Raw genomic sequence first — 55,548 nt, forward strand, 5'->3', positions numbered from 1 at the left:
AGCTCCGCATCATCCAGACGAACACAGTGCTCCAAGAAACGACACCACCCTCTCAACTTCCGTACGTGTATAGCGTCCAACAGACGGCCTACACCCTCGCCTTCAGCATCGGCAGCCTGACGTTCGGAATGCTTGCGGACGGATTGCCGATTGCGCTCGTCTATTTGATGGGCGCCGGCTTGACCGTTCCGCTCGTCTGGCTCGGTCGACAAATCGATCAGGTGGATAATATAATCCAATCTGCATAATAAGAAGGCGCCTTCTCAGTCGGAGAGGGCGCCTTCTTGCTGTTATGCGTACTTCTTACGATTTCTCGTAGTAATGCCTCCCGCCAAAATAGATGGTCGGGCTGCCGCGACGGATACAATTCAATCCAATCGCCGCCTCGACAGTCGGGTCCGACATCGTGATGATTTCGAGGACCGTATCCAATCCGCAAATCCGATAGTGGCAAAATGTAACAAAATCCGGTTTGATGTCTTCCCACAACTGGAAACGCGTTTCTTGTAGCTGTTCGAGATATCCCGACCTTGTATAACGAACGATTTGATTTCCGTCATATTGGTCGTGAGGCGTCATCACCACCCCATCGGCATACGATTCATCGATGACTTCCATGTAGATGATGTCTTCAAAGCAGAGCTTCACGTTCACCACCTCGCTTTGCGGAGAAATTCCATTCGCCTCGAGCCGCTCACGGAAGGAGGCGTTCCGCTTCCTAGGATGGTCGTACAGCTGTAGATTGAACGTCAGGCTTTTGTTGGGGCCTATGTCATAATTGAAAGCGAACACCTCAATCGTCCCGTCATACAGTAACAAATCTTCAAATCTCATTGGAAACCACCTCTCCAGGATGTTCATACTGAAACACACCGTAGCCATATCCTTGTGTCAAATTGCCTCCAATGAACAATGAGACGGTTTCTGTCTCGGTCGGGATTAGGAATCGATTGCCTTCCCACTCTTCATAGTGATCCAGAATTGACACAAGTTGATGGATAGCTTGTTCCGATTGTTGAGAGACATCACAGCTCACCTTATACGTTTTCGGCCACACCCATTTTCCACTAGATTCAACTGTATAATTGCTTCCCGTCCGCTTCGCCCATGACTCAATATCTGATAATAATTTATTTTTGTATAAGACGACTTGGAATGAGATAACACCGAATGTGGTTAATAAGTTCGCAATGAATGCCGCAGGGGCCTTCACTTTCGGTAAACCGAACTGTCCCCAATGGCTATCCGGTGACAAACCATAAGCATCCTCCATTTTCAAAGAATATGAATCCGGATCATGAAACGTTTGCCCGTGCGCGATTAAAAAATCGACAATCGATACGTTAGGGTGGTTTTGCTCGAGTATACCCCCTTCTTCCGTATGTAGCTCGCGAGCGTACGGATCATACAAAAAAACCAGTTTTTCATTTGAATAGATGCCGAACGGTAACGTCAAATCAATCCATCGAAGCTGAATCAATTGTGGCTTCGTCACATGTAAGTTCAGCTCTGAAAAGTCTGTCACCCGGTAAGACGCATGCGGCAGACAACCTGACCAAATCGTTTTGAGTTGAAACAAATTAATTGTCTGGAACGTCTTTGCGTGTAGTTGCTGAACATTTATGTTATCGAAGTTCATCGTGCGTTCTCCTTTCGCTCAATGAATTATAAATGATGACGAAAAATATCTTATACTAAGAGAAACTGCTGAAATGGAGTGAGAAACATGCCCAACCTCTCAAACGAAGAAACAATCGACTTGTTAAACACGCTCAAATCGCGCTTTCAAACCCACATGGAGCGACACCCGGATATCGTCTGGTCAGACGTGTTAACGAAGCTTGAGACGAATCCGGACCAGCTCCTAACACTCTCTGAAATGGAACGGACCGGCGGCGAACCTGACGTGATTCGACTTCCGAAAGGTGATCTCGCCTTTTGTGACTGCTCACCGGAAAGTCCGAGCGGACGCCGTAGCCTTTGTTACGATGAGCAGGCGTTAGCGGCGCGGAAGAAGAACAAGCCGGACGGGAGCACCGTCGCCTTGGCTGAACAGATGGGACTTGAACTACTCGACGAAGCGACGTATCGCCATTTGCAGACGCTCGGCGCGTTCGACTTGAAGACGTCGAGTTGGATTGTAACGCCAGAGACGATTCGCCAAAAAGGCGGCGCCTTGTTCTGCGACCGCCGCTATGACCATACCTTTGTTTATCACAACGGTGCCGACTCGTATTACGCGGCCCGAGGATTCCGCGGGATGTTCAAGATTTGAGCAAGGCCAAGTGCCTTGCTTTTTTACGTGAAGAGCCACTGGAAGATGACCGGAATGTATTTGATGAAAAATAGACTCACGAAGAAGAGCGACGGTGCTTTCAACAACCAGATGTACCAGGCATTCTCTTTACGCATCATAATCAACACGATGCCATTAATCAAAGCGTTCTGTGTAACATGAGGTTCGTGCATCCATTTACTTACTAACGTCCCCCATCCCGGAAAGGAATCCAGACCAAACGTTGCCGAAAAATCCGGCGACGTATCGTACTTAATTCGGACGTACCATGCCATCGCATAAACCGAAACGAAAACCGAGGCCCAAATCGTCATCCCTAAAAACAAGAAAAAGTCTTTCCATGACTCCACGTCGATAGAGAACACGACGACCAAAATCCCGATCCCAATCACAACGTTAATAATGAACAGCGGTGAAATCGTCAGAATAGAGAATTCTTCCGCTGTCATAAACGACCCTAAAACTAAACTTGAATGTTGGTCCATCAACGCATCCTCATCGCTTTCACGTGCGGTAACAATGCGTCATACAGTTCGCCCATCCCCAAGCCGATGCCGATAAGTAACAAGATTGCCCCCAAATGTTTTGTCGTCATAAATATAAGGACAACGTGAATCACAATCGTAGCGATGATGCCATCCACGCTCCCTGAACTATCCGTGATCGCTTTTCCCGGTTTAATCAATAGATAAATGCCCGCTGTCGAAAAAAGTACACTCATACAGGCGATTCCGATAACATCAATCCATAATGACATTCTTTGAACTCCTTAATTCTAAATTCAGTATTTGAAATAAAATTAAATTCTAAATTATTCTTTTTCAAATTTTAGAGTCTGCACCCTCAAATGTCTACCAAAATTTTCAAGACGAACCAGTATAACTTGTTCAAATAGGTCATCTCTTACTCCACGGTTGATTAAGTTGACACGATATATTCATAGATTGAAGAGGATAGTATAGACGTTTTGACACATAAAAAACTGCAGACAAATCGTCTGCAGTCCAATCTTACGCGTGAAGCGTGACGTTCAACTCTTCGGCGACCGCCTTGAAAGCGGCGAGCGCGCGTTCGAGGTCGTCACGGGTATGTTCCGCCGTCACGATCGTCCGGATGCGGGCCTTGCCCTTTTCAACCGTCGGGAAGGCGATGCTTTGCGCGAACACGCCGTGGTCTTTCAGCTTGTCCGAGAACGTGTGCGCGAGCGTCTCTTCACCGAGCATGACCGGCGTGATCGGCGTCGTCGCGTGGCCGATGTCAAAGCCGAGGTCACGGAGACCCGATTTGAAGAACTCGGTGTTCGCCCATAACTTGTCGAACAGCTCTTCTTCTTCTTTCATGACCCGGATCGCCTCACGGTTCGCCGCGACGACCGCTGGCGGGTGTGACGTCGAGAACAAGAACGGACGCCCTTTTTGGATTAAGAAGTCACGGACGTCGTTCGAGCAGGCGACGTAGCCGCCGAGAACGCCGATCGCTTTCGACAACGTCCCTACTTGGAGGGCGACCCGTCCGTCGAGACCGAAATGGTTGACCGTCCCGCGCCCATTCTGACCGAGGACGCCCGACGCGTGCGCGTCGTCGACCATGACCGCAGCATCATACTTCTCGGCGAGCTCGACGATCTCCGGGAGTGGTGCGATGTTGCCGTCCATCGAGAAGACGCCGTCCGTGACGACGAGACGCGTCCGGTAGTCTTGCGTCTCTTTCAAGGCCGCCTCTAAGTCTTCAAGGTCGGTATGCTTGTAGATGCGACGGGCCGCTTTCGTCAGACGGATGCCGTCGATGATCGAGGCGTGGTTGAGCGCGTCACTGATGACGACGTCTTCCGATCCGAGCAGCGCCGACAAGACGCCGAGGTTCGTCGCGAATCCCGATTGGAACACGAGTGCCGCTTCCGTATGCTTGAACTCGGCGAGCTCGCGCTCGAACGCCTCGTGCATCTCGAACGTTCCGGCGATCGTCCGGACCGACCCCGTCCCGGCCCCGAACGCTTCGACCGCTTCGATCGCGGCTTGTTTTAAGCGTGGGTGGTTGGCAAGTCCGAGATAGTTGTTCGACGATAATTGGACGAGCGACTTACCATCGATCATGACCTCGTTCCCTTGCGCCGATTCGAGCGGCACGAGCGAGCGGAACGTACCCGCTTGCTTCATTTCATTGACTGCTTCTGTAATATGTTCAAATGCCATATTGATCCCCCCTGTTTATGGTATTAAGACGACTTTCCCGCATTTCCCGGCCCGCATGAGCTCGAAACCTTGCTCGAACTCCTCGAGCTTGAAGACGTGGGTGATGATCGGTTCGATGTTCAATTGGCCGGACGCGAGCATTGTCGACACTTGGCCCCACGTCTCGTACATTTTACGACCGGTTATGCCTTGGACCCGGATTCCTTTGAAGACGACGTCACGCGTCAAATCGAGCGCGACCGGTCGTGCCGGAAGTGACAAGACGTTGACGTCACCGCCCGCCGTCACCATCTTGAACGCCTGGTCGATCGCGACCGGATGCCCGCTCATCTCACAGACGACGTCGATCCCGTCCCCGTCCGTCTCAGCCATGATCAGGTCGAGCGGATTTTGGTCCATGCTGTTGATGACGACGTCCGCTCCCATCTGTTCTGCGAGCTTCAACCGGTACGGATTGATGTCAATCGCATACACGCGGCTCGCACCGGCCGCCTTGGCGACGCCGACGGCCATGAGACCGATCGGGCCGCAGCCGACGATGGCGACAGATTGTGCCGTTACGTCACTTGCGAGCACGGTATGGACCGCGTTCCCGAGCGGTTCTTGAATCGACGCGAGCTTCGACGGCATCGTCTCCGGATTGACCCATAAGTTCTCTTCCGGCATGACGACATACTCGGCGAAACAGCCTTGTGTGTCGACCCCGATGATTTTCGTATTTTTACAGATATGATACTGGCCACGCAAACATTGTTTACACTGATGGCAGACGATGTGTGTCTCAGCCGACACGGTCTGACCGACTTTGATGCGCTTCGCGCCTTCCCCGAGCGCCACGACTTCCCCTGAAAACTCATGCCCGAACACGTAAGGCGGTTTGACCCGGCTCTTCGCCCAGTCGTCCCATTCATAAATATGGACGTCGGTCCCGCAAATCGATGTCGCTTTCACTTTGATCAATACTTCACCTGCACCCGGTGTCGGAATCGGCACCTCGACCAGCTTTGCCCCAAATCCGGCCGTGTGTTTTTGAATCGCTTTCATAACAGGTGTCGTTGCTTCCTTCTCTGTCGTTGACACGAGCTGTTCCATCGAAAACGTCCCCCTCTTGTCTGTTTGTCGAACTTCACGTTCTCTTTCATCTTGTCATAAAATGACGAAACTGAGAAGATAGAACCTCATTTTTCAACAAAAAAGAGAAGCCATCCGCTCCGATGGCTTCTCTTCACAAGAATAGGACCTATGTCCCGACCGCACAAGCTCATCTAGGTTCGATGATGAGCTTGATGGCAGTTCGTTCTTCCCCGTCAATTAGAATATCCGTGAACGCTGGAATACAGATCAAATCAAGACCGCTCGGCGCGACGAAACCGCGGGCGATGGCGACAGCTTTGATGGATTGATTGAGCGCACCGGCGCCGATCGCTTGAATCTCACACGTTCCTTTTTCACGAAGAACGCCAGCTAATGCACCCGCAACGGAGTTGGGATTCGATTTTGCTGAAACTCTGAGTACGTCCATTCTTGTTTCCCCCTCGGGTAGGTTGTTCAATCAAACCAGACGGTCTGATCATCTAGGTGTATGCGTTCGATCTTGGTCGCTCGTTTCGACTGGTCGTCGATCGTGATTAAAACTCCATTAAGTTGTTCCCGTCCCTCGGCAACTTCAAACCGGACCGGGAGTTGTGTCACAAACTTTTTCAACACGACAGACGCGTCCATGCCGAGGACGCCGTCGAGCGGACCGGTCATCCCGACATCAGTGATATACGCCGTCCCGTTTTTGAGCACGCGCTCATCAGCGGTTTGGACATGGGTGTGCGTCCCGACGACGGCTTGGACACGGCCGTCTAGGTGATACCCCATCGCGATCTTCTCACTCGTCGCCTCGGCGTGCATGTCGACGAAGATGGCATCGACGTCGTCCCGCACCTCATCGACGAGGGCGTCGACTTTGCGGAACGGACAATCGAGCGACGGCAAGAACACCGTCCCCATGACGTTGATGACGGCAAGCTTCTTCCCGTTCTGCTTGAGCACCATCATGCCGACACCGGGCGTTCCGTCCGGATAGTTGGCCGGACGGACGATACGCTCGGCGTCGTCGATCCAATCAAAGATTTCGCGGTTGTCCCAAGTATGGTTCCCCATCGTCACGCCATGGAATCCAAGTTCGAGAAATTGTTGGTATATTTTTTTTGTGATACCGCGTCCGTTGGCTGCGTTCTCACCGTTGACGAGCATGAACGTCGGACTATATTTGCTTTTCAAGCGCCCGATTTGTGCTGACAAGATGTCACGACCCGGTTTCCCGACGACGTCACCGATAAATAAAATTTTCATAAATATTTCCTCCTTCAAAACAGAAAAAGCGGAGAATGTCTCCGCTTTTTACTTCGCATAATCGACGGCACGCGTTTCACGAATGACCGTCACTTTAATTTGTCCTGGATAATCCAGTTCATCTTCAATCCGTTTGCAAATATCGCGGGCCATCTTGTTCGCCACGACGTCGTCGACGACGTCTGGGCGGACGATGATGCGGACTTCGCGTCCTGCTTGGATCGCATATGATTTCTCGACACCTTCGAACGACTCACAAATTGACTCGAGGCGTTCTAAGCGGCGAATGTAACTCTCGAGCGTCTCTTGACGAGCGCCCGGCCGTGCCGCAGACAATGCGTCTGCCGCTGCGACGAGAACAGCAATCGTCGATGTCGCTTCGACGTCTCCATGGTGCGAGGCGATCGAGTTGATGACGACCGGATGTTCTTTATACTTCGTGGCCAGCTCGACGCCGATCTCGACGTGGCTGCCCTCGACTTCATGGTCGATCGCTTTCCCGATATCGTGGAGGAGTCCCGCTCGCTTGGCGAGCGTCACGTCTTCCCCGAGCTCGGCGGCCATCATGCCTGCGAGGTGGGCCACTTCGACCGAATGGGCGAGTACGTTTTGACCGTAACTCGTCCGGTAACGCATGCGTCCGAGTGTTTTAATAAGGTCAGGATGTACCCCGTGGATACCAGCCTCGAACGTCGCTTCCTCACCGTATTCACGGATGCGCTCATCGACTTCGCGGCGTGACTTCTCGACCATCTCTTCGATCCGGGCCGGATGGATCCGTCCGTCTTGCACGAGTTTTTCTAGCGTCATCTTGGCGATCTCACGACGGACCGGGTCAAATCCGGACAAGATGACCGCCTCAGGCGTGTCATCGATGATGAGATCGATCCCAGTGAGCGTCTCGAGCGTGCGAATGTTACGTCCTTCACGACCGATGATGCGCCCTTTCATCTCGTCACTCGGCAAGTTGACGACGGATACCGTCGTCTCAGCGACATGTTCAGCCGCATAACGTTGCATCGTGAGAGACAACAAGTGTTTCGCTTTTTTATCAGCTTCAAGTTTTGCTTTTTGCTCGATGTCTTTTTGAAGGAGAGCAGCATCGTGAAGCGCTTCCTGCTTCGCTTCGTCCATGATGATGGTTCGTGCTTCTTCTTTTGACAAGGCCGCCACGCGCACAAGTTCTTGACGGGCTTCCTCGTATAATTCCTCCACTTTGCTTTCGAGCGTCTCTGCTTCACGTTTCCGTTTCGCAATGCCCGCCTCGCGTTCATCCAAAGCATCTTCTTTTCGTTCGAGCATGTCTGCTTTCCGGTCAAGAAGCTCTTCTTTTTGAACGAAGCGATTCTCTTTCACTTTCTGCTCTTCGCGACGTTCGCGTAACTCTTGTTCCGTCTCATTGCGAAGTTGAATCATCTCTTCTTTTACTTCAAGCCGTGCCTCTTTTTGCATCGCTTCCGATTGTTGTTTCGCTTGCTCCACAATCTTGGTCGCTTCCGTCTCAGCACCTTGAATCTTCGCTTCGGCGATCGATTTACGCACAAAAAAACCTGCAACAAAAGCTATCGGCAAAAGGAGGATCAGAATAAGCCAATTTAGCCATTCCATCATGTTCACCTCCCTTTCGCAAGGTTATTTTATTTTTTAAGATTGAATGACACGGGTAGACCCGCGCATAGCTTTATTGTACTTATTTACCTGTTAGAATGCAATGCAAGGACAGGATAGAACTCCCAATTCCTTAAAAAATATTGTGATATATAAAAAACCCGCTCAGACGCATCCGGCGGGTCGCTTGCTTAATCTTCTTCGATGAGTGAGAGCACATCATCACTGTCGGCTTCGACCGTGACCGTCTTCTCACCGTTGAGACCGTAGTGATCACGAATTTGTTGTTCGATCGCTGCGGCGATTTGTGGATTTTCTTTCATGAACTGCTTCGCATTTTCACGACCTTGTCCAACGCGTTCTTCGTTGTACGAATACCAAGCACCGCTTTTTTGAACGATATCAAGATCGGCACCGATATCGATGAGTTCACCTTCACGTGAGATCCCTAGACCGTACATGATGTCGACTTCAGCTGTTTTAAATGGTGGGGCGACCTTGTTCTTGACGACTTTGATCTTCGTCCGGTTACCGACCATTTCTTGGCCTTGCTTCAACGTCTCTGCACGACGGACTTCTAAACGAACCGACGAATAGAATTTCAAGGCACGTCCACCTGGAGTTGTTTCCGGGTTCCCGAACATGACACCGATTTTTTCACGAATCTGGTTGATGAAGATGACGATCGTCTTCGATTTGTTCGTCGCACCCGACAACTTACGGAGCGCTTGGCTCATGAGACGGGCTTGAAGTCCCATGTGTGAGTCACCCATCTCACCTTCGATTTCAGCTTTTGGTACGAGTGCCGCTACCGAGTCGACGACGAGGATGTCGACGGCACCAGAACGAACGAGCGCTTCTGCGATTTCGAGCGCTTGCTCCCCTGTGTCCGGCTGTGACAAGAGCAGTTCATCGATGTTGACACCGAGGTTGTGCGCGTACTTCGGATCGAGCGCGTGCTCCGCATCGACGAACGCTGCTTGGCCACCGCGTTTTTGGACTTCAGCGATCGCATGGAGCGCCACTGTCGTCTTACCTGAAGATTCTGGCCCATACACTTCGATGACACGACCACGTGGATAGCCGCCTGCGCCGAGCGCGATGTCGAGGGCGATCGATCCTGACGGAGTGACGGATACTTGTTGATCTGTATTTTCACCGAGGCGCATGATTGAGCCTTTACCGAATTGTTTCTCAATTTGACGTAATGCCATTTCTAACGCTTGTTTACGATCACTCATAGATTAATGAGCCTCCTTTGATTTGTATCTTTATTATAAACGAACTCAACCTTTTACACAAGGTTTTTACGAACGTTTATTCGCCTTTTTTCATTCGTTGCCATAATGCCCATAACCCATCTTTGGCCGCCCGCGCCTGGATGACGTTCCGCTGTTGGTGCGGATAGACGCGTTCGATCACTTCCATGCCTGACGGCGTCTTCACCCCGATGAACACGGTGCCGACCGGTCGACCAGAATTTGAGACGGGTCCGGCCTCACCGGTGAAGGACAATCCGTAATCCGAATTCGTTTGATCAACGAGCCCTTGGATCATTTCTAAAGCAACTTGTTTTGAGACGACCGACTGTGACTCAATTGTAGCAAGGGATACCCCTAAAAACCTATTTTTTAGCTTGTCCGAGTACGTGACGACGCCTCCTAGAAAGACTTCTGACGCCCCTGGGACCGCCGTCAGCATCGCTTGGACTTGTCCCCCGGTCAACGATTCGGCGATCGATAGCGTCGCGTGGCGCCGTCTTAGCTCGTGAATCAAATGCGTAGCCAGCGTATCCTCGTCCGAACCGAAATAATAGGCGCCGACTCGGGACAGAATGTCTCGTTTGACGCGGTCGATCATCTGCCGGGCCGCGTCCTCGGTCTCCGCTTTCGCGCTGACACGAAGTCGCGCTTCCCCTGACTCCGCGTACGGGGCGACAGTCGGGTTCACCCCGTCCATTAGATCGGATACCGCCTCGTCGAGCGCCGACTCACCGATCTCATAAAAACGTAGTGATTCAGAAACGATCGTCGCACCCGAAAACTTGCTCGGAAACGTCGCTTCGACGATCGCTGTCATCTCGCGTGGCACCCCGGGCAAGAGCAGCCACGTCGTCTCGTCCTCGACCCACATGCCGGGAGCGAGACCGACCGGATTGTGGAGCACTTCAGCTCCTGATAAAACATCAGCTTGTCTGGCGTCCCCGTCGTTCATGGCTCGTCCCCGCGAGGCGACAAAGCGTCGGATCGTGTCTAAAGATGCTTCGTCCCGAACGAGCGGACGGCCGAGCAAGTCAGCGAGCACTTGTTTCGTGATGTCGTCATTCGTCGGACCGAGTCCCCCGGTGACGATTACGAGTTCGCTCCGTCGCTTCGCTTGCTCGAACGTTTCTCTCAAGCGATCGAAGTTATCCCCGACCACTACATGATACAGCACGGACAGCCCATATTTCGACAACTGCTCTGATAAGTAACGGGCGTTCGTGTTCGAAATTTCCCCTAAGAGTAGTTCAGAACCTACCGCAATGATTTCGGTCCGTTTCATCGAAGTTCCTCCTTTGATTCAAAAAAAAGACGAGTTGCTCCCACAACTCGCCTGTCGTCGATTTACATCGATTTTACAATGATCTTATAGTTTTGTGCGAAATACTCGGCCCCAGAATAAATCGTCAAGACGAGTGCTAGCCACATCGCCCACTCCCCGAACGGGATGCCGATATAGTTGAAAATCGGGTTGCCGAACAATAAGAAGATGATGGCAAAGAGCTGGACCCATGTCTTCGCTTTACCCGACTTACCGGCCGCCACGACAATTCCTTCATCAGCCGCGACGAGACGAAGCCCCGTCACCGCGAACTCACGTGACAAGATGACGACGACGACCCATGCCGCGACGAGGTCCATCTCGACGAGCAAGACGAGCGCCGCCGTGACGAGTAACTTGTCAGCGAGCGGATCCATGAACTTGCCGAAGTTCGTGACCAAGTTGTGCTTACGGGCCAAGTGCCCGTCAAGCCAATCCGTAATCGCTGCGATCGTAAACACGACCGCGGCGATGAATTGATGGAGCGGTACTTCCGCCCCGAGGAAAGCGATGTCTCCCCAGTTAAAATCTACAGCGAGCAAGACGACGAATACGGGGATGAGCAAAACCCGCAACATCGTCAGGCGGTTAGGTAGGTTCATCGAGAACTCCTCCTCTAGAAGACGTCGACTTATTCAGCGTCGACTCTCTTCACAAATATATTTTGTGTGACCGGAGAATCAGCAAGCTCAAGCTCACGGCCGTTGACGACAATCTTCTCGACGCCACCGATCAAACCAATCCGAATCCGAAGCGTATCTGTTTCGGCACCTTCGATGACGATCGGGTTTTGTTTCGATTGGTTCGGATATTCCGGTGCAAGGAACGCTCCTTCAAGCGATGTATCGCGAACGCCGACATAAGTCGCCGGTGATTCTTTGACGTGAATCTCGGTCGTCAGCTTGTCAGCTGTTGCGATCTCATACGTGAGGTCGGCCCCGTTCGTTTCCGTCACCGCGATCGGTCCGGTTTCTTCTGGCGGCTCTTCCTCGGCCGGTGTTTCTTCGACCGGCGCTTCTTCCGTCGGCTCTTCTTCAGGAACGTCTTCATTTTGATTGATCGTCACGCCTGAAGCCGGTGGTTCAGCCGGTGTCGCGTCCTGTCCGCCTCCAAAATCGAGATTTCTAACGACGTAGTAGACCGCTGTCACAAGCAAGAAGGCGACAAGCACGAGCATGATTTTCGGCACCCATCTCGAGACGCGGCTCGACGTCTCGGAAGCTTTTGAATAAGTTTGCTTACGTGATAATTGAGCGGTCGGTTGCGGTTCGATTTTCGGTAAATCTTTTGCATATGTCTCGTAAAGCTCATCGACATCAAGACCGAGCGATTCCGCATACGTTTTGATGAACGCCCGTGCATAAAACGAACCAGGGAGATTTTTATAATCACCTTCCTCGATCGCGATGATATAGCGTTTTTGAATCTTCGTCGTCTGCTGAATTTGGTCAAGCGTCAGACCGCTCGCCTCACGCCTTTGTTTCAAAAAAGTCCCTAGTTCTGTCAAAGGGGTCCACACCTTCCATTCAATTAATTATTCAAACCATTCTGCTTCACGATTCGTTTCTTGCGGAATGATGATGATTTCACCTTGGTTGTTTCGCAGTTCGATAATATAGTCAAAGTCCTCAAACACGCAATCGGTATTGCGGACGTAAAGATCGGGATGCTCGATCACTTTGACGGCAGGCAGGCGCATGACTTCCCGGATCAACTGACGATGACGTTCGTCCATCGTCCGCGTCGAAACGGCGCCGTCGATTATGTAGACGTGATCGCCTTCTCGTTCTTCTTCAAACAGTGACGTCCGGACCGTCTGTTTCATGAGTGTCGACGAGAGAAACAGCCAACGCTTGTTTGCGCAGACGCTCGCCGCGACGATCGACTCTGTCTTGCCGACGCGCGGGTTGCCCCGGACACCGATCAACAGATGTCGTTCTTCTTTCATCAGTTCAGCGACAAAATCGACGAGTACCCCTAAATCTCCACGCACGAAGCGAAACGTCTTTTTGTCGTCGTTGTCGTGTTCGATATAGCGGCCGTGACGGATCGCAATCCGGTCCCTCAGTTTCGGGCGGCGGAGTTTGATGACGACGATCGCTTCCATCTTCCGCAAAATATGCTCGAGCCGATGGACGTGATCGGCGGCCGGTGCCTTGAGCAACATCCCACGACGTTGCAGATCGACCCCGTTGATGGTCACGATCGAGATTTGGAGCATCCCCATCAGCGAGGCGATATCGCCGAGGATACCGGGGCGATTTTGGCAAAGTTCATATTCGAGATACCATTCTTCGAACTTATGATCCATCTCGTCCACCCTTTCCGAATGTAGGCTCGCTACCTTGTTCATTCTAAATTATTTTAGAAGAATTGAAAAGAACTCGTTTCAACCGAGGCGACAAAGTTTTCACTGCCAACCGCCATCGACCCGTAACACCGTGCCGGTCACGTAGGACGCGGACGGTGAACAGAGGAAACGGATCGTCTCGGCAACTTCTGTAACATGACCGAGACGGCCGAGCGGAATCTCATCTCGAACGTCTTGTTTCGTCTCTTCTACCGTATCATTCATCGGCGTCTCAATCCACCCCGGCGTGATGGCATTGATACGAACATTGAACGGGCCGGCCTCGCGCGCGAACGCTTTGACGAAGCCGAGCTGGGCCGCTTTGACGGTCGAGTACATCACTTCTCCTGCCGCTCCGACTTCCCCCCAGACGCTCGAGACGATGACGATGTCGAGCGGGCGATCGTAAGCTTTTTGTCCGACGACGTGTTGAACGAGTCGAACCATCGCGCGCACATGAACACGATAGAGACGATCGAGTTCAGTGATGTCCGCGTCGACGAGCAGCCCGTAGGCGTGGTTCCCGGCGACGTGAATAATCCGATCGACCGCGCCGACCGTAGCGAGCCAGGCGTCTAGCGCCTGTTCGTCGCCGAGGTCGCACGTGACGACTTGTCCTGACAAACCCTCTGTCTTCACGAACGCTTCGAGCGCTTCCGTGTTCGCGTACGCATGTAAGATGAGCTCATCATCGCGAAAGGAAAGGGCGACGGCACGACCGATCGCCCCACTCGCCCCGGTGATGAGTGTCGTCATGGTTTTTTGACGACACAGACGGTCCGTTGATCCGGTTTGAACAATCGGTCATACGTGTCGTATAGTTCTTCAAGCGTGACCGCGTCTAGCAGCTCAGGCAAATCGAACATGTTTCCGCCCGTTAGCGCGTAGCGTGAAAATTGATTGGCGATGAACTCGGGTGAGTTGAGCGCCTTCAAAAACTGCCCTTTCATCATCCGCTTCTTACGGTCGAGTGTCTCATTTCCGATGTCGAGCGGACGCTCGAGCACCTCGGTGATGCGGGCGACGAACGCATCGACATGCGGTGTCTCCATCGACAACACGGCGAAGGCGAACGATTCTTCCGACGTATAGTCGAACGAAAAGGCATCATCGATCAACCCTTCGGCGTAAAGCTCTGCATAGAGCGGCGCCGTCGTGTCAAACAAGGCGTGCATGAGCAGTTCGACGGCCAGTTCTTGTTTCATCCCGTCTTCCCCGGCGCGCGGCGTGTCCTTGTAGCCGATCATGACTTTCGGGACTGATACGTCCATCTCGATGACACGCGTGGCTAAGCGGACCGTTCTCGGCTCTTGCACGTGTTCGCGTTCAGTGAGTACGGGCGGTTCGAACGTTTTCGCGGCCTGATTCGAACGGATCTGTTCGAGCACGATGTCAGGGTCGATGTTACCGACGACGAACAGCGTCATGTTACTCGGATGATAGAACGCTTGATGACACGCATAAAGGTCAGCGGCCGTGATCGCGCTGATCGACTCGATTGTTCCGGCGATATCGATCTTGACCGGATGCGCTTCATACATCGCCTCGATCAAACCGAAATAAAGACGCCACCCTGCGTTGTCTTGATACATTTGAATCTCCTGGCCAATGATGCCTTTCTCTTTCTCGACCGAAGCCTCCGTAAAGTACGGATCTTGGACGAAATCAATCAACGTCTTTAAGTTTGCCTCGACGTTTGACGTGGCACCGAACAAATAGGCGGTCCGGGTGAATGACGTGAAGGCGTTCGCCGACGCCCCGAGCTGTCCGAACTTCTGGAACACATCGCCGTCCTCTTTTTCGAACATTTTATGTTCAAGGAAATGGGCAATGCCGTCGGGTACTTCGATCCAGTCGTCCGTTTTGAAGCGGCGGTCGATCGAACCGTATTTTGTCGTGAATGTGGCGTACGTCTTTTCATATCCAGCTTTCTTCAGCAAGTAGACCGTCAACCCGTTATCGAGAACGACGTGATGAATTGTCTCACCGACGTTTGGAAAATCTAGTTTCATGCTGTCCCCCCCTTTAAACAATAAATCGCCTTCAGTTTGATTTGACTCGAGAGCGCGGCCACGTCTTCTCGCGTGGTCCGGGCAAGGATGGCCATCTCTTCTTCGAGTGAGAACGGACGGATGTCCGAGCCACTCATCCAGGCGATCAGTTGACGCGGACTGTCACCGAGTTGGCGCCGTTGATGGAACAACATCTCTTTCGTCTGCTCAAGCGTCATGTCATCGAACTCTCCTGCTTGCAGGTCGGCAAGTTGGTCGGCAATGATTTGTTCTGTTTTTACTTGGTTCAAGGCATCGATCCCGGCGTAGACGAACAACATCCGGCTGAGCGAACTGTATTGCGACGCCGCATAGTACGCCAAGCTCTCCTTTTCACGGACGTTCATGAACAGTTTCGAGTGTGGGAACCCACCGAACAAGCCGTTGACGACTTGCATCTTGATCGCGTCCTCGCTGCGCGGGTCAACGTTGGCCTCATAGGCGAGGTGAAGTTTACTCTGCTTCACGTCCTGCTGTTCCTCAAGTCGTTGAAACTCTCGGTCGACCGGTTCAGGATACTCTCGGACGAGCGGTGAGCCTAGCGTCTCGAGTGGCAAAAACGCCTCGGTCACTTGGTCGCGCGTGACGTCCCCGACGACGTAGACGTCGATGCGGTCGTGTTTGATCATGGATGTGTACGCTTCATAGAGCGATCGCGGCGTCACCTGGTCAAGTTGTTCGAGTGTCCCGAGCGACGGGATCGCGAGTTCTCCGCCGAGCAGTTCTTGCAATCGCTGCTGGGCGAAGCGCATTTTATCATCGTATACCGACTCGATGCGTTGACGCTGCAGACGGGATTCTTGTTCGACGATAAGCGGTTGGAACGCGCCGTCGTAAACGTTCGGGCGGAGCAACACTTCTTCTAGTAGCTTGATCGCTTGAGACAGGACCGGTTCCCCGACGAGCCGATCGTTCACAACTTCTAGTTGAAACTGGATGACATGCTCTTTCCCGACTTTTGACGCACCGGCGAATAGGCTGGCATCATATAATTGCTCGAGCGGTGTATGAAACAGTTCAATCGACGGATACGCCGCCGTCGCTTTTTCCATGACGTACGGCAGTAGCGCCCGGTCGGCAATCGTCTCTGCAGACAACGGCGCCGCGAACGAGACGAGACACGTCGTCGTTTTAAATTTATCGGTCGGATAGACCGAGTAGTGGAGCTGGTTACGGAATTGTTCGATCCCTTTCATGAATCATCTACTCCTTTTTCGTTTTCGGTTGGAACACGGACGCACCGCGCGCATACTCTTGATCGGGTACGCCCGCCACCACGTTGGCATAACGGGCGGCCGTGAACAAGTAATCGCTTAAGCGGTTATAGTAAGACAATTGACGAACGGCCGCATCGATGTTGACGAGCTCGCGTTCGACGCGGCGACAGACCGTCCGGGCGACGTGCAGACTCGCCGAGGCCACGCTGCCCCCCGGCAAAATGAAGCGGACGAGTTCCGGACACTTCGTTTCTAGTTCATCGATCCACGTCTCGAGCTCGGTGACGATCGCTAAGTCGACTTGCTGCGGTGGGTCTTGTTTGTACATCAGTTCTGAACCGAGGTCGAACAGATCGTGTTGGATTTTCGTCAGTTGATGCCGTAACGTCGCGTCCGTCTGGTGCGCGAGCGCGAGACCGATGTGACTGTTCAATTCATCTAACAATCCCATCGCCTCGATTTGCGGATGTACTTTCAAGACGCGTCCGCCGATCAATGACGTTTCACCCTTGTCGCCTCCACGTGTATATCGCTTCATGTCATTTCCTCCTCTATGCCACAAATGGTGACCCATAGGAGTCACCATTGTCGTTATGATTGCGGTTGGTCGTAAGGGAGCCGAATCGTGAACGTCGTCCCTTCGCCGTACACGCTCGTGACGTCGACCGTGCCATGATGGGCGTCGATGACGTTCTTGACGATGGCAAGTCCGATGCCTGTTCCGGTCTTCCCGCCGCTCGTCCGGGCCTTGTCAGCTTTATAGAACCGCTCGAATACAAACGGCAAGTCCTCTTTCGGGATCCCGCTGCCGGTATCGGTCAAACAGATCAAGAAGCCGTCCGCTTCTTCGGTCGCCTCGAGCCGAATCGCTCCGCTCTCGGTGTGGGCGATGGCGTTGCCGATCAAGTTCGTGAACACTTGTTCTAACCGGTCCCCATCTGCTTCAATCATCCGCTTCGGAGCCACGGTCGACAACGTGATCCCTTTCTCGTTCGCCATCTGGTTAAACTTGCGCATCACCCGCGGTAAAAATTCGCCGAAATCGAACGCCGCGAACTGCATCGTCTCTTTCCCTGATTCGATTCTCGCCAAATCGAGTAAATCGTTGACGAGCCGGGCAAGCCGTAACGACTCGTCGTAAATGATCGAAGCGAATTCTTTCGTCGCCTCGTCACTTTCGGTCATGCCGTCGATGATCGCCTCGGAATAGCCTTGGAGCGTCACGAGCGGTGTTCGCAGCTCGTGGCTGATGTTGGCGACGAAGTCGGTCCGCATCTTATCGAGACGGTGACTTTCGGTCGTATCACGGATGACGACGACCGCTCCCTCGAAATCTTCCTCCCCGAGGAGCGGTGTGACCGTCAACGTGTAGTAGTGATCGTCTTGCTTCACTTCAATCGTCTTCTCAGGCGCACCGCCGACGACGTCTTCGTAGAGCGCGAGCACGACTTCGTGCGGTTGATCGTCGTGCAATAACGGCTGTGCCTGCGGGTTCGTCACGATCACGTTCGCATGGCGGTCGAGCGTGATGACACCGTCTGCCATCGAACGCAGAATCGAAGCGAGCTGCAGCCGTTCGCGGTCGAGCGCGTTCACGTATGTCGACAGCTGGCTGCTCATCGCATTGAATGAGCCGGCAAGTTCACCGATTTCGTCGTTCGTCTTCTGGACGAGCCGCAGATCGAACTGTCCTTCACCCGTCTTATTGACGGCGTCCCTCATCTCACGCAGCGGGGCCGTGATCCGGGTCGATAAGAAGAAAGCAAACACGGTCGTGACGATGATCGCCGAGGCGACCGTCCAAAAGATGATCGTCCGCGCCCCTTCATTCGCGCTTGAGATCGCGTTGAGCGGCTCAATCAAATAGAGCGTATACTCACCCGTCTCAAGAGAGAACGTCGTCCGATACGCCAAGGCAGCCTGGTCATCGAACGACGAGAAGTTCCCGATCGCCGTCTCCCCTACAGCTTGATAAGGACCCCATGACTGACGTCCGAGTTCGGTCATCAAGCCATCGACTTCCGTGCCGAAGTTCGAACGGACCGACCCGTTCTCTAAAATATAGTTCGCTCCGTATACTTCGATGATTTGATCGACCGTCCGTGACGAATCGCCTTCCTCTAGCAAGACTGACTGGACTTGCCCACCGAGTTTCGCTAAATGCCCACGTTCCTGATCAATATGGAACGAGTTGAAGAACTCGAGCATCAGGACGGATACGATGAACAAAATCAGACTGACCAACACGAGGATCGTCAGCCACAGCTTCGTGACAATACTATTGCGGCGGATCATCACTCACTGACGACTTCAAACTTGTATCCGACACCCCATACCGTCGTGATCATTTGGGCCGCGGATGGAGAGACACGGTTCAATTTCTCACGAAGCCGTTTCACGTGCGTGTCGACCGTTCGAAGGTCTCCGAAAAATTCGTAGTTCCATACTTCTTTTAACAGTTGCTCCCGCGAGAACACTTTATCGACTTGTTTGGCCAGGAAGAATAATAACTCATACTCTTTCGGCGTGAGGGCGATTTCTTCTCCGTCGACCGTGACACGGTGTGCGTCATTGTCGATCGTCAAATGCGGGAACACGATCAAGTCTTTCGACTTTTCGGCCGTTTGCAAAAACTTTGTCGAACCTGAGCGACGGAGTAGCGCTTTGACGCGCAAGACGACTTCACGAGGACTGAACGGTTTGACGATGTAGTCGTCCGCGCCGACCTCGAACCCTTGAACTCGGTCGATTTCCTCACCTTTCGCCGTCAGCATGATGACAGGTGTCGCTTTCGTTTTACGGAGTTCGGTACACACCTCGACCCCGTCCATCTTCGGCATCATCAAGTCGAGCAAGATGACGTCAAAGTCGCCTTCAAGTGCGAGTTGAAGCGCTTCTTCACCGTTCGTCGCTTCTTCGATCACGTATTGCTCCCGTTCTAGATACATTTTTAACAGTCGGCGAATTCTTTCTTCGTCGTCGACTACTAGAATTTTTGTTTTATCAGCCATCAACTAAACCTCCCAGAGAACCATTACAAGATGTAGCGAATGTTGCACAATTGTGAACATTTCGCTCTCTTTCATAACTATACCACTCTATTATTTCGCTTAACAACGGTGAGTTGTATGCCCTTACGAAAAAGAAGCCACCGAAGTGACTTCTTTTTCATCAAGCGTATGAATGTAATCCGGCGATGACGAGGTTGACGAACACTAAGTTGAACATGATGACGGCGAATCCGCCGACACAGAGCCATGCTGCTTTCGTCCCCGTCCAGCCCCGCTGGATGCGCATATGCAAGTAATAAATATAGATGAGCATCGTGATGAGCGCCCATACTTCTTTCGGGTCCCAGCCCCAGAAACGGTTCCAGGCAATCTGCGCCCAAATCATGGCGAAGATGAGCCCCCCGAGGATGAAGACCGGCAACCCGATCGCGATCGAACGGTAGCTGATCTCGTCCGCGAGGTCAAGATCGACTTTCTTCGCGAGCGGTTGCAACGCTTCCGCAATACGTTTGCGTAAGACGACGAACCGGAGCACGAGGTAAATGACGGCGCCAGCGATAACCGACCAGAGCAACGTGTTCAACTTCAACGTATTGATGAACGTCGGCAATTCGAGCGATAGTCCACTCGCACCTGATAACAGTTGTGCGCCTTCCGGTACGAACAAGATCGGCATGAAGTATTCGTACGACTCTTGCGTACCGCGGTCATTCGTAAATTCGACGACACCGCCGGCACCGATTGCTTTAAACAGCATCGATACGAGGATGAAGCCGAGCGTGCACATGAGGACGAACATCGTCACTTCTAGCCATGTGCGCGATTTCGATTGTTCGCGCATCGACGTCTCGTTGAGCAAGAAGATCAAGCCCGAGGCGAAACTGATGGCGAGAATCCCTTGACCGAGCGCGGCCGTCGTGACGTGAATTTTCAACCAGACACTGTTCAATGCCGGAATGAGCGGTGCCACTTCGCTTGAGAACATCGATGCGAACGCGATGACAAGAAGCGCCACCGGCATGGCGAACAAGCCGAGCACATCGTTTTTATATATCCCGTAGACGACGAGAAAACCGAGCACCATCATCATTCCGAAGAATGTCGTATACTCGTAAAGGTTAGAGACCGGCGCGTAGCCGACCCCGATCCAACGCATGATAAAATATCCCATTTGGGCGACAAAGCCGATGACGGCTAGCGTGAACGCATACTTACCGTAAGCGATCCGGTTGACGTTTCGGTCTTTGCGCATGCCGCTGACCGCGATTGTGAACAACACGGTCGCCACGGCGTAAAGAATGAACGCGATCAAGAGCAGGCGGCTGCTCCACTGAATCCACTCCATTATGATTCCCCTCTTTCTTTAGTTGAGTCGATGTCTGCCTTTTTTTCGAACCGAGCCTGGTCTTCCCAAATCGGCAGCCCATTTTTTTCTAGGAGCGGTGTGATCTCGCGGTGAAGCGACGACGGGTTCTTGTTCGTGAATCCAGCCACGAGCACGTCCGTCTCGTTATGACGTCGGATCCAGACCCGGCGGTGCGGCCAATACATCCCCATAATGATCCCGATCATGAAGATCGTCCCACCGACAATTAAAATCGGATACGTCGAGTCGCTCTTGACCCGAAGTCCGCTCGTACTCGCCATTTCCGTTCCTGCGAACTGGATCGCGTAACGATTGTCTTCATCGGCAACGTTCAATCGAATCCCGATCAAGTTCGATTCGGTCGTCCCATCCGGGTTCTCGACCGCTAAGAAGAAAGCAGGGTTCAACGCCCGTGGTGATTTCGTATCCGGCTGTCCGTTTCGAACTTCAAAGTCCGGATACAAGTCGTTGAGCGTCACCGTCACCTCGCCGAGATCGTATGTCGTCTCAGGGTCCGTCAAGTCAACCGTGAACGGTCCGTATATGTCACCTGTCTGTTTGTCACCGACGTTAAACGACATCGACAAAAACTCCGGTCGGCTTGAATACTGTTCCTGATACACTTCGTACTTATCAAATTTGAACGGATGGTTCACTTTCGTCGAACCGGTTTCGACTTCCTCGAGTTGCGGCGATCCGTCCTCGTTCGTTCCGGTCTTCTTGAACAGTGTCAGTTCCGTCTCATAGTTTTTCGGGACAGCACCGGCTTTTTCAATCGCTTCGGCGAACTTGGCGTCCTCCGCATTATTTTCTGGATCATACATCTCGAGGATGAACTGATCGTTACGAATGTAATACGTGTCATCGGTCGCCTCGAGCGCGACCGTGTCCCCTTCTCTCACCCATTCGAGCGTATCGGTGTGAAATGCCGGGAAGACACGGAGCATCGCCCCCATAAAGAAGATGACAAGCCCGATGTGGTTGATGTATGGGCCCCAACGACCAAACCGATACTTCTCGGCGAGTAGCGCATCGCCGTCGCGTTTTACATGATAACGCTTAGACTTCAACGCCTCACCGAGCGCGTCGATCTGTTCGTCCGTCCCTTTACCTTCACCGATCAGGCGTTGCCCGCGCATGAAGCGGTCGGTGCGTCGGACCGGTTGATATTTCAACGCTTTATACAACGGAAAGAATCGATCGATCGAGACGACGATCAGTGACAACGTCAGCATCACGATCAACGTGATGTACCACCACGACGTATATAAGTTATGGAATCCTAACGTGTAATAAATCGTTCCTGGCGTGCCATATTCTTCGGTATAGTATTGACTTGCCGGCAATTGTTGCGGAATATACATCTCTTGCGGAAATGTCGTCCCGACCGCAGAGCCGACGATAATGAGTCCAATCAACCAAAGACCGACTTTGACCGATGCAAAGAAACTCCAGACACGGTCAATCCAAGATCTCGGACGACGCTTCGACCGTAAATCGGCGCCGTCGTATTTCATATCTAGCATGTGTGCGCCCCCCGTTCGCTTACAATGACTTCTCGGCTAACTCTAACAGTTTCTCTTTCGTGAGTTCGCCTTCATACTTTTCAATGACTTTTCCGTCGGCATCGATGACGAACGTCACCGGTAAGTTATAAATGCCGTACGCCTTCTCGACTTCGCTACGTGTATCCATCAAGATCGGATAGTCGAGTTCGACGCCGAGGTCATTGATAAAGTTGTCGACCCGCAGCGGCGTCTCACCGACGTTCACGGCCCAAAAATCCACGCCCATATTTTGAAGCGTGGCATAGTTGTCTTGTACGACCGGCATCTCTTTCTCGCACGGTTCACAGAACGTACCCCAGAAATTTAACAGCATCCCTTTCCCATCATACGTTTCGCGCTCGACCATCGTCGCACCGTCAAGACTGACAAGTTTAAAGTTCGGCGCGTCGTCTCCGGCCTCGACCCGGCCATCGTTCCCGGCCTGCTCGATCAATTGCATGATGACGACCGCACCGGCAAACAGCACCATCGTCATAATCATGAGTCGCCAAAATGACCGCTTTTTCTTATGGGCCATCGCTTGATTCATCCGATCGCCTTGTTTCGTCTCTTTCGTCATGATTTCACACCATCCTTCAGTTGCTATTGTACTGAAAAAACAACGATAACGCACATTAACAGACTTTTTTCATCTTTTTGTCACAGAATCTCCACAAAAGAAAAAATCATCCTGTGTAAGGACGATTTTTAACTTGTTATTTTTTCTTTTTCTTGCCTCGTGGTTCATTTGGCACGACCGGGTTCGCGAGCTCACGGAGCTTGCTCACTTCCTTGCGTGACAACTCGCGCCAGTCGCCTGTCGTGAGTCCGTCGAGCGTCAAGAAACCGAACTGTTCGCGTTTCAGTTTGATGACTTCCGAACCGACTGCTTCGAGCATGCGTCGAATCTGACGGTTGTGCCCTTCCGAAATGACGATTTCGAGAATCGCCGAGTTCTTCTTATGGTCGACTGTCTTCATTCTGACTTTCGCGCTGCCCGTCTTATAACCGTCATCGAGCTCTAAGCCTGACTCGAGCTGCTTGATGGCGATATACGAAGGGATGTTTTTCACTTTCGCGACGTAACGTTTCGGGATTTTGAACTTCGGATGAGTCATCATGTTCGAGAATTCTCCGTCGTTCGTCAAGATGATGAGTCCCGTCGTATTGTAATCGAGACGACCGACCGGGAAGACACGTGACCCTGGTGGGACTAGATCGGTAACGACTTTGCGTCCTTTATCATCGTCGACCGTCGACACGTAGCCGCTCGGTTTGTAGAGCACGTAGTAGACGTGTTCTTCCTGTTCGATTTTGACGCCGTCGACTTCAATCTCCGACTTCGGTCCGACTTTCGTCCCGAGTTCACGAACGACTTTGCCGTTAATGCGAACCCGTCCGTCTAAAATCATTTCTTCGGCTTTGCGCCGTGAGGCGATACCCGCTTGGGCAATCACTTTTTGTAAACGTTCCATTTAATCATTCTCCAATCTATCTTCCGTAATCGAAGTTGGCTGGCCGAAGAACAGATCGCCTTCGTCTGCCAACTCGTCAACAAACGTTAATGGTGGCAACTCCTCGAGTGAATTGAATCCGAAATGGTCAAGGAAATGCTCGGTCGTCCGGTACAGTTTCGCGCGCCCGATCGTCTTCGCCCGGCCGGCTGATTCAATCAGCCCTTTTGACAACAACGTATGAATGACGCGTTCGACTTTGACACCGCGGACTTCCTCGATATCGGCCCGTGTGACCGGCTGCTTGTAGGCGATGATGACGAGCGTCTCCATGGCCGCACGAGACAGCGCCTGTTCGGCCATCGTCCCGACATACCGTTGAATGTACTCGGACACGTCCGGGATCGTCACAAGCTTGTACACGCCGCCCGATTCGATCAATTGAAACGGACGCCCCGAATCCGTGAACGACGCTCCTAGCTTATTCAATTGTTCGCGGGCAGCGGCCTCAGAAATATCGAGCGTATCTGCTAGCGCCCGGACTTCCATGCCCTCTTCTCCGACGACAAACAATAGGCTTTCAATGATCGTTTCATAAGACAACAACGGCTTCATCCCTTTCCTTTGACGCTTCGACAAACGAAATGTGAATATCTCGGTCGACTTGCTTTGTCGTGACGACTCGTAACTTAATCAACTCAAGCAGCGCCATGAACGTGACGACGAGGTCGGACACGTCCGGCCGTTCTTCGAAGAATGCAAAGAACGACGTGTTCCGGTTCGCCGACACATGTTCATGCAACCGGGTCATCTGCTGTTCGAGCGTTCGCTCTTCCCGCTTGATCGTCTTTTTACGCCGTTCTTTCCAACGCTTCCGCTCGACCATCTTTGAATAGGCGTGCAACAAATCTGAAAAGTTGAGCGGTCCATCGTAAGGTTGGACCAGTTCAGACATGTACCGCGTCAAATCTTCGCCGGGACGGCTATATAGTTCGAGCCGTTGCTCTTCTTGCTCGCGCATGAAGACGACCGCTTCTTTATAAGCTTTGTATTCAATCAACTGTCGAATCAACCCTTCCCGAGTCGGCTCTTCGCCGAAATCCGGAATCTCATCGTCCTCGATCGGGACCGGTGGCAACAGTTGTTTGCTCTTTAATTGGAGCAACGTCGCCGCCATGACCAAATATTCACTGGCCACATCGAGCTCAAACTTTTGCATCGTCCGGATAAAGGCGACATACTGGTCCGTGACTTCCGAAACAGAGATGTCGGCGATATCGAGCTCCATCTTGCCGATCAAGTGGAGCAACAAGTCGAGCGGGCCTTCGAACGTATCGATTTTGACGTTATACGCTTCCATAGAGACACCTGCCATTTAACATTTTTGCGCTTTAGTATAACATGTTTTGTAGTACAGTGACCACGAAAGGAGAAAATTGATGCTTACCCCTTTTTATCAGTATACATTGCTGTTTGAGTGTCATGCCGATTATTTCGAGTGCCACGAGGTGCTCGAAGAGGCGTGGCAGGATGGGAACCGTGAACATCTCGGCTATGCCGTCTTGATCCAGTACGCCGTCGCCCACTACCACTTCCGCCGGGGCAATACGGCCGGGGCCGTCAAGAGCATCGCTGCATTGAAGCAAAAGCTTCCTTTGGCCAAAAGCTCTCTTGAACCGCTCGGCATCGACATGGAGGCGTTCACACGCGACTTGGAACGTTGGCCGCTCTCGGACACACTCCCGCTAGACGAGCCGACACGCCGACAAATCGACCGGTTGAAATCCACGTTCGAACCGACCTCCCTGACTTTCGACGAGCTCGTCCATAAACATATCCACCGTGACCGGACGCCCGTCGTTAAAGAGCGTCTGCTCGCGCTAGAACAACGACAAAAAGCTAGGCGCTGAGCCTAGCTTTTTATATCGAGACTTGATTCCATTTATCGAGCAAGTCACTCGTCTTCCCGTGACCGACAAGCGTCAAATCGAGCGGTAACAAGTTCCGCGTCTCATCGAGCAGTTCATATGAACGTTTTTCGCCACGGAACGAAGGCGACAAGGCGATATGATGGATGCACATCGTCGTCTCAAGCTGTTCCATCCCGATGATTCCGACGAAGTCTTCTTCGACTTTCCACAAGTAGAGGAACTTCGAAGCATCTTCCTCGTAAGACCGTACGAGTTCGAGAAGGGCGAGCGGAGACTTGTCGCTACATGAAAATGCGAGCAGCCCCATCGCCGTCTTCTCGTGCGATTGTTTATACTTCACCAGCATGGCTGGTCTCACCACCTTTAGTCAGACATGTTTCACGAAGTGAACACGTGAGAGACATGGCTCATTGTGCCATAACGTTTAGGCAGAAATCAATTCTCATCCCAAACTTTGACTTCAGCCATCTTCGTGCCTTGGCGAAGTTTGACCGCGTGTTCAAGGCCTGACGTCACTTTACCGAACACAGTATGAACCCCATCAAGGTGCGGTTGTGGCGCATGGACGATAAAGAACTGTGATGAGCCCGTGTTGCGCCCAGCGTGTGCCATCGAAAGCGAGCCGGCTTCATGTTTGTACGGGAACGAAGTCGACGTCTCGCAAGGGATCGTTTTACCTGAACCGCCCATACCTGTTCCGTCCGGGCATCCGCCTTGACTGACGAAGCCTGGGATGACACGGTGGAACGTCAATCCGTCGTAGAAGCCGCGGTTCGCGAGCTCTTCGAAGTTGTCGACCGTGATCGGTGCTGCGTCATGGAATAAATCAAATTCAATCATTTCACCGTTCTCTAATTTCATTGATCCTTTTTTCATATGGAAATACCCCTTTATGTTCATATAGTCAATAATCACTCACATTACCCATCTTATCAAAAAAAGACGTCTGCCTCCACTGTTTTGTGGAAACAGACGTTCTGACTTACTGGATGACCGCGTGGACGAGCGGACGTGCCTCTGGTTGAGTGGCGCCGATCGTGTAAGCATGATCCATGCGTTCAAGTGCCGAAGACATGTCTTCGATGTTTGAACGAAGGACCGCGATAACGTCACCCGCCTCGACTTTGTCGCCGACTTTCTTCTCGAGCGTGATACCGGCCGCGAAGTCGATCAAGTCGTCCTTCGTTGCCCGTCCCGCTCCGAGGAGCATCGCTGCGACACCGACCTCGTCCGCGATGATCGATTCGACGTAACCGGCTGTCTTCGCGACGAACGTCGTCTCAAATTGCGCTTGCGGGAATTTAGTCACATCATCGACGAGTGAGGCGTCCCCACCTTGTGCCGCGACGAACTGACGGAATACTTCAAGCGCGTGACCGTCGGCCATCCGGCGTTCAAGGTCGGCGTATGCTTCGTCAAACGTCTTATAAAATTCACCGAGGACGGCCATATGACCGGCAATCGTGAGTGCGATCGTTTTCAAGTCTTTGACGTCTTTCCCAGACAATACTTCAATCGCCTCTTTCACTTCGTTCGCGTTCCCGATCTCAAAGCCGAGCGGTTGGTCCATATCGGTGATGACGGCGATCGTCTTGCGACCGACGTTCTTCCCGATGGCGACCATCTCTTCAGCGAGTGCTTTCGCGTCGTCGAACGACTTCATGAACGCACCAGACCCTGTCTTGACGTCAAGGACGATGCTGTCGGCACCGGCCGCGATCTTCTTCGACATGATCGAGCTCGCGATGAGCGGGATCGACTCGACCGTCGCCGTCACGTCGCGGAGCGCGTAAAGACGTTTGTCGGCCGGCGTCAAGTTGCCCGTCTGCCCGATGATCGACATCTTGATGTCGTTCACTTGCTTCGTGAACTGAGCTTCTGTCAACTCGACGTTGAACCCTGGGAATGATTCGAGCTTGTCGATCGTCCCACCTGTATGACCGAGCCCGCGCCCGCTCATTTTAGCGACCGGGATACCGATCGAGGCGACGAGTGGGGCGACGATCAAACTGATCTTGTCACCTACGCCACCCGTTGAGTGCTTATCGACTTTTTTCCCTTCAATTTTAGAAAGGTCGATGACGTCACCTGACTTGACCATTTCCATCGTCAACGCTGCCGTCTCTTTCTCGGTCATGCCATTGAAATAAATCGCCATCGACAAAGCAGACATTTGATAGTCTGGAATCGTCTCATTCGTGAAGCCTTCCACGACGTAACGGATCTCCTGTTCGTTTAATTCTCCACCGTTACGTTTTTTCAAAATCAAGTCGACCATACGCATAAGTTTCGTCCTCCTAGAATTGTTTTAGTTACATGCTTTTAATCGTGCCACGTACGAGTGAAAGGAAGTCTTGACGGACGCGCTCTGTCGTCTCGATGACTTCTTCATGGTTGAGCGGTTGGTCAAGGATACCTGCGGCCATGTTCGAGACGCACGAAATTCCGAGGACACGCATGTCTGAGTGACGAGCCACGATGACTTCCGGTACGGTCGACATGCCGACGACGTCGCCGCCGAGCAGACGGGCCATCTTGACTTCGGCCGGTGTCTCATATGTCGGACCGGTGTTACCGAAGTAGACGCCTTTTTGAATCTTGAGACCGAGGTCTGACGCGACCCGCTCTGTCAACGCGACGAGTTGTTTGTCGTACGCCTCTGACATATCCGGGAAGCGTGTCCCGAAGTCGCTCGCGTTCTTGCCGATGAGCGGGCTCGTGCCGAAGAAATTGATATGATCTGTGATGACCATCAAGTCACCCGGGTTGAACGCCTCGTTGCAAGCACCAGCGGCGTTCGTGACGATGAGCGTCTCGACACCGATCAATTTGAGGACACGGACTGGGAACGTGACTTGTTCCATCGAATATCCTTCATAGAAATGGAACCGTCCTTGCATCGCAACGACACGTTTCCCTTCAAGGTCACCAAAGACGAGCTGTCCGGCATGACCTTCGACTGTCGAGACCGGGAAGTGCGGAATATCTTCGTAAGGAATCGCGACCGGATTTTCAATCTCGTCGGCGAGCACGCCAAGACCTGATCCGAGAATGAGTCCGATTTCTGGTGTTCCGTTCATGCGTTCCTGTAAAAATGCTTTTGTTTCGTTCCAATTTACCATGTGTAGTGCCTCCTCAAATTTCGTTTAAGAAACTGTTTCCGATTGCTGGTGCGTCAACATCAAAGTTATCCGCCACCGTGGCGCCGATATCGGCGAACGTAGCGCGAACGCCGAGGTCGACCGCAGTCGAACCGTGGTGATGAACGATGAGCGGGACATATTCCCGCGTATGGTCCGTCCCTGGTGCCGTCGGATCGTTACCGTGGTCGGCCGTGATGATCAGCAAGTCATCTTCACGCAAGCGAGCAAACACTTCAGGAAGACGGGCGTCATACTCTTCGAGCGCGACCGCATATCCTTCCGGATCCCGGCGATGGCCGAACAATGCGTCAAAGTCGACGAGGTTCAAGAAGCAGAGCCCTTCGAACTCCTCATCAAGCGAAGCGACGAGTTTGTCCATCCCGTCCATGTTTGACTTCGTACGGACCGCTTTCGTCACGCCTTCTCCGTCATAGATATCACTGATCTTCCCGAGAGCAATCACGTCTTTGCCAGCTGTTTCGAGCGTGTTCATGACCGTCTTGCCGAACGGTTTGAGCGCATAGTCGTGACGGTTTGACGTCCGGACCCAAGCCCCAGGCGTTCCGAGGAACGGCCGGGCAATGATCCGTCCGAGCATGTACGGATCTTCACGCGTGATGTCGCGCGCATATTCACAGATGCGGTACAGTTCTTCGAGCGGGACGACTTCTTCGTGGGCCGCGATTTGTAGCACCGAGTCGGCCGACGTATAGACGATCAACGCGCCTGTCGTGACATGCTCTTCACCGAGCTCGTCTAAAATTTCTGTTCCTGACGCCGGCTTGTTGCCGATGATGTCGCGTCCACTGAACTCTTTGAGCCGGTTGATTAAATCGTCCGGGAATTCCTCGAACACACGGAACGGCGTATCGATGTGGAGACCCATGATCTCCCAATGACCAGTCATCGTATCTTTCCCGGCCGAAATTTCTTCCATCCGCCCGAACGCGCTCGGCGCGCTTGACGGTTCGATGCCTTCGATCGGTTTAATGTTCGCTAACCCGAGCTTGCCCATGTTCGGCATGTTCAAGCCGCCATGCTCACGAGCGATGTGACCTAACGTGTCTGAACCGACGTCTCCGAACTGGTCGGCATCTGGGGCTTCCCCGATCCCGACTGAGTCCATGACGACTAAGAATATACGTTTAAATTTCTTCACAAAAGTTCCTCCTTTAAGCGTCTAAGCCCGCGGGTGATGCTTACGGTACACATCGTGGAGCCGCGCCTTGTTGACATGTGTGTAGATTTGAGTGGTGGAGAGATCGGCATGGCCGAGCATTTGCTGGATGGCGCGCAGATCGGCACCATTCTCGAGCAAGTGCGTCGCGAACGAGTGACGCAACACGTGCGGTGTGATCTCTTTTGGGATGCCGGCGTCTTTCGCCCGTCGCTTGATGATTTTCCAAAACCCTTGGCGGCTAAGCCGACCGCCACGTCCGTTCAAGAACAACGCTTCGGTCTCCCGACCACCGAGGCCGTTTCGCGCTTGCTGGATATAGCGTTCGACAAAATTTTGGGCGACCGACGACACCGGAATGATTCGGGCGCTCTCGCCTTTGCCTTCACACTGTAAATACCCCAGTTCAAACTGTAAATCATCCAAATCAAGACCGAGAAGTTCGCTGACGCGCATGCCTGTCCCGTAGAGCAGTTCGAGCATGGCACGATCCCGAAGTGCGAGCGGATCGTTCGTCGGGACGCTATCGAGCAAGCGCTCGACTTCGTCTTGCGACCACGTGTCCGGCAGATGCCGCTCCGCTTTCGGCGTCTCTAAGTAAAGTGCCGGATCGGTCGAGGCGCCGCCGCTCATCTTCAGATGATGATGAAACGTACGAATCGAACTGACGGCTCGTCGCAGTGACGAGGCGGCCCGACCCGCTTGCGACAGTTCCTCTAAATGCTTGACGATATGTGAGCGCGTGACTTCATTCCACTCGGTCACCCCAAGTTGGGTTAGTGTCGATAAGTACTGGGTCAAATCGCTCGCATAGGCTTGTCTCGTGTTGGTGGACATTCTTTTTTCAACCGTCATATATTGTAAAAACGACTCGACTTGCGAACGCATGACATCCCCCTCCTTCCTCGCTACACCTGAATACGCTTACATCATATCACTTATGTAAACCGTTGTGAAGACGTCTGACCTCATTTTTTTGTAAGTTTTTTTGACAGTTTTTTGTCATCGATTTCACGCCCGTTTTCTCCAGGAAATCGACTGACAATCCCGCTGTATCACTGGTAAGATGAACGTAGTTGAAAAGGAGTGATGACGATGAACATCGAACACGTTGCCGTATGGGTCCATGACCTCGAACGGATGCGTCGCTTTTACGAGACATACTTTGGTGCTAGCGCCAACGACAAATATACGAACCGGCACAAACAGTTCGCATCGTATTTTTTAACGTTTCCGGAATCAGCGTGCCGCCTCGAGCTGATGTCGCGGTCGGACATCCAAGGCGAAGCGATGCCGACACTCGGCTGGGCGCATGTCGCCTTCGCATTAGGCAGCGCCGAGGCCGTCGACGAATTGACGGCGCGCTTGCAGGCTGATGGCTATGAACTCGTCGATGGACCGCGTCTGACCGGGGACGGCTATTATGAGAGCGTCGTCCACGATCCAGAACGAAACAAAATCGAACTGACGATTTGACGGCACGATGAACATAAGGGAGGACAAGCCGCTCGGCTTGTCCTCCCTTGTTTCGTCAACCGTTAATGACGGCTTTATGCCCTTCGAGCGTGACGCCTTTCGCTTGGCACACTTTACAGATGCCATGGAACGTCAAACGATGGTCTTTGATTAAAAATTCATACTTGCTCTCGACTTTCTTCTCGACGTCGACGAGCAGGTCTTCCATGATCTCTTCGACTGATCCGCACTCGACACAGACGAGGTGATGGTGCGAATGGTTCGCCCCTTCTGGTCTGAGGTCGAACCGGGCGACACCGTCACCGAAGTTGACTTTGTCGACGACGCCGAGCTCGGTCAACAGTTCGAGTGTCCGGTACACGGTCGCGAGACCGATTTCGGGTGCGATGCTCTTGACGAGCATGAACACGTTCTCTGCACTTAGATGGTCTGTCTCATTCTCAAGCAAGATACGGACCGTTGATTCTCGTTGCGGTGTCAATTTATATCCTTTGGCGCTCAATTGCTGTTTGATCCGTTCAATTCGCGTTTCCATAAGGCGCCCCCTCTTTACATAATTCACTATTCAAAGCATACCGAAGTTCCGTCGATTTTTCAAATTAAAATCATTACTATGTAAGTCTATCACAACCTACTACAGATTAGAATTATTTCAATTTAGATAATTGCCACCATTGAATCGCCATAATCGTCTTGGCATCGGTGATCCGGCCACTCGCTAAAAGTTCGCCCGCTTCTTCGAACGTATAACGTTCGACTTGTAAAAATTCGTCCTCGTCTAGGTTCATCGCTCCCGCCGTCAAACCTTTGGCGACGAACACGTCAACGCGCTCACTACAAAATCCAGGTGCCCCGTAAAACGAGAACATCTTTTCAAGCGACTCGGCTTTATAACCGGTCTCTTCCTCGAGTTCACGCTTCGCACTCGCGAGCGGCTCTTCTCCGATTTCAAGTTTCCCGGCCGGAATCTCGAGTGACATCGATTCGAACGCTTTCCGGTATTGCTCGACGAGAACAATTTTGTCGTCCTCATCGATCAACAATATCGCGACGGCCCCATTATGATACACAAGCTCTCGGACCGACGTTCCTCCGTTCGGGAGCGCGACGACATGCTTCTCGACATCGAAAATCTTCCCTTGATAGATGACTTCCCGTTCAATCGTTTTCTCTTCCATGGTTATGTACTCCTCACGTTTTCTTATATACTGTAATTATGAGTCAAATCAATCGACGGAACAAGGAGGAATTATCGATGGCAGAACTCGGACTAGGAACGATGTCGATTTTAAAACAAGGTGACGATGAGGGCCGACGGATTCTCGAGGCGGCTTACACGTCAGGGATCCGTCATTTTGACACGGCTGACGTCTATGACCGTCACGACGTCGAACGGCTCGTCGGTGAGACGTTCGCCGGTCGGCGGGACGACTTGTTTTTGACGAGCAAAGGCGGGAATGAATGGACCGAGGACGGAATGCGCTGGAACCCAGCCCCTTCCTATTTAGAACAGGCGCTTCACGGTTCTCTCGAACGACTACAGACGGATTACTTAGACTTATATTACGTACATGGTGGAACGATGGAAGACGACCTTGACGCGACGATCGATTTCATGCGCCGACAAAAACAGGCCGGGGTCATCCGCCAAATCGGGCTCTCCTCGATTCGCCCGAACGTGATCCGCTACTGGCTTGAGCACGGGGAGCTCGATGTCTTGATGACACCGTACTCACTGCTCGACCGCCGCATCGAATCACTCGGGCAAGACGTTCCGCTCGTCGGTCGAGGACCGCTCGCTAAAGGGCTGTTGACCGATGCATGGTCCGAGCGCTTGAGCGCTAAGGGCTTCGAGTCGTGGAGCGAACCCGAGTTACGCAACCTCCTGTCGACGTTGCCACACCCGATTCAAGCGTATGCGCTCGCTGCCGCGAAACGGACGTGTGCCGTCGTCTTGCCTGGCGCTTCTTCTGTTGAGCAGTTGCAGCAGACGATTGACGCGTATCATGACGACATCAATGAGCGTGCACTCGATAAACTACTGGCTCGTCTACCGATTCATCCGTATACAAAACATACGACCTGAACGTCAGGTCGTATGTTTATCGCGCTGTTTCATTTGTTCGATCGCCCAATCGGCCCAATCGGCATAGTTTTCCATCATGCGGATCGCATATTCACTCGTCAATAAGTACCCGAGCGTGTCCGCTTCCGATTGATGGGCTGCTTGGAACGCACGAATTTGATGTGCGACTTGTTCATGATGCGTTTTCGTCTCCTCGACGTAACGGATCGCCTCGTCGAGCGGGAGCAGTTGCAGCAGGCTGACGCGCAGCAGGTTCTCATCTTTCATCTTCGGCTGAAACGACGTCGGTTGTCTGAGCCAGTCAATCAACTCTTGACGTCCCGTCGCTGTGATCGAATAGATCTTCTTATCGGGAAGATCATGTTGGGTCACATGCTCTGACGAAACGAGGTGCTCGTCTTCCATCTTTAACAGCTCCCGATAAATCTGTGTATGATGGGCGTGCCAAAAGTGAATCATTTGCGCTTTGAACGTCGCGTTCAAGGCGTAGCCGGTCGCAGGCTGATGGGTCAACAACCCGAGTAGTGCATGACGTAACGCCATAACCATCACCATTCCCTTGCAGTTCAGTTTTTTTAAGTGTAGCACAATCTCTTGTAAGTCCGAGAATGTCAATCGGTTGACGGGCGCACCGAAGACACAGACAATGAGATAAAGGAGTGATCAATCATGAAACCAATACAATCTGAACAACAATTCCAAACTGCCATTCAAGATAAAGGAATGGTCATCTTCACGACGTCGTGGTGCCCGGACTGCCGCCGCCTCGACATGTACGTCGACGAACTCGTCAAAGACTACCCGCAATTCAACTGGTACGTCGTCGATCGCGACGAACTGCCTGAACTGTCTGACACGCAGGAAGTCCGTGGCATCCCGTCACTGCTCTTCTATAAAGAAGGCGTCAAACAAGAACACCTTCATTCGGCGCATGCGAAGACGGAAATGCAAATTCGGTCGTTCCTCGACACGTTGAACGCCTAATCAAAAGACGACCGCGGTCGTCTTTTTTAGTGCGTGAATTTCTGCATGTAGCGCCTGTCGATTTGGCGCTTGATCCAATACGAACACCGGCCGTGCCACGTCAAGCGCCCAAACGTGAGTAAGGCGTGTCCCGGGGTCGTCAATAAAATATTGAGTGATGTCCGCTGTTTGTATGGCTTTTCGTCACCGAGGAGCGCTGACGCGACGTGACGGCCCGATCGGACCGCATCGACGCCTCCGTTCAAGCCCATTGCCATGTCCCCGGTGATGTAAATATCTTGATACGTCGTGTGACGCAAATAAGCGTCGGTCGGAATAAACGACCCTTCCTCGGCAAGGCCTGAGCGGTGCCACCACTCGACCGGCACGACTCCAGTCGCGTCAAGGACAAGACCGTCTGGTGCGTCCCCACCCTCATACTGTTGCGCGATCAGCGTCACCCCGCTTGCAACGAGACGACGGGCAATGTGACGACCGACCCGTTTCGGCAAGTCGGGCAAAATCTGCTTCGCATAGAGCGTGACGTGTTGCTTCGACCTCACGCAAGCGAAAGCGAGCTCGACACCAGCTTTGCCCCCTCCGACGATCGTGACCGCACGGCTCGCTTGAATGTGTTCGATCGCTACGTCCGTCATCGGTTTCAATCCCGTTCCGATCCCTCGGCTCTTCGCACCTGTCGCGAGCACGAGATGATCGTAAGCGATCATACCTTGATCGGTCTCGATGATTCGCTTGACCGGGTCGAGCGAGACGAGTCTGCTCGCGACCGGTGTGACGTCCGGCCGCAAGTTGACGACTGCCGAAGCCATCTCATTTGCGATCACTTGGGGGAACGCCCCGGTATAAATCGTTTCGTCAAGTCCGACATAACCGACCTCGTACCGTTCTCGCAACTGTTCGATCCGCGCTAAAATTTCAAGTTGTCCGTGACCGAGCCCGACTAGGACGAGCCGCGGCTTCATCGTAAAATCCGCCGTGCTTCCAACAGGCGTTGGCTGATCGTGAACACTTCGAGGATGAGGAACAGCGTCGCGACGACCCCGATCCACGACGGGAACAAAATCATGAGCGTGAACAAGATGAAGCACTCCGTCCGTTCAAGGAGGCCCGGTTGATAATAAAATGATTTCTCAGAACGTTTTGAACTGCTGGCTCCGACGGCGAGAAACAGCGTCATCGCAACGACGAAGGATCCGAGCAAGAAGAGAAAGACCGGCATGTGCTCAGGGTAACGAAGCGCCAGCGCGACGACGACCGAGATCTCGACGATGCGATCGAAGACGAGGTCGAGCACTGTGCCAAACCCCGTCTTCCGAGAGCGGCGCGCCATCGTCCCGTCAATGACATCGAGAAGACCCGACAACCAAAGCAGGGCGACCGCTGTCCAAAGCATGTCATTATAAATAAAGAACCCGACCGAGATCCCAATGACGCCTCCAAGGATTGTCACTTCATTCGGTGTGAAATTCCATTTTAGAAGCCGATCGGCCCCTCGTTCAACGATGGGACGAACCCAACGGCTTCCGTACGTGTCTAGCATCAAACCACTCCTTTTTTCTTCCGCAAATAGTAGGTCTCCCCGACCTGAAACGCTTCATCCCGGGGGAGAATGATGTACGTACCCGTCGCGAGGCGATACTCGCCTAGCTGATTGCCGAAGCGATTCAACTGTCGGACGAGTACGACAGGTTCGCCTGCTTCTTCCGTCACTTCCATCATCGTCGCCGGATAAGACGAACCCGAAAGCTCGATAAAGTCTCCAAACGCCGGCTCAGTCTCGTATAGTTCGCCTGGCGTCCCCGTCGCTAGGACTAAGCCGTCCTCGAGCAACGTCACCCGATCGGCGACGAGCATCGCTTCTTCCCGATCGTGGGTCACGAGCAACGCCGTCAACTCGAGTTGTTGGACGAGGTCCCGGATCAGCCGCTGCAACTCGTACTTCAAATCCGGATCGAGATTCGTGAACGGCTCATCTAATAAAATGAGCCGCGGCTCGGCCGCAAGGGCACGGGCAAAACTGACACGCTGTTGCTCGCCTCCGGAAAGTTCGTGGATGTCATCGTCATATCGGCCCGGAAGGCGGACGCGGTCAAGCCACGCCTCTGCCTGCTCCCGGGACCGATTTTGAGTCGCGAGCGTCACGTTCTCCCCGACCGACAGATGCGGGAACAGAAGCGGTGATTGTGACAGCATCGTGATGCGCCGCTTGTGAGGAGGCGTCCCGAGGAGCGGCTCTCCGTCCCACGTCACCGTCCCCGTGTCTGCCGTCTCAAGTCCAGCGATAATCCGTAGCAACGTCGACTTCCCGGACCCGCTCACCCCGACAAGCGCATGGATCTCTTTCTTGTCAACGATCAGGTCGACCCCGTTCAACACGTCGCGTTGTTTAAAGTTTTTTTGTATTCCCGTAACGACTAAACTCATCTTAACCGCTCCTTCATAATTCGTACCGATACGCGAAACAATCCTCCGAGACCGATATACAACAAGACCGGCAACAAGATGAGGACCCACGTGTTTTGTAGTGCCAATGAAACGTCATTTCCCGCATACGATTGATACAGTTGTGTCGTGACGGTCGGGATGAGCCCTGCACCGATCAATTGCACGAGCACGAACTGACCGAGAACGATGACCGTCGAGAACAAGACAATCGTCCGCATCGTCGCCGCCAACAAAGGAAACAGCACCATGCTAAATCGAGGCAGCGGCGGCAGTGTCATCGTCTGCTCAAGGAGCGGGCGTCCGATCACATACATCGCATTGTAGGCGAGCCGGATCGAGTACGGGAGCGTCGAGACGAGCAAGACGAGCAAGACACCGGCATACGTCCCGACGAGCCCGACGTTCGCGAGCACGATGTACATACCGAACATACTCGCCATGACCGGAATGAACAACGGGATAAAGACGAGCCATTCGACGAGTGTCCGCCACCTCGACTCTGTAAAAATCAGCCACCACGCTGTCCCAAGACCGAGCCAGACATTGATGACGGCCAAACTGATGACGTAGAACACCGTGTTCATGAGCACTTCATCCAATCGGATCGGAGAAGGCAAACCGAAGAGTAAGCCGAGAAACGGGAACAAGATGAAACTGATGATCAGGACCCGACTCATCGCCTCACCCCTTTTTCAATCCGGCGTCTTCGTTTGGCCGTAACGAGATACGATACAAAAGCCCCGACTGAGATCAATAGTGTCCAAACGAGTGCGACCGCGTAGGATTCATTCGCGTTTAAAAACAACCCTGTCGTCAGCCGTTCGTATGCGAGCACCCCGAGCAGCTCCGGGAATGTGACCCCGAGCAGGGCCGGTACCTCGTAAGCGAACGAGATGAACGCCACTAAAATCCAAAACGAGTCCAAGAGCGGCTTCAGTAAAAACGGCCACTCCGCGACTTTGAACTGCTCGAACCGTGTGAGTTGGAGCGTCTTCGCCATATCGAGATAGCCGCGATTCAGTTGCCCGTATGTGCCGAGCATCATCAAAAAGACGAACGGCACTTCTTTCCACACATACGTCAATATGACGACAAAGTGATGGCGCTCGTTCGCTTCCACAAGCCCGTAAAACGGAAAACCGCCCGAGAACAACAACAAAAATAAATACGCACCTGCGACATGCGGCACGAACATCGGCAATTTGAGCAGCGCTGAAAGCCAAACCGCCTCTCGAATCCGGACCGTTCGTGCCAACCACGTCCCGATGAGTAGCGAAATCGTCGTCGAGACGAGCGTCACGTAAAGCGTGACGGCTAAACTCGCCCGCCACGCCGCATCGCGCCAAAGTGACGTCCATTCGAATGAAGCGGTCTCACCGGCTAGAAACGCCAGACCGGCGAGCGGTAGCAACAAGACGATGACGCTCAAGCCGACGCTACCTCGCGACACGGGACCATCCCTCACGAACTTGATCGATCACGCTCGGTCCGAAGTCGGCAATCGAACGTTCGGCAAGTTGTTCAGGGTCTGGATACGTGACGCCCGTGTCCAGCTTGAGGAAGGCTTCCCGGTCCGCTCGTTCAAGCTTCGTCAAATCGAGCGACGTCCCGTCTCCCCAATACGTCGCATCTTGTTTGGCGAGTTGAGCTTCCGGTGACAACAATTCATTGATTACGACGAGGGCACCGTTCGGATTGCTTGCGTTGAACGGGACCGCGAGAAAATGCGTCGAGGCGATTGAATGGTCGAGGACGAGTGCACGCGTCTCGTCTGGAAACACGCCGTCGTTTCGCTCGGCCTCAGCACGACGCTCATTGAATCCCATCGTCATCCACACGTCACCTTTCGCATAAAGTTGATCGAGTTGGGCGAGCGACTTCGGATAAGTCGCCCCTTGTTTCCACAGATTCGGTGACCACGTCGCGAGTTCATCCCAAAATGCATCCGGGATCGTTTGATCGCTCCGGATCGTTTCCCCGTACTCGGCATAGAGCAGATGGCGGACGAACGCGTTACCGGTGAAGTCTGTCACTTCAGGATACGTGAAACGACCCGGATTTGCTTCGGTCCAACGATGTAATTCTTCGAACGTCGCCGGAGGATTCGTCACTTTGTCGGCATCATAGTGCAGCACGAACTGAACGTTACCCCACGCCACCTCGAGTCCGTCGGTCGGCGTCCCGGCGTCGGTCGCTTGCGCGGTCTCGTTCAAAAGTGCTGCGTTCGGGATTTTATCGAGCAGGTCGCCTTGTAGAAGCTCCGCCTCGGCCGCGTTTCTAAAATTATCGCCATTGATCCACATGAGGTCGATCGTGCCCGCCTCTCGGTTCGAACGTTTATCGAGTGATAGTTGGCGAATAAATTCGGCCGTGTCCATCGGGACGCGATTCAACTCGATATCGTATGTTTCTTTCAGGCGCGGTGCGACGTAGTCATCGATGTAACGGTTGATGCCGTCGTCCCCACCCCACAAGTAAAAGTTGACCGTCGTTTGCTCAGCCTCTTGAACCGCCTCGTCAAACGTCGGGGCCAAGTCTGCTCCCATCGTCCCACAGGCGCTGAGGAAAACAAGCGCAAACAGCAGCCCAAATTGTCGTATTCGTCGCATCGTACTTCCCCTCTCTCTACTACTTTTTGTCAAATCCCCGTTTTGCCAACCGTTCGAACCAAATCGGGCACATTGCGTACAGTTTTCCGCCTAAGTCCATCCACCACGGGGCGTTGACTTCACGTTTCGACTGTTCAAACGCTGAGACGACCCGCTGTGCCAACTGATCTGGGTCGAGCATGATACGACGCACACTCTGTTCATAGCGACCCGTCTTATCAGCCCGATCAAAGAACGGCGTGTTGATTGGACCAGGATTGACTGTCAGTACATGGACACCTGCCGGCTTCAGCTCGAGCCGGAGCGCGTTTGAAAACTGGAGCAACGCCGCTTTCGATCCGGCGTACACGGCCGACTTCGGGGTCGGCACTTTGGCAGCTTGCGAGCAAACGTTTATGATCGTCCCGCCTCGCTTCATCCGGCGCCCACAGTCACGCGACATCACCATCGGCGCGATCGCGTTCAAGCGCATCGTCTCTTCGATGACGTCCGTCGTTTGATCAACGACCCGGTCAAACTCACCGACGCCGGCGTTGTTGACCCAACCGTCGATTGGTCCATATTTCTGTACGACATCGTCGACGAGCGTCTCATAACTTGTCAAAACATCCGTGACCATCCAGTCTGCAGATAGTTTCGTCCCGAGCTCTCGAAGGCGCGTCTCGTTTCTGGCAATTAACGTCAGCTTATAGCCCGCTGCCGAAAAAGAATGCGCCAAAGCGGCACCAAAGCCGCTCGACGCACCCGTGATCACAATATGTCTCATTCCATTGCTTCCTCCACTCTCACATAAATCCATTTGCCATCGGCTAACTGCTTGACGACATGACCGCGCTCCTCGAGCAATGTCAACCGCGCGAACACTTCGCTGAAGACAAGCGGCATCGCCCGGCGCATCTTCCGCCCGTACAGCCGCATCGACCAATCGAACACACTCAAGCCGTCGGCCCAGTCGTTCAGCAGCTGCTCGCTCCGTTCATAGCGTTGACTGATCCTTGATTCGATGAGTAAACGCGGATGCTGAATCGGATTGCCATGTCCGCTCACGACGAGCTTAATATCAAGCTCCTGTAACTTTCTAAGCGAGTCGAGATATAGTAAGACCGGTGACGCAAACCCTTCGTCCTCATACGGCTGTTCGATCAACGGGTTCGGTTCGACCGCATCGATCAAATGATCACCGGCAATCAAGACGCCGCCCGGTCCGAGAAGTCCGAGTTGATCGCTCGCGTGTCCCGGCAGATGAATCGTCTTCCATGCCCCGTCGCTCGTCACGTCTTGTCCCTCTTCGAACGTCATCGTGACGGTCGTCGGACCGATCCAACGTAGCGCCTCCCGGTAGTCGGGTAACTTGTTGATGATCGACTCCGGTGCCCCGAACCAATGAGCCAGTTCATATAAGAAGTGATTGCCTTTTTTAATAAAGTTCGGTGTCTGTTCCAAATAACGAACGAGCTTCTCGTGACCGTAGACTGGAATCGAGGCGTCCCGCAGCCGCCAAGCTTGACCGGCATGGTCGGCATGATGGTGCGTTAAAAATAGAAAATCGATATCCGCTAGCGTCAGTTCGAGTTCAGCCAATTCGCCGTTCAAGGACGCCCATGCCTCTTCCGTATCCGGGCCACAGTCGACCATGAAAAACCGGCCCCCATGCTCTACGATGTATACGTTCACGTTACCGACCTCAAACGGTGTCGGAATATCGAGTCTTGCCAGTTGGCTTGAAATCCAGTTCGCCACGTCCACACAACCCCTTCCACCTATCTTCATTCATTATACCTGTCAGAAAGAAGGGATTTCAATGGCACAAAAAAAGGAGGGGATTTCTCCCCTCCAATCGTTTATAAGTTAATGACGGTCACTTTATCGCGTGTCATCGTTTCAAGACTGCGTCCAATCCCTTGGACACCTAGACCTGATTGTTTCACACCGATGAACGGGAAGTGGTCAGGACCGCGTTCCGTCCGTCCGTTGACTTGGACCGTGCCGACTTCGAGCTTGTCGGCGACCGTGAACGCACTGTTCACGTTTTGTGTGAACACGCTCGCTTGAAGACCGAACTCTGACTCGTTCGTCAGTTCGATCATCTCGTCGAGCGAACTGACACGAATGATCGGAAGAACTGGTCCGAACGGCTCTTCCCAAGCGACACGCATCTCACGCGTGACATGGTCGAGCAGCGTCGGGTGGAGCAGGTTGCCGTCACGTTCGTTACCGTGGACGACCGTCGCATGCTTGTTGACGGCGTCGTCAATCAAGCCTTGAACGTAGTCAGCCGACTTTTTGTCGATGAGCGGGACGATGAAGCTGTTGTCAACTGGCGAACCAACCGTGAGCTTCTCGACACGCTGTTTCAACATGGCGACGAGTTCGTCCGCTTGATCTTCGAGCACGAAGACGCGTTTGATCGCCGTGCAACGCTGACCCGAGTAAGAGAATGCACCGCTGACGATTTGATCCGCCGCAAGCGTCATGTCCGCGTCTTCTAAGACGAGCGCCGGGTCTTTGCCGCCGAGCTCTAAGACGACCGGGACCATCGATGCCTGTTGTGACAAATGTTGACCGGTTCCTGTACCGCCTGTGAATGTGATCATGTCGACACCTGGGTGCGACGTCAAGTAGTCGCCGATGACCGAACCGCGACCCGTCACGAGGTTCAACAATCCGCTCGGAAGACCGGCGTCTTGCAGTGCCTCGACCATTTTGACACCACTGATCGCACCTTGTGTCGCCGGTTTGAAGACGACCGCGTTCCCAGTAATAAGGGCCGGGGCGATTTTAGCAGCGGCTAAGTTGACCGGATAGTTGAATGGTGAGATCGCGAGAACGACACCGAGTGCCTCTTTTTTGATGATCGCCATTTTATTCTTTGATCCGCCCGGGAACGAATCACCTTGCATGAATCCACCTGTGAAACGAAGTCCTTCCTCAGCCGTATAACGAATAATCTCAGCTGTGCGGACGACTTCTTTCTTCGCGTCGCTCAAGTTCTTCCCGACTTCGCGCATGATGATTTGACCGATCTCATCGACGCGTTCTTCGAGTTTGTCCGCCCATGCGTACAACAGCTCGGCGCGCTTGTTGACCGGAAGCGCCGCCCACTCTTGTTGTGCACGTTTAGCACCGTGAATCGCCTCGTCGACTTCGTCGCGCGACATCGCTTGGACGTGTCCGACGATTTCTTCTGTATAAGGTGAAACGAGTTCGATCGTCTCATTTGTTGTTGATTCTTGCCATTGCCCGTTAATTAAATATGGATATGTGTTCATACTCATAATCTCTATCTGCCTCCTGAGTAAGCTGTGATATCTCGTTGCCACCCTCATTGTATGCAAAATCAATTCCGTTGAACAACTATAAAGATTCAGTTTATGTAATGTAAACGGTTACTCCATGACTTTTCGTGATTTTTGACCTGACTTTGACACTTTTCAACTGAAGACTTTGATCGATTTGACCGATAGAGAGGAAGAGAGAACGCGATATAGGAGGGACCACCATTGAGCATGGATCATAATATTTTACTTGAAGCAGGTACGAACGAGTTAGAAATCGTCATTTTCCAGTCAGGCCCGTTTATTTTCGGGATTAACGTCATGAAGGTTCGCGAGATCATCACGATGCTTCCACTCACCCCGTTACCTGGAACGCCTGAGGCGATCATGGGGTTGATCGAACTACGCGGTGAAGTCATGACGGTCATCGATCTCCCGATGGTCATCGGCCATCCTCGTGAAGCCGGAGACGGGGATCGCTTGATCGTCTGTGAGTTTAACGGTGAGAAATCGGTGCTCCGAGTCGACCAAGTGACAGAGATCAAGCGCATCTCATGGGAACAGATCGATACACCGTCAGATCTCGCCCGCGGTGTCCAAGGCATCACGAACGGCGTCGTCAAAACAGGAGACCAAATGATCATTCTTCTCGACTATGAGCGCATCGCTCTCGAGTTGTCACGAAAAGACATCATGGCTCGTGAATCCGTCAAACGACTCGGTGCAAGGGAACGCTCGAACAAACAAGTGTGGATCGCAGAAGATTCGGAGATGCTCCGCACCTTGATCATCGACACGCTCGATGAGGCAGGCTACTTCAACACGACAATCTTCAACAACGGGAAAGAAGCGCTTGATGCGTTCGAGCAAGATGGTGTCGAGTGCGATCTGCTCATCACCGACATCGAGATGCCACAAATGGACGGGTTACATTTGACGAGACGGCTACGCGAAATGGACCGCTACGCGACGTTACCGATCGTAATTTTCTCGTCACTCATCTCAAACGACTTGAAACATAAAGGTGACGCCGTCGGGGCGAACGCACAAATCACGAAGCCTGAGATCGGCATGTTGATCGCGACGCTCGATGAGTTTTTAGCCTAATGACAAACGGAGGGGCCGCAAAATTGCGGCCCCTCTTTCATTACACCAATCGATTGAAATAGGCGTCCCACTCGACAGCGAACCGTTTCATTTGACGCTCGATGTCTTCAAGCACCGGTTCAAGGTTCTCGACCTCGTTCGTCTCACCGGCGAGTTCAAGTTGTTGGAAATGCGACGCCGTCTCGTCGAGTCCGACCGAATAAGAAGCGCCCTTTAACAAGTGGGCGAGTTGTTCGATTTGTTCATGATCTTTCGTCTCGACTACGCGCTTTAATTCAGGAAACTTCGCCTCGAACTGCGCGACGTACGTCTCTGCAATCTTTTTCAGAAAATCTTTATTTCCACTTGCGATTTGATGGAGCTCTGCTAATTTCTCTTCGTTAAACAGAGCGTTTTGGGGTGTTTGAGTCACCTCCATCCCTCCTTCTACTCATTCCTTCTGACATTCTAACTCACTGTAGTATGTTTTCGAGAGAAAACAAAAAATCTCCTTCTTTGCGATTGCACTCTCCTACTCGCCTACCTATAATAAAGTTGAGCTAAGGTAGGAGGAAGATTATGCTAACGATTTACCGTACCGACGCATCTGGTCGTGTGCACGAGATCGAAGACTTTGACAAAGGAAGCTGGATCCAACTCGTCAATCCGACGAAAGACGAGGCCGATCAAGTCATTGCCGCCTCCGGCATTCCTGAAGACTTCGTGTACGACCCACTTGATATTGAAGAAAAGCCGCGTTTTGAGAAAGATGATGAAGGCCTGCTCATGATCATTGACGTTCCATACGTCGAAGAAGACGATACGGGACGTGCCTATAATACGATCCCACTCGGTATCATCGTCACGGGACGACATTTCATCACCGTCTGTTCGCGTGACCTCGATGTACTCAACTTGTTCGCTAACGGCAAAGCCCGCTTGTTCCGGACAAACTATCGCAGCCGGTTCGTCTTCCAGATTTTGCACCGAGTCAGCATGACGTACTTGCGGTTCCTCCGCCAGATCGACCGGCGAATGGAAGAGCTAGAGCAAGAACTTCAACGTTCGATGCGAAATCAGGAAATTTTCCAGTTGATGAACTTACAGAAGTCGCTCGTCTACTTCATGACATCGCTCAAAGCGAATGACAGCGTCCTCGACCGCATCGTCAAGACGCCGAGTCTTGAGAAGCATGAAGAGGACGAAGACCTGTTAGAAGACGTATTCGTCGAGCATCGTCAGGCGATGGAGATGGCCTCGATTTATAACGACATCATCAGCATTAAGATGGATGCGTTCGGGTCGATCATCTCGAACAACGTCAACTTCGTCATGAAGTTCTTGGCGTCGATCACGATCGTGCTCAGTATTCCGACGATGATTTCCGGGATTTTTGGGATGAACGTCCAAGTCCCATGGGAAGGACAATCAATCGGTTTCGTGTTCGCACTTGCCATGATGGTCGGTTTTTCGAGTCTCGCCTTTTATATTTTATGGCGGAAACGTTATTTCTAGACAAAAGGATGAAATCGTCACGAGCGACGGTCTCATCCTTTTGTCGTTTAAGTAAGCTTTACCGTGACGAGGCACAAGTCGTCGTCAATCTCGATTTTCGGGACGAGCCGTTCGGCAACGTGACGGGAATAATCTAAGCCGTACGTGGCGATGTCTTTTTCAAGCCAACGGATGCCGTCATCGATGTCTTTGCTGTAACATTCCATCAGTCCGTCCGTATACATATGCAGGACCATACCTGGCGTGATCTTGATTTCTTTGGATTCATAGTTCGGTTCCTCGAACATGCCGACCGGCACTCCAGTCGTCTCGAGACGAGTCATCCCTTCCGGAGACGTCACGATCACAGGCGGATGGCCGGCATTGACGTACTCGATGCGTTGATTCGTCGTATCGATGTAACAATAGACGGCCGTGAAATAACTTTGCATATCGTCGCCTGAAAACAGGAACGTCATCTGTCGGTTCAGTTCGGTCATGACGTCGACCGGGTACTGGACGTTGGCGACAAGGCCCGGCAAGATCGAGCGGATTCCCATCGTGATCAAGGCTGAAGACACACCGTGACCCATCACGTCGAAGATGATGACGCCGTAACGATCAGGCGCGACTTGGAACCAGGCGTACATGTCACCCGCCAATTTTTTAGATGGCAGGTACAGCGCCCTCATATCGATTTCCGCGCTACTGATTGGTGGGGTCAGTGCGCTCTGCTGAATCTTTTGGGCCAAATCCAGGTCATATTGGAGACGCGCCTCATATTTTTTCCGTTCATCGACGGCCGCTTTGTAACGAAGCGCCGAGCGAATCCGGGCGAGGAGTTCGGTGATCTTGATCGGTTTCGTCGTATAGTCGGACGCTTCAGCGTCTAGCCCTTCGGCAATTTGCTTCTCTTCGGTCCGGCCCGACACCATGATTACCGGCAGTTCTTCATATCCTGTCATTTGTCGAATCCGTTTGCACGTTTCAATCCCTGAGATGCCCGGCATCTCGACATCGAGCAGGACGAGGTCATACAGCGACGGGGCTTGCGGGTCCATGAGGAGCGCGAGAGCATCTTCACCACTTGAGACCGAGACCGTCTCATAATCGTGTTGATGCAATAATTGTTCGAGAACCATCGTATTGACCGGTTCGTCGTCGACAATCAAAATCGCCATAGTCATCCCTACCTTCTCTGTCAGTGTTCTTCTATACGTTATTGTATCATATCTAATCAAGAGACCAACCATTTCAAACCTGTAACAGTTGTGAGAGACTCAAACATGGAGAACGTCTCAGATTTTTGTCATACTAAAAGAAAGAAAGCGAGGAATGCGCTATGGGATGGATATTTGCCGTGAGCGGATTGATTATTTTACTCGTCTTGGTCGCCTCTGTCGTCGTCATCCAAAAAGGATACGCCTACAAAGACAACAAAGACGACATCGTCCTCGATTACGATGAGATCAATCGCCGCATCACCGAACAAGATCAGCAGGACAAATAGAGCCATCCACGACGGATGGCTCTATTTTTATTTGAATTCGAAACGGAGCGCCCCTTTTTCAAGGTAGAGCGTGGCATCAAACGTCTTATCGCCTTTTTTGAACGCATGAACATTTGACTGCCCGCCGTTGATCATCTGTTTCAGTTCATCTTTCGCGAGTCCGACGCCGAGCACTTGTTTTGACACGGTGAATTTGCACCCTTCGCGGTAGCCGCTGCAACCGATGAACTTCGGATGCTCGACGAGTCCTTTTCCACAGCTCGGACAGACGCCAAACGACGCTTTTGGCCGCGAGGCAGATTTCTTCCCGAATCGTCTCGGTTCAATCGTATAGCCTTCCGGATTCGCCGCCGCGACTCTCGCTTTGGCTTCTTCGACGAGATGAATCGACATCTTTTTCGCCTGGTCGATGAATTCGGCCGCAGACGCAGACGCCTGTCCGATCTCATGGAGCCGCTTCTCCCATTTCGCGGTCATGGCCGGCGAGGCGAGAATGCTGTCGCCGAGCACATCGATCAAAAGACGACCTTTATCGGTCGGAACGAGCTCTTTCTTTTGAAGTTCAACATAACCCCGCTTCTTCAAGCCGTCGATTATGTTCGCCCGAGTCGCTTCCGTGCCGAGCCCCTCGACTTCTTTCATGATATGGATCAGTTCCTCGTCGTCGAGCTGTTTCCCGGCGACTTTCATCGCCATGATGAGCGCGCCTTCCGTATACCGTTTTGGAGGCTCTGTCTGTTTCGATAACACTTCGACTTTCTTTTCAGTCAACGGCTCACCGGTTGTCAGCACCGGAAGCTCGACGTCTTTTGACTTCATCTCGACGACTTGACGGTACCCGGGGCTGACAACGACCGTCCCTTTTGCCCGGTATAAGTCTTCCCCGTCCATCAAGTCGACGGTCGTCTTCTCAAGTTTGGCCGGGGGGGCGAACGCTGCGAGAAAGCGGCGGTTGATCAAGTCATACAGCTTCGCCTCATCCCCGCTGAGTCGACCCACATCGCCGCACGCTTCGGTCGGAATGATCGCATAGTGATCGCTCACTTTTTTCGCGTTGACGTAGCGGCTGTTCCGGGACGGGTTCTCGGTCAACACGTCAGCGAGTCCAGCATATGCCGCAGACTTCAACAGCCGTGCTTTCGTTTGGGGGAACAGCGTTGCCTCGTCCGGCGTCACGAAACTGGAATCGGTCCGTGGATAACTGATCCACCCTTTCGTGTACAGCTTCTGGGCGATATCGAGCGTCTTCTTCGCCCCGAAACCAAAGCGTTTGCCGGCCTCGGCCTGGAGACCCGATAAGCTGAACCAGAACGGTGGGTGTTCCGTCTTGTCTTCCTTATCAATCGACCGTACGACCGCCGTTCCGGTCGATCGGTCGACGACCGCGTCAGCTTGTTCACGCGTCTTCAACTTCGTCGTCTTGCCGAGCGTATATTTCGCTTTGAACGTGCCCCGTCCTTTTTGGAGCGTCGCTTCGACCTCGAAATAAAGCTCCGGGACGAACTGTTTGATCTCACGCTCCCGATTGACGATCAAGGCGAGCGTCGGCGTCTGGACGCGTCCGAGCGAGAATACGTCTTCAATCCCGATCGTCTTTAACAGCGTCGTATACGCTCTTGATGCGTTCATGCCGACGAGCCAGTCGGCACAGGCGCGGCTCATCGCCTCGTGGTAATACGGAATCGTCTGGTCACCAGGCAACAGCTGGGCGAAACCGCGATCGACCGCCTGCTCGGTCAAACTCGAGATCCATAAGCGCTCGAGCGGTTTTTTGTTGCCCGCGAGCCTCAAGATGAGGCGAACGATCGCCTCCCCTTCCCGCTCGGCGTCAGAAGCGATGATGACGTCCGTGATCGAGCGGTCGTGGAGCCATTTTTTGATTGTCTGGAACGGCTTCGACTTGCCCTTCGAGATGCGATAGTCGAACCGGTCTGGGACAATCGGAAGTGATTCATACTTCCAAGACTTCCACTCCGGGCGGTAATGGGACGGCTCTTGGAGTTCACATAAGTGCCCGACTGCCCAGACGACGATGGCACCTTCCGGGAAACGAGGGCATGCCGCGATTTCAATCTCGTCTTTTCTCTTTTTTGATGGATACGGCGCCGCCAGCTTTTGTGCCTGCGACGGTTTCTCCGCAATGATTAGTCTCATGTGATCCCTACTTTCGTTGTCGTTCGAACGATCTCGTCGGAACGGACACTTCCGAAAAATAATGTTTTTTTTCGTATGTTTCATTATATCATTAGAGGAATATGTACAAAACCAAAGGGGGATGCCTGTTGTCTTATTTAATTTTATTTGCCGCCGTCTTTTTCCTGTCGACAAGCGTCTTGTTCGTCAAATGGACGTCCGCTCCGGCAGAGACGGCCGCATTCTACCGCATGCTGTTCTCAAGCCTCATGTTATTGCCGTTTCTCGATTACCGCTCGCTCTTATCGTTACGCTCGAACACCCGCTACGCGATCTTGCTCAGCGGGACGCTCCTCGCCTTCCATTTCTGGCTCTGGTTTTTATCGCTCGACTACACGACCGTCGCGAGTTCGACGTTGTTCGTGACGTCGAGCCCGATTTTCGTCCTTATCGGGAACGCCCTGTTCTTTAAAAAACATCCGACCCGAATAGGTTTGGCGTTTGCACTCGTCGCCGTCCTCGGCGGCATGCTCGTCGCGGCCGGTGATATCCAAATCGGTCGCGACGCGCTCTACGGGGATTTGCTCGCGCTTGTCGCCGCCTTGTTGATCGCCGGTTACTGGCTCGTCGGTCAACACATTCGGACCGAGATGAAGACGAACGACTACTCGTTCAGCGTCTATCTCGTCGCCACGTTCGTTCTCGGTTTCATGTTGCTCGTTCGGGACACGACGTTCGTCGGCTTCGAAGCGGTGAATTGGTGGTATTTCATCGCCCTCGCTTTCTTCCCGACGCTCCTCGGCCATAACTTGTTCAACTACGCCCTCGCCCGCGTCAGCGCGACCGTCGTCAGCATCACCATCCTCGGCGAGGCGCTCTGGGGCATGCTATTTGGCTTCGTCTTCTTCGAGGAACGGCTCGGCGTGATGCAATGGATCGGCGCGGCCGTCCTTCTCGGTGGGATTTACTTGTTCCTAAAAGAAGACGCCCGTTCAACAAGAACGGACGTCGTTTCATAAATTGGTCGCTTTCGCTTCTACCTCGTCTTCTGACGGACGGAATAGCAGTTTCCGGTCCCAAATCGCCATGCCGACCGCTGTCAGGAAGGTCAAGCCGTCGGCGATCGGGAAGGCGAGCCAAACACCAAACACACCGAAGAAGTTCGGTAAGATAAACACGAGCGGAATCGTAAAGAGCGTCTGTCGAGACAACGACAAGAACATCGCGACCCGGGCTTTCCCGAGTGATTGATAGATGCCGTTGACAAGCATTTGGACGCTTGTTAAGAACGAGACAGCGAATAAGACATGAATCGCCGTCACCCCTTCAGCAATCAAGTTCGCGTCGGACGTGAACATGCGCATGAGCGGTTCCGGGAAAAGCTGGAGCGTCAGCCAGATGAAGACCGCAATCGCGATTCCGGCCCGTAGCGCCGTCCAAATCGTCTCGCGCATCCGCTCGAACTGTCGCGCCCCGAAGTTATAGCCGACTATCGGTTGCATGCCTTGGACGATGCCCATGATCGGCATCCCGACGAGCGCCATGAACTTATTCAAAATGGCGAACGTGGCCAATTCTTGGGTCCCACCATACGTCCCGAGCATGATGTTGACGAAGACGAACAAGATCGATTGCGACACCATCATGACGAACGAAGATGACCCGATTGCCATAATCTCCTTCAACTCGCCGAACCGGAGCCGAAACTTCCGCCATTGGAAGTCGAGCTCGGTCCGGCGATTTTTTGCGAAGAAGAAGCGTAACATGAGCACCGACCCGACGACTTGAGCGAGCGCCGTCGACCAGGCCGCCCCGTAAATGCCCCATCCGAACGTGAAGATGAACAGCGGCGTCGTCACCAAGTTGACGACGACGGTCGTGAGCATCACTTTCATCTGATAAGGTGCCTGTCCTTCGGCCCGCACCATCGCGCTCGCCGCGAGCGTGAACATGAAGAACGGCGAACTGATCAGTGTGACCGATAAGTATTGACGACTCAATTCCATGATCTCCGACGTCGCCCCGAACACAGTCAAGATCGAATCGAGCATGAAGATGGCCGAACTGACCGCGAACGCGGCGAACACGCCAACGAGCACGAGCACGTTCATGAACGTGACGGCGGCACCGGCGTCATCTCCTTTGCCGAGTTTCCGCGAACTGATTGAGGCCCCACCGAGACCGACCGCACTCGAGACGGCCATTAGAATCATTTGAATCGGGAACGCGATCCCGATCGCGGCCACGGCAGCAGGGCCGATGCCACGCGAGACGAAAATCGTGTCAATTATATTATAGAGCGCTGTCACCAGCATACCGATCATCGCCGGCAGCGACAGCTTGAACAGCAGGCGTCCGATCGGATCGGTCCGGAGTTGCTCCGTGTTCTGATTCATCCTTCCATCCCCTTTTTCGTATATGTTAATAGGGTAGCAAGATTGGATGGAACGGTCGACTATGTTGCCTTGACGGATGTGTCAACGGGCACTCGAAGCGGGAACTTTCACTGCTGCCACTTTTCGTTTTCGCATGATGAAGTCGGTCGCGACAGGTTGGTCGACTTTGACGCGTACCGTCATCATCGCCTGGTTCGCCGTCTCGAGCGGCATCCCGGTCTCATCGAACAACTCGTCGATCCGTTGCGTGAAGCGGACGAATCCGGGACCAAAGAATTCGACTTCTTCTCCGCGGCGGAAATGGTTACGCTGCTCGAGCGTCGCCATGCCTGTCGACGCTTCATACGAGATGACGCGCGCTGCGAACGCATATTGCGGGATGGCGCGCGGTTTGCCGAACAATTGCTCGTTCTCGGTCGGGATGCCGTAATAGAAGCCGCTCGCGAGCTCCCGTTGCGCCGCTTTCCAAATCTCTTCTTCCCATGCCGGGTCGAAGACGAATCCTTCAGGATCCTCGCAGTAGGCGTCGATGACTTGACGATAGACGTTACAGACGGTCGCCACGTAATGGATCGACTTCATCCGTCCCTCGACTTTCAAGCTATCGACGCCGGCATCGACCAAATCGGGTATGTGCCGGACCATCGCAAGATCGACCGAACTCATCGAGAACGGTTCCTCATCGCGCGCTGCCATGTCGTCTGTCAACAACTCATCCGCCTCGAAGAAGCCGTATTTCCAGCGGCACGACTGGGCACAGCCGCCGCGGTTCGCATCGCGGAGCGCCATATGGTTCGACAGCGTGCAACGTCCCGAGTAGGAGATACACATTGCGCCATGGACGAACGCCTCGATCTCGACGTCGACTTGACGCTTCATCTCTTTGATTTCTTCCATCGACACTTCACGGGCGAGAACGATTCGCTCTAGTCCTTCCTCTTGCCAAAAACGGAGCGTCTCGTAGTTTGTCGCCGACGCCTGGGTCGACAAATGGACCGGAAGACCGGGCGCGTCCGTGAGACAGACCTCGATCATGGCCGGGTCCGAGACGATGACGGCGTCGATGCCGATGTCACGGAGTCGACAGAAGAAATCGCCCGCGCCATCGATATCCCCTTCATGGGTCACCATGTTCGCGGCGACATACACTTTCGCCCCGCGCTCGTGCGCGAATGCGACGCCTTCAGTCATCTCCTCGTATCCGAAGTTGCCGGCCCGCGAGCGGAGCCCGAACTGTTGACCACCGATAAAGACCGCATCGGCCCCGTAAAGAATCGCCATCTTTAATTTTTCTAAGTTTCCTGCCGGAGCTAGTAGTTCTGGACGTTTTTTCATCTTGATCCCCTCACTTGATCTCTTCTGGATTTCTTAACAGCAGTCCGGTCCCAAGCCGGAATTGTTCAGGTTGGAGTTCGGCGAGACGCCGTTCCATGAGCGTGCGGTCGAACTGGCCATTCAACAAATCCGACCGGGCTTTGTCGAACAGACGGACGATGTCGACGAACGCATCCCCGGCATGCCACCCATCGAGTTTCCACGTATGCAGTCCGCCTTTTAAGAGCACCGGCAATTGACCCATGAGCGTCAAATCTTCGGAGAAGACGTGCGTCCCATTGTCGTCTTGGTAGACGGGATAGCGACTGTCCGCATCAGACGGTTCGCTCATATAGTACTCGCGCGCTTCCGCGTCCCGTCTCGACCGACCGATCTCATTGAAATAGTTCGTCAATAGCGGTCGTTTCGAGTGATGGATACATGTTGGTCCGTACACTTGAACCTCGACGGGGAGCCCGATCTGCTGTTGAATCATCCCGAGTTCGGTCAGTGTCACTTCACGGGCCGCGACCGCCCCGATGGCGTCGCGCTTACCCCAAAATTGAATGTGTCGCGCCGACGTGACGAGCGTTTGAGCATCGTACCAATAGGGGATATTGGCATTACGGATCAAGCGGATCGCACCTGGATCGCCCGCCGTCACACTGTCGATCCCGATTTGCTTGAGCGCGTGTAAATAATCCGGCAACGCCTCGATTTGATTGTTATGCATCAAATTATTGACGGCAACCGTCACTTCTTTGCCGTAACGACGGGCGAGCGCTGTGACTTCTCTCACAGCCGGAAGCGACCAGTCACCTTTATGGCGTAAACCAAACGTCGACTCTCCGATATATAGACGGTCTGTCCCCGCCATGATCAGCGCCTCTGCTTGTTCGACGCTTTGTGCTGTAGTAACTAGCTGAATCATCATCTGTTTTTTCTCCTGACTTTGTGAGTCTAATCACATATTCTTGATATACTTTAGCACACGTTCAACCGTGTCGACGAAGCAGGAATTTAACAACTAGTGAAGAAATCAGTAACAATGTATGACTTTTTTAATTGAAGGAGTGGACGATTTTGACAAAAACAGCCTTGATTACCGGTGCCTCGACAGGCATCGGTCTAGACCTCGCCGTCTTAGCGGCCCGAGATGGATTCGACTGTATTCTCGTAGCTCGTAACGAGCCACGGTTACATGAACTCAAAAAAGTACTTGAAAAACGATACACGATTAACGTGCACGTGTTCGCCCTCGACTTATCTGAACACAACGCCGTGAAACGGTTGACGAACGCGATTGACGACGCCGGGCTCACGGTCGATTTTTTAATCAATAACGCTGGTTTCGGTACGGCCGGCGAGTTTATCGAACTCGATGCGGAAACCGAGGCTGAAGAGGTCAGGTTGAACGTCAACGCCTTGACCGAGTTGACGAAAGCGTACTTGCCTGACATGGTCGCCCACAATCACGGCTACGTCCTAAACGTCGCCTCTGTCGCCGCATTCCAGCCGGGACCGTATATGGCCGTCTATTACGCGACAAAAGCGTACGTCTTATCACTCACAGAAGCGCTCCATGCCGAGACGAAAGGCACAGGCGTAAACGTCAGCGTCCTTTGCCCGGGTCCGACCGACACCGGTTTCTTTAACCGGGCCGGCAGTGAAATGATGGTATCGAAAATGCCGTCTCATCTCGTCGCTTTCTTTGGTTATAAGGGCGTTATGAAAAATAAACGGGTCATCATCCCGGGCTTGTCGAACCAAGCGCTCGTCGGACTCGCGAAAATTATGCCGCGAGCGGTCAGTCTCGAAATTTTACGTCGCTTCCAAAAACCGACAGATGCCTCGGTCGAACAGCTCCCGACATCTTGAACCTAAAAAAGCAGAGCGACTCAAACGTTTGAGTCGCTCTGCTTTTTTAGTATAAGGAATCAGCCGCCATGGCGTGACAGCTGAATCAGACGTCGAATGAAGATAAAAGCTGGTATCACCGTCATGAGCGCCGTCGTGACGACGAGAGACCAGGCGAACACGGCTTCAAGTGTGACCGTTCGGGCTCGTAGCTCCTCGAGAAGATTGACGTCTTGAACGGATAAGACGATCATCAGTGCCGGCCAGACGCTAGAAGCGAGGATGCTCAACATCGCGTATCGTGTCTGAATGAGCCGACGCGACATCAGTAAGATATTGACGGCCATAAACAATAGTCCGATGAAGAGGAACAAACCGATCTCATACATATTGACGTATCCGCCCATGCTCAACCACCTCACTCGAGTAGTACTCATTTTTACCCGTCTTCTCGGACAAATATGCGAACGAATAAATCATGTAGGACGATCAAAAAGAAGACGTTTGCGATTCCATGCGCCAAATCGAACGGCAAGCTAAGGATGAGCAATTTGATAAAGTCGGCTCCAATCACTTCCGCGAACGACAAGTTCGCCGTCCAGCCGAATAAAAAA

Annotated in this window: 63 protein-coding genes (2 of these 63 running past the window's edge); 11 read left to right on the forward strand and 52 right to left on the reverse strand. The window is 52.9% G+C overall.

Going from position 1 to position 55,548, the window contains the following annotated elements; all coding sequences use genetic code 11:
- On the forward strand, positions 1-248 hold the final stretch of the coding sequence (locus EVJ22_RS00895) for an MFS transporter (RefSeq protein WP_131442914.1). Its footprint begins 910 nt before the window's first position; only the last 248 of its 1,158 coding nucleotides appear in the window; its start codon lies beyond the left edge, outside the window; the stop codon is at positions 246-248.
- 55 nt (positions 249-303) lie between these two features.
- Here the strand turns inward: EVJ22_RS00895 and EVJ22_RS00900 are convergent, their stop codons facing one another.
- Together EVJ22_RS00900 and EVJ22_RS00905 are read right to left on the reverse strand one after the other, a co-directional pair.
- Positions 304-834, reverse strand: a complete 531-nt coding sequence (locus tag EVJ22_RS00900) for a hypothetical protein (protein ID WP_071397644.1) — start codon at positions 832-834, stop codon at positions 304-306.
- Positions 824-1,639 (reverse strand): hypothetical protein, encoded by an 816-nt coding sequence (locus EVJ22_RS00905; protein WP_071397645.1) that lies wholly within the window; start codon positions 1,637-1,639, stop codon positions 824-826. Before EVJ22_RS00905 ends, EVJ22_RS00900 begins: the two co-directional genes overlap by 11 nt.
- An 87-nt stretch (positions 1,640-1,726) precedes the next feature.
- On the opposite strand from EVJ22_RS00905, the gene EVJ22_RS00910 reads away from it, so the two are divergent.
- On the forward strand, positions 1,727-2,275 hold the full coding sequence (locus tag EVJ22_RS00910; RefSeq protein WP_071397646.1) for a DUF4256 domain-containing protein: 549 nt from the start codon (positions 1,727-1,729) through the stop codon (positions 2,273-2,275).
- A 23-nt stretch (positions 2,276-2,298) separates the two neighbouring features.
- On the opposite strand, the gene EVJ22_RS00915 is transcribed toward EVJ22_RS00910, so the two are convergent.
- From EVJ22_RS00915 to EVJ22_RS01030, 24 genes are all read right to left on the reverse strand, one after another.
- Complete coding sequence (locus tag EVJ22_RS00915; protein ID WP_071397647.1) at positions 2,299-2,781, reverse strand: hypothetical protein; 483 nt, start codon at positions 2,779-2,781, stop codon at positions 2,299-2,301.
- On the reverse strand, positions 2,781-3,053 hold the full coding sequence (locus tag EVJ22_RS00920) for a hypothetical protein (protein ID WP_071397648.1): 273 nt from the start codon (positions 3,051-3,053) through the stop codon (positions 2,781-2,783). Before EVJ22_RS00920 ends, EVJ22_RS00915 begins: the two co-directional genes overlap by 1 nt.
- Positions 3,054-3,306: 253 nt before the next feature.
- On the reverse strand, positions 3,307-4,488 hold the full coding sequence (locus EVJ22_RS00925; RefSeq protein WP_071397649.1) for a glycine C-acetyltransferase: 1,182 nt from the start codon (positions 4,486-4,488) through the stop codon (positions 3,307-3,309).
- Between the two features lie 15 nt (positions 4,489-4,503).
- The gene (tdh, locus tag EVJ22_RS00930) at positions 4,504-5,580 is read right to left on the reverse strand and encodes an L-threonine 3-dehydrogenase (RefSeq protein ID WP_071397650.1); all 1,077 of its coding nucleotides are present in this window, start codon (positions 5,578-5,580) and stop codon (positions 4,504-4,506) included.
- A 169-nt stretch (positions 5,581-5,749) separates the two neighbouring features.
- Positions 5,750-6,010: a stage V sporulation protein S gene (locus EVJ22_RS00935; protein ID WP_016509762.1), complete on the reverse strand. Its 261-nt coding sequence runs from the start codon at positions 6,008-6,010 to the stop codon at positions 5,750-5,752.
- A 26-nt stretch (positions 6,011-6,036) separates the two neighbouring features.
- Positions 6,037-6,831, reverse strand: a complete 795-nt coding sequence (locus tag EVJ22_RS00940) for a TIGR00282 family metallophosphoesterase (protein WP_071397651.1) — start codon at positions 6,829-6,831, stop codon at positions 6,037-6,039.
- A gap of 48 nt (positions 6,832-6,879) precedes the next feature.
- Positions 6,880-8,442, reverse strand: coding sequence for a ribonuclease Y (gene rny, locus EVJ22_RS00945; protein WP_370246299.1), 1,563 nt, complete (start codon positions 8,440-8,442; stop codon positions 6,880-6,882).
- A gap of 188 nt (positions 8,443-8,630) precedes the next feature.
- Complete coding sequence (gene recA / locus EVJ22_RS00950; protein WP_071397652.1) at positions 8,631-9,680, reverse strand: recombinase RecA; 1,050 nt, start codon at positions 9,678-9,680, stop codon at positions 8,631-8,633.
- A 76-nt stretch (positions 9,681-9,756) separates the two neighbouring features.
- Complete coding sequence (locus tag EVJ22_RS00955; protein WP_071397653.1) at positions 9,757-10,983, reverse strand: competence/damage-inducible protein A; 1,227 nt, start codon at positions 10,981-10,983, stop codon at positions 9,757-9,759.
- 62 nt (positions 10,984-11,045) lie between these two features.
- Positions 11,046-11,624 carry a CDP-diacylglycerol--glycerol-3-phosphate 3-phosphatidyltransferase gene (gene pgsA, locus EVJ22_RS00960; RefSeq protein ID WP_035386389.1) on the reverse strand — a complete coding sequence of 193 codons (579 nt, stop codon included), beginning with the start codon at positions 11,622-11,624 and terminating at the stop codon, positions 11,046-11,048.
- 29 nt (positions 11,625-11,653) lie between these two features.
- Positions 11,654-12,508 carry a helix-turn-helix domain-containing protein gene (locus tag EVJ22_RS00965; protein ID WP_233589550.1) on the reverse strand — a complete coding sequence of 285 codons (855 nt, stop codon included), beginning with the start codon at positions 12,506-12,508 and terminating at the stop codon, positions 11,654-11,656.
- A gap of 48 nt (positions 12,509-12,556) precedes the next feature.
- Complete coding sequence (locus EVJ22_RS00970; protein ID WP_131442916.1) at positions 12,557-13,333, reverse strand: YmfK family protein; 777 nt, start codon at positions 13,331-13,333, stop codon at positions 12,557-12,559.
- 99 nt (positions 13,334-13,432) lie between these two features.
- The gene (ymfI, locus tag EVJ22_RS00975; RefSeq protein WP_071397655.1) at positions 13,433-14,128 is read right to left on the reverse strand and encodes an elongation factor P 5-aminopentanone reductase; all 696 of its coding nucleotides are present in this window, start codon (positions 14,126-14,128) and stop codon (positions 13,433-13,435) included.
- Complete coding sequence (gene yfmH / locus EVJ22_RS00980; RefSeq protein WP_071397656.1) at positions 14,125-15,384, reverse strand: EF-P 5-aminopentanol modification-associated protein YfmH; 1,260 nt, start codon at positions 15,382-15,384, stop codon at positions 14,125-14,127. The genes ymfI and yfmH overlap by 4 nt, the downstream gene beginning before the upstream one ends.
- A complete protein-coding gene (gene yfmF, locus EVJ22_RS00985; RefSeq protein WP_071397657.1) occupies positions 15,381-16,619 on the reverse strand; it encodes an EF-P 5-aminopentanol modification-associated protein YfmF in 1,239 nt (412 codons plus the stop codon). The genes yfmH and yfmF overlap by 4 nt, the downstream gene beginning before the upstream one ends.
- Before the next feature lie 7 nt (positions 16,620-16,626).
- On the reverse strand, positions 16,627-17,178 hold the full coding sequence (locus tag EVJ22_RS00990) for a cob(I)yrinic acid a,c-diamide adenosyltransferase (protein WP_070327122.1): 552 nt from the start codon (positions 17,176-17,178) through the stop codon (positions 16,627-16,629).
- 53 nt (positions 17,179-17,231) lie between these two features.
- On the reverse strand, positions 17,232-18,935 hold the full coding sequence (locus tag EVJ22_RS00995) for a HAMP domain-containing sensor histidine kinase (protein ID WP_071397658.1): 1,704 nt from the start codon (positions 18,933-18,935) through the stop codon (positions 17,232-17,234).
- Entirely contained in the window at positions 18,935-19,651 is a 717-nt protein-coding gene (locus tag EVJ22_RS01000; protein WP_070327120.1) for a response regulator transcription factor, read from the reverse strand. The genes EVJ22_RS00995 and EVJ22_RS01000 overlap by 1 nt, the downstream gene beginning before the upstream one ends.
- A 160-nt stretch (positions 19,652-19,811) precedes the next feature.
- Positions 19,812-20,996, reverse strand: a complete 1,185-nt coding sequence (gene ccsB / locus EVJ22_RS01005; RefSeq protein WP_071397659.1) for a c-type cytochrome biogenesis protein CcsB — start codon at positions 20,994-20,996, stop codon at positions 19,812-19,814.
- Complete coding sequence (gene resB, locus EVJ22_RS01010) at positions 20,996-22,543, reverse strand: cytochrome c biogenesis protein ResB (RefSeq protein WP_071397660.1); 1,548 nt, start codon at positions 22,541-22,543, stop codon at positions 20,996-20,998. The genes ccsB and resB overlap by 1 nt, the downstream gene beginning before the upstream one ends.
- Positions 22,544-22,562: 19 nt before the next feature.
- Positions 22,563-23,144, reverse strand: coding sequence for a redoxin domain-containing protein (locus tag EVJ22_RS01015; protein WP_071397661.1), 582 nt, complete (start codon positions 23,142-23,144; stop codon positions 22,563-22,565).
- Between the two features lie 136 nt (positions 23,145-23,280).
- On the reverse strand, positions 23,281-24,039 hold the full coding sequence (locus tag EVJ22_RS01020) for a pseudouridine synthase (protein ID WP_071397662.1): 759 nt from the start codon (positions 24,037-24,039) through the stop codon (positions 23,281-23,283).
- Positions 24,040-24,621, reverse strand: coding sequence for an SMC-Scp complex subunit ScpB (gene scpB, locus EVJ22_RS01025; RefSeq protein WP_071397682.1), 582 nt, complete (start codon positions 24,619-24,621; stop codon positions 24,040-24,042).
- A complete protein-coding gene (locus tag EVJ22_RS01030; protein WP_070327115.1) occupies positions 24,611-25,378 on the reverse strand; it encodes a segregation and condensation protein A in 768 nt (255 codons plus the stop codon). The genes scpB and EVJ22_RS01030 overlap by 11 nt, the downstream gene beginning before the upstream one ends.
- Positions 25,379-25,457: 79 nt before the next feature.
- Here EVJ22_RS01030 and EVJ22_RS01035 point away from each other — a divergent pair, with 79 nt between their 5' ends.
- Complete coding sequence (locus tag EVJ22_RS01035; RefSeq protein ID WP_131442918.1) at positions 25,458-25,928, forward strand: DUF309 domain-containing protein; 471 nt, start codon at positions 25,458-25,460, stop codon at positions 25,926-25,928.
- Between the two features lie 10 nt (positions 25,929-25,938).
- On the opposite strand, the gene EVJ22_RS01040 is transcribed toward EVJ22_RS01035, so the two are convergent.
- The 6 genes from EVJ22_RS01040 to xerD form a co-directional block, all read right to left on the reverse strand.
- A complete protein-coding gene (locus EVJ22_RS01040) occupies positions 25,939-26,295 on the reverse strand; it encodes a GCN5 family acetyltransferase (RefSeq protein WP_070327113.1) in 357 nt (118 codons plus the stop codon).
- A gap of 89 nt (positions 26,296-26,384) precedes the next feature.
- Positions 26,385-26,825: a peptidylprolyl isomerase gene (locus EVJ22_RS01045; RefSeq protein ID WP_035386247.1), complete on the reverse strand. Its 441-nt coding sequence runs from the start codon at positions 26,823-26,825 to the stop codon at positions 26,385-26,387.
- A 106-nt stretch (positions 26,826-26,931) separates the two neighbouring features.
- Entirely contained in the window at positions 26,932-28,233 is a 1,302-nt protein-coding gene (locus tag EVJ22_RS01050; protein ID WP_071397663.1) for a pyrimidine-nucleoside phosphorylase, read from the reverse strand.
- Between the two features lie 28 nt (positions 28,234-28,261).
- The gene (locus tag EVJ22_RS01055; RefSeq protein WP_016509380.1) at positions 28,262-29,071 is read right to left on the reverse strand and encodes a purine-nucleoside phosphorylase; all 810 of its coding nucleotides are present in this window, start codon (positions 29,069-29,071) and stop codon (positions 28,262-28,264) included.
- Positions 29,072-29,084: 13 nt separating this feature from the next.
- Positions 29,085-30,251, reverse strand: coding sequence for a phosphopentomutase (gene deoB, locus EVJ22_RS01060; RefSeq protein ID WP_071397664.1), 1,167 nt, complete (start codon positions 30,249-30,251; stop codon positions 29,085-29,087).
- 21 nt (positions 30,252-30,272) lie between these two features.
- Entirely contained in the window at positions 30,273-31,157 is an 885-nt protein-coding gene (gene xerD / locus EVJ22_RS01065; RefSeq protein ID WP_016509359.1) for a site-specific tyrosine recombinase XerD, read from the reverse strand.
- Positions 31,158-31,364: 207 nt separating this feature from the next.
- On the opposite strand from xerD, the gene EVJ22_RS01070 reads away from it, so the two are divergent.
- Positions 31,365-31,745 (forward strand): VOC family protein, encoded by a 381-nt coding sequence (locus EVJ22_RS01070; protein WP_071397665.1) that lies wholly within the window; start codon positions 31,365-31,367, stop codon positions 31,743-31,745.
- A gap of 55 nt (positions 31,746-31,800) precedes the next feature.
- On the opposite strand, the gene fur is transcribed toward EVJ22_RS01070, so the two are convergent.
- Both fur and EVJ22_RS01080 read right to left on the reverse strand, forming a co-directional pair.
- Positions 31,801-32,280, reverse strand: coding sequence for a ferric iron uptake transcriptional regulator (fur, locus tag EVJ22_RS01075; protein WP_016509373.1), 480 nt, complete (start codon positions 32,278-32,280; stop codon positions 31,801-31,803).
- Between the two features lie 112 nt (positions 32,281-32,392).
- Positions 32,393-32,923 (reverse strand): NUDIX domain-containing protein, encoded by a 531-nt coding sequence (locus EVJ22_RS01080; RefSeq protein WP_071397666.1) that lies wholly within the window; start codon positions 32,921-32,923, stop codon positions 32,393-32,395.
- 77 nt (positions 32,924-33,000) lie between these two features.
- Between EVJ22_RS01080 and EVJ22_RS01085 the strand changes: the two genes are divergently transcribed.
- The gene (locus EVJ22_RS01085) at positions 33,001-33,831 is read left to right on the forward strand and encodes an aldo/keto reductase (protein ID WP_233589551.1); all 831 of its coding nucleotides are present in this window, start codon (positions 33,001-33,003) and stop codon (positions 33,829-33,831) included.
- A 3-nt stretch (positions 33,832-33,834) separates the two neighbouring features.
- Here EVJ22_RS01085 and EVJ22_RS01090 read toward each other — a convergent pair whose 3' ends face one another.
- The gene (locus EVJ22_RS01090; protein ID WP_071397683.1) at positions 33,835-34,374 is read right to left on the reverse strand and encodes a PadR family transcriptional regulator; all 540 of its coding nucleotides are present in this window, start codon (positions 34,372-34,374) and stop codon (positions 33,835-33,837) included.
- A 126-nt stretch (positions 34,375-34,500) separates the two neighbouring features.
- On the opposite strand from EVJ22_RS01090, the gene EVJ22_RS01095 reads away from it, so the two are divergent.
- Positions 34,501-34,815, forward strand: coding sequence for a thioredoxin family protein (locus EVJ22_RS01095; protein WP_071397668.1), 315 nt, complete (start codon positions 34,501-34,503; stop codon positions 34,813-34,815).
- A gap of 26 nt (positions 34,816-34,841) precedes the next feature.
- On the opposite strand, the gene EVJ22_RS01100 is transcribed toward EVJ22_RS01095, so the two are convergent.
- From EVJ22_RS01100 to EVJ22_RS01140, 9 genes are all read right to left on the reverse strand, one after another.
- A complete protein-coding gene (locus tag EVJ22_RS01100; protein WP_131442920.1) occupies positions 34,842-35,777 on the reverse strand; it encodes an NAD(P)/FAD-dependent oxidoreductase in 936 nt (311 codons plus the stop codon).
- Positions 35,774-36,355 (reverse strand): CDP-alcohol phosphatidyltransferase family protein, encoded by a 582-nt coding sequence (locus EVJ22_RS01105; RefSeq protein WP_071397670.1) that lies wholly within the window; start codon positions 36,353-36,355, stop codon positions 35,774-35,776. The genes EVJ22_RS01100 and EVJ22_RS01105 overlap by 4 nt, the downstream gene beginning before the upstream one ends.
- Positions 36,355-37,239 carry an ABC transporter ATP-binding protein gene (locus EVJ22_RS01110; protein ID WP_131442921.1) on the reverse strand — a complete coding sequence of 295 codons (885 nt, stop codon included), beginning with the start codon at positions 37,237-37,239 and terminating at the stop codon, positions 36,355-36,357. The genes EVJ22_RS01105 and EVJ22_RS01110 overlap by 1 nt, the downstream gene beginning before the upstream one ends.
- Positions 37,236-37,937: an ABC transporter permease family protein gene (locus EVJ22_RS01115; protein ID WP_071397672.1), complete on the reverse strand. Its 702-nt coding sequence runs from the start codon at positions 37,935-37,937 to the stop codon at positions 37,236-37,238. Before EVJ22_RS01115 ends, EVJ22_RS01110 begins: the two co-directional genes overlap by 4 nt.
- Positions 37,934-38,710, reverse strand: a complete 777-nt coding sequence (locus EVJ22_RS01120) for an ABC transporter permease (RefSeq protein WP_070327101.1) — start codon at positions 38,708-38,710, stop codon at positions 37,934-37,936. Before EVJ22_RS01120 ends, EVJ22_RS01115 begins: the two co-directional genes overlap by 4 nt.
- Complete coding sequence (locus EVJ22_RS01125) at positions 38,697-39,869, reverse strand: ABC transporter substrate-binding protein (RefSeq protein ID WP_071397673.1); 1,173 nt, start codon at positions 39,867-39,869, stop codon at positions 38,697-38,699. Before EVJ22_RS01125 ends, EVJ22_RS01120 begins: the two co-directional genes overlap by 14 nt.
- Before the next feature lie 19 nt (positions 39,870-39,888).
- Complete coding sequence (locus tag EVJ22_RS01130) at positions 39,889-40,635, reverse strand: SDR family NAD(P)-dependent oxidoreductase (RefSeq protein ID WP_071397674.1); 747 nt, start codon at positions 40,633-40,635, stop codon at positions 39,889-39,891.
- A complete protein-coding gene (locus tag EVJ22_RS01135; RefSeq protein ID WP_233589552.1) occupies positions 40,632-41,609 on the reverse strand; it encodes an MBL fold metallo-hydrolase in 978 nt (325 codons plus the stop codon). Before EVJ22_RS01135 ends, EVJ22_RS01130 begins: the two co-directional genes overlap by 4 nt.
- 101 nt (positions 41,610-41,710) lie before the next feature.
- Complete coding sequence (locus EVJ22_RS01140; RefSeq protein ID WP_071397684.1) at positions 41,711-43,147, reverse strand: NADP-dependent glyceraldehyde-3-phosphate dehydrogenase; 1,437 nt, start codon at positions 43,145-43,147, stop codon at positions 41,711-41,713.
- Positions 43,148-43,375: 228 nt separating this feature from the next.
- On the opposite strand from EVJ22_RS01140, the gene EVJ22_RS01145 reads away from it, so the two are divergent.
- A complete protein-coding gene (locus EVJ22_RS01145) occupies positions 43,376-44,251 on the forward strand; it encodes a chemotaxis protein CheV (protein WP_084812901.1) in 876 nt (291 codons plus the stop codon).
- 40 nt (positions 44,252-44,291) lie between these two features.
- Here the strand turns inward: EVJ22_RS01145 and EVJ22_RS01150 are convergent, their stop codons facing one another.
- Positions 44,292-44,669, reverse strand: coding sequence for an Hpt domain-containing protein (locus EVJ22_RS01150; protein ID WP_071397677.1), 378 nt, complete (start codon positions 44,667-44,669; stop codon positions 44,292-44,294).
- Positions 44,670-44,809: 140 nt separating this feature from the next.
- Between EVJ22_RS01150 and EVJ22_RS01155 the strand changes: the two genes are divergently transcribed.
- Positions 44,810-45,745, forward strand: a complete 936-nt coding sequence (locus tag EVJ22_RS01155) for a magnesium transporter CorA family protein (RefSeq protein ID WP_071397678.1) — start codon at positions 44,810-44,812, stop codon at positions 45,743-45,745.
- A 47-nt stretch (positions 45,746-45,792) separates the two neighbouring features.
- On the opposite strand, the gene EVJ22_RS01160 is transcribed toward EVJ22_RS01155, so the two are convergent.
- Positions 45,793-46,905: a PP2C family protein-serine/threonine phosphatase gene (locus EVJ22_RS01160; protein ID WP_071397679.1), complete on the reverse strand. Its 1,113-nt coding sequence runs from the start codon at positions 46,903-46,905 to the stop codon at positions 45,793-45,795.
- Between the two features lie 161 nt (positions 46,906-47,066).
- Between EVJ22_RS01160 and ytzI the strand changes: the two genes are divergently transcribed.
- Complete coding sequence (gene ytzI, locus EVJ22_RS01165) at positions 47,067-47,234, forward strand: YtzI protein (protein ID WP_131439801.1); 168 nt, start codon at positions 47,067-47,069, stop codon at positions 47,232-47,234.
- Positions 47,235-47,261: 27 nt separating this feature from the next.
- On the opposite strand, the gene EVJ22_RS01170 is transcribed toward ytzI, so the two are convergent.
- The gene (locus tag EVJ22_RS01170) at positions 47,262-49,388 is read right to left on the reverse strand and encodes a DNA topoisomerase III (RefSeq protein ID WP_131442925.1); all 2,127 of its coding nucleotides are present in this window, start codon (positions 49,386-49,388) and stop codon (positions 47,262-47,264) included.
- A 128-nt stretch (positions 49,389-49,516) separates the two neighbouring features.
- Between EVJ22_RS01170 and EVJ22_RS01175 the strand changes: the two genes are divergently transcribed.
- On the forward strand, positions 49,517-50,386 hold the full coding sequence (locus tag EVJ22_RS01175) for a DMT family transporter (protein ID WP_233589553.1): 870 nt from the start codon (positions 49,517-49,519) through the stop codon (positions 50,384-50,386).
- Here the strand turns inward: EVJ22_RS01175 and EVJ22_RS01180 are convergent.
- The 3 genes from EVJ22_RS01180 to EVJ22_RS01190 all read right to left on the reverse strand — a co-directional run bounded on the left by EVJ22_RS01180 (position 50,381) and on the right by EVJ22_RS01190 (position 54,011).
- Positions 50,381-51,763 carry an MATE family efflux transporter gene (locus EVJ22_RS01180; protein WP_131442929.1) on the reverse strand — a complete coding sequence of 461 codons (1,383 nt, stop codon included), beginning with the start codon at positions 51,761-51,763 and terminating at the stop codon, positions 50,381-50,383. The genes EVJ22_RS01175 and EVJ22_RS01180 overlap by 6 nt on opposite strands.
- 81 nt (positions 51,764-51,844) lie before the next feature.
- On the reverse strand, positions 51,845-53,098 hold the full coding sequence (locus EVJ22_RS01185; protein WP_131442931.1) for a peptidase U32 family protein: 1,254 nt from the start codon (positions 53,096-53,098) through the stop codon (positions 51,845-51,847).
- Positions 53,099-53,108: 10 nt separating this feature from the next.
- On the reverse strand, positions 53,109-54,011 hold the full coding sequence (locus EVJ22_RS01190) for a peptidase U32 family protein (RefSeq protein WP_131442933.1): 903 nt from the start codon (positions 54,009-54,011) through the stop codon (positions 53,109-53,111).
- A 149-nt stretch (positions 54,012-54,160) separates the two neighbouring features.
- Here EVJ22_RS01190 and EVJ22_RS01195 point away from each other — a divergent pair, with 149 nt between their 5' ends.
- Positions 54,161-54,955 (forward strand): SDR family NAD(P)-dependent oxidoreductase, encoded by a 795-nt coding sequence (locus tag EVJ22_RS01195; protein WP_233589554.1) that lies wholly within the window; start codon positions 54,161-54,163, stop codon positions 54,953-54,955.
- Positions 54,956-55,014: 59 nt separating this feature from the next.
- On the opposite strand, the gene EVJ22_RS01200 is transcribed toward EVJ22_RS01195, so the two are convergent.
- Both EVJ22_RS01200 and EVJ22_RS01205 read right to left on the reverse strand, forming a co-directional pair.
- Complete coding sequence (locus tag EVJ22_RS01200; protein ID WP_071397686.1) at positions 55,015-55,341, reverse strand: hypothetical protein; 327 nt, start codon at positions 55,339-55,341, stop codon at positions 55,015-55,017.
- 32 nt (positions 55,342-55,373) lie between these two features.
- A protein-coding gene (locus EVJ22_RS01205; RefSeq protein WP_071397687.1) for a hypothetical protein crosses the window boundary here: on the reverse strand, positions 55,374-55,548 show its 3' end. It continues 371 nt past the right edge of the window; the window shows 175 of its 546 coding nt (coding positions 372-546); the start codon falls outside the window, past its right edge — the gene reads right to left on this strand; its stop codon occupies positions 55,374-55,376.

The sequence above is a fragment of the Exiguobacterium sp. SH0S7 genome, from assembly GCF_004337195.1.
GTDB lineage: Bacteria > Bacillota > Bacilli > Exiguobacteriales > Exiguobacteriaceae > Exiguobacterium > Exiguobacterium aurantiacum_A.

What these genes read in the sequence shown, in the direction of transcription:
- EVJ22_RS00900 (WP_071397644.1), bottom strand. Translation starts at nt 834, where the DNA reads ATGAGATTTGAAGATTTGTTACTGTATGACGGGACGATTGAGGTGTTC.
- EVJ22_RS00905 (WP_071397645.1), bottom strand. Translation starts at nt 1,639, where the DNA reads ATGAACTTCGATAACATAAATGTTCAGCAACTACACGCAAAGACGTTC.
- EVJ22_RS00910 (WP_071397646.1), top strand. Translation starts at nt 1,727, where the DNA reads ATGCCCAACCTCTCAAACGAAGAAACAATCGACTTGTTAAACACGCTC.
- EVJ22_RS00915 (WP_071397647.1), bottom strand. Translation starts at nt 2,781, where the DNA reads ATGGACCAACATTCAAGTTTAGTTTTAGGGTCGTTTATGACAGCGGAA.
- EVJ22_RS00920 (WP_071397648.1), bottom strand. Translation starts at nt 3,053, where the DNA reads ATGTCATTATGGATTGATGTTATCGGAATCGCCTGTATGAGTGTACTT.
- EVJ22_RS00925 (WP_071397649.1), bottom strand. Translation starts at nt 4,488, where the DNA reads ATGGCATTTGAACATATTACAGAAGCAGTCAATGAAATGAAGCAAGCG.
- tdh (WP_071397650.1), bottom strand. Translation starts at nt 5,580, where the DNA reads ATGGAACAGCTCGTGTCAACGACAGAGAAGGAAGCAACGACACCTGTT.
- EVJ22_RS00935 (WP_016509762.1), bottom strand. Translation starts at nt 6,010, where the DNA reads ATGGACGTACTCAGAGTTTCAGCAAAATCGAATCCCAACTCCGTTGCG.
- EVJ22_RS00940 (WP_071397651.1), bottom strand. Translation starts at nt 6,831, where the DNA reads ATGAAAATTTTATTTATCGGTGACGTCGTCGGGAAACCGGGTCGTGAC.
- rny (WP_370246299.1), bottom strand. Translation starts at nt 8,442, where the DNA reads ATGATGGAATGGCTAAATTGGCTTATTCTGATCCTCCTTTTGCCGATA.
- recA (WP_071397652.1), bottom strand. Translation starts at nt 9,680, where the DNA reads ATGAGTGATCGTAAACAAGCGTTAGAAATGGCATTACGTCAAATTGAG.
- EVJ22_RS00955 (WP_071397653.1), bottom strand. Translation starts at nt 10,983, where the DNA reads ATGAAACGGACCGAAATCATTGCGGTAGGTTCTGAACTACTCTTAGGG.
- pgsA (WP_035386389.1), bottom strand. Translation starts at nt 11,624, where the DNA reads ATGAACCTACCTAACCGCCTGACGATGTTGCGGGTTTTGCTCATCCCC.
- EVJ22_RS00970 (WP_131442916.1), bottom strand. Translation starts at nt 13,333, where the DNA reads ATGGATCATAAGTTCGAAGAATGGTATCTCGAATATGAACTTTGCCAA.
- ymfI (WP_071397655.1), bottom strand. Translation starts at nt 14,128, where the DNA reads ATGACGACACTCATCACCGGGGCGAGTGGGGCGATCGGTCGTGCCGTC.
- yfmH (WP_071397656.1), bottom strand. Translation starts at nt 15,384, where the DNA reads ATGAAACTAGATTTTCCAAACGTCGGTGAGACAATTCATCACGTCGTT.
- yfmF (WP_071397657.1), bottom strand. Translation starts at nt 16,619, where the DNA reads ATGAAAGGGATCGAACAATTCCGTAACCAGCTCCACTACTCGGTCTAT.
- EVJ22_RS00990 (WP_070327122.1), bottom strand. Translation starts at nt 17,178, where the DNA reads ATGAAGCGATATACACGTGGAGGCGACAAGGGTGAAACGTCATTGATC.
- EVJ22_RS00995 (WP_071397658.1), bottom strand. Translation starts at nt 18,935, where the DNA reads ATGATCCGCCGCAATAGTATTGTCACGAAGCTGTGGCTGACGATCCTC.
- EVJ22_RS01000 (WP_070327120.1), bottom strand. Translation starts at nt 19,651, where the DNA reads ATGGCTGATAAAACAAAAATTCTAGTAGTCGACGACGAAGAAAGAATT.
- ccsB (WP_071397659.1), bottom strand. Translation starts at nt 20,996, where the DNA reads ATGGAGTGGATTCAGTGGAGCAGCCGCCTGCTCTTGATCGCGTTCATT.
- resB (WP_071397660.1), bottom strand. Translation starts at nt 22,543, where the DNA reads ATGCTAGATATGAAATACGACGGCGCCGATTTACGGTCGAAGCGTCGT.
- EVJ22_RS01015 (WP_071397661.1), bottom strand. Translation starts at nt 23,144, where the DNA reads ATGACGAAAGAGACGAAACAAGGCGATCGGATGAATCAAGCGATGGCC.
- EVJ22_RS01020 (WP_071397662.1), bottom strand. Translation starts at nt 24,039, where the DNA reads ATGGAACGTTTACAAAAAGTGATTGCCCAAGCGGGTATCGCCTCACGG.
- EVJ22_RS01030 (WP_070327115.1), bottom strand. Translation starts at nt 25,378, where the DNA reads ATGGAAGCGTATAACGTCAAAATCGATACGTTCGAAGGCCCGCTCGAC.
- EVJ22_RS01035 (WP_131442918.1), top strand. Translation starts at nt 25,458, where the DNA reads ATGCTTACCCCTTTTTATCAGTATACATTGCTGTTTGAGTGTCATGCC.
- EVJ22_RS01040 (WP_070327113.1), bottom strand. Translation starts at nt 26,295, where the DNA reads ATGCTGGTGAAGTATAAACAATCGCACGAGAAGACGGCGATGGGGCTG.
- EVJ22_RS01045 (WP_035386247.1), bottom strand. Translation starts at nt 26,825, where the DNA reads ATGAAAAAAGGATCAATGAAATTAGAGAACGGTGAAATGATTGAATTT.
- EVJ22_RS01050 (WP_071397663.1), bottom strand. Translation starts at nt 28,233, where the DNA reads ATGCGTATGGTCGACTTGATTTTGAAAAAACGTAACGGTGGAGAATTA.
- EVJ22_RS01055 (WP_016509380.1), bottom strand. Translation starts at nt 29,071, where the DNA reads ATGGTAAATTGGAACGAAACAAAAGCATTTTTACAGGAACGCATGAAC.
- xerD (WP_016509359.1), bottom strand. Translation starts at nt 31,157, where the DNA reads ATGCGTTCGCAAGTCGAGTCGTTTTTACAATATATGACGGTTGAAAAA.
- EVJ22_RS01070 (WP_071397665.1), top strand. Translation starts at nt 31,365, where the DNA reads ATGAACATCGAACACGTTGCCGTATGGGTCCATGACCTCGAACGGATG.
- fur (WP_016509373.1), bottom strand. Translation starts at nt 32,280, where the DNA reads ATGGAAACGCGAATTGAACGGATCAAACAGCAATTGAGCGCCAAAGGA.
- EVJ22_RS01080 (WP_071397666.1), bottom strand. Translation starts at nt 32,923, where the DNA reads ATGGAAGAGAAAACGATTGAACGGGAAGTCATCTATCAAGGGAAGATT.
- EVJ22_RS01085 (WP_233589551.1), top strand. Translation starts at nt 33,001, where the DNA reads ATGGCAGAACTCGGACTAGGAACGATGTCGATTTTAAAACAAGGTGAC.
- EVJ22_RS01090 (WP_071397683.1), bottom strand. Translation starts at nt 34,374, where the DNA reads ATGGCGTTACGTCATGCACTACTCGGGTTGTTGACCCATCAGCCTGCG.
- EVJ22_RS01095 (WP_071397668.1), top strand. Translation starts at nt 34,501, where the DNA reads ATGAAACCAATACAATCTGAACAACAATTCCAAACTGCCATTCAAGAT.
- EVJ22_RS01100 (WP_131442920.1), bottom strand. Translation starts at nt 35,777, where the DNA reads ATGAAGCCGCGGCTCGTCCTAGTCGGGCTCGGTCACGGACAACTTGAA.
- EVJ22_RS01105 (WP_071397670.1), bottom strand. Translation starts at nt 36,355, where the DNA reads ATGCTAGACACGTACGGAAGCCGTTGGGTTCGTCCCATCGTTGAACGA.
- EVJ22_RS01110 (WP_131442921.1), bottom strand. Translation starts at nt 37,239, where the DNA reads ATGAGTTTAGTCGTTACGGGAATACAAAAAAACTTTAAACAACGCGAC.
- EVJ22_RS01115 (WP_071397672.1), bottom strand. Translation starts at nt 37,937, where the DNA reads ATGAGTCGGGTCCTGATCATCAGTTTCATCTTGTTCCCGTTTCTCGGC.
- EVJ22_RS01125 (WP_071397673.1), bottom strand. Translation starts at nt 39,869, where the DNA reads ATGCGACGAATACGACAATTTGGGCTGCTGTTTGCGCTTGTTTTCCTC.
- EVJ22_RS01130 (WP_071397674.1), bottom strand. Translation starts at nt 40,635, where the DNA reads ATGAGACATATTGTGATCACGGGTGCGTCGAGCGGCTTTGGTGCCGCT.
- EVJ22_RS01145 (WP_084812901.1), top strand. Translation starts at nt 43,376, where the DNA reads ATGGATCATAATATTTTACTTGAAGCAGGTACGAACGAGTTAGAAATC.
- EVJ22_RS01150 (WP_071397677.1), bottom strand. Translation starts at nt 44,669, where the DNA reads ATGGAGGTGACTCAAACACCCCAAAACGCTCTGTTTAACGAAGAGAAA.
- EVJ22_RS01155 (WP_071397678.1), top strand. Translation starts at nt 44,810, where the DNA reads ATGCTAACGATTTACCGTACCGACGCATCTGGTCGTGTGCACGAGATC.
- EVJ22_RS01160 (WP_071397679.1), bottom strand. Translation starts at nt 46,905, where the DNA reads ATGGCGATTTTGATTGTCGACGACGAACCGGTCAATACGATGGTTCTC.
- ytzI (WP_131439801.1), top strand. Translation starts at nt 47,067, where the DNA reads ATGGGATGGATATTTGCCGTGAGCGGATTGATTATTTTACTCGTCTTG.
- EVJ22_RS01170 (WP_131442925.1), bottom strand. Translation starts at nt 49,388, where the DNA reads ATGAGACTAATCATTGCGGAGAAACCGTCGCAGGCACAAAAGCTGGCG.
- EVJ22_RS01180 (WP_131442929.1), bottom strand. Translation starts at nt 51,763, where the DNA reads ATGAATCAGAACACGGAGCAACTCCGGACCGATCCGATCGGACGCCTG.
- EVJ22_RS01185 (WP_131442931.1), bottom strand. Translation starts at nt 53,098, where the DNA reads ATGAAAAAACGTCCAGAACTACTAGCTCCGGCAGGAAACTTAGAAAAA.
- EVJ22_RS01190 (WP_131442933.1), bottom strand. Translation starts at nt 54,011, where the DNA reads ATGATGATTCAGCTAGTTACTACAGCACAAAGCGTCGAACAAGCAGAG.
- EVJ22_RS01200 (WP_071397686.1), bottom strand. Translation starts at nt 55,341, where the DNA reads ATGGGCGGATACGTCAATATGTATGAGATCGGTTTGTTCCTCTTCATC.